This window comes from Comamonas sp. lk (assembly GCF_900564145.1).
Taxonomy (GTDB): Bacteria; Pseudomonadota; Gammaproteobacteria; order Burkholderiales; family Burkholderiaceae_C; genus Comamonas.
This window is the reverse complement of record NZ_UOOB01000001.1, coordinates 679,172-736,842: the sequence shown is the minus strand read 5'-3', so window position 1 is coordinate 736,842 and position 57,671 is coordinate 679,172. Positions and strand designations below refer to the sequence as shown.

The 57,671-nt window shown below is 57.9% G+C and carries 45 protein-coding genes, 4 tRNA genes, 6 rRNA genes and 1 pseudogene (1 of these 56 cut by a window edge); 12 read left to right on the top strand and 44 right to left on the bottom strand.

All coding sequences use genetic code 11. The features are described from left to right. Nucleotides 1–83 precede the first annotated feature (83 nt). The 5 genes from aceK to EAO39_RS03360 form a co-directional block, all read right to left on the bottom strand. The gene (gene aceK, locus EAO39_RS03380) at nt 84–1,928 is read right to left on the bottom strand and encodes a bifunctional isocitrate dehydrogenase kinase/phosphatase (RefSeq protein WP_120966154.1); all 1,845 of its coding nucleotides are present in this window, start codon (nt 1,926–1,928) and stop codon (nt 84–86) included. Nucleotides 1,929–1,990: 62 nt separating this feature from the next. Next, nucleotides 1,991–2,653 (bottom strand): carbonate dehydratase, encoded by a 663-nt coding sequence (gene can, locus EAO39_RS03375; protein WP_120966153.1) that lies wholly within the window; start codon nt 2,651–2,653, stop codon nt 1,991–1,993. 67 nt (nt 2,654–2,720) lie between these two features. After that, nucleotides 2,721–3,908, bottom strand: a complete 1,188-nt coding sequence (locus tag EAO39_RS03370) for an isovaleryl-CoA dehydrogenase (protein ID WP_120966152.1) — start codon at nt 3,906–3,908, stop codon at nt 2,721–2,723. A 53-nt stretch (nt 3,909–3,961) separates the two neighbouring features. Next, nucleotides 3,962–4,417: a PaaI family thioesterase gene (locus EAO39_RS03365; protein WP_120966151.1), complete on the bottom strand. Its 456-nt coding sequence runs from the start codon at nt 4,415–4,417 to the stop codon at nt 3,962–3,964. Between the two features lie 55 nt (nt 4,418–4,472). Further along, a complete protein-coding gene (locus tag EAO39_RS03360) occupies nt 4,473–4,874 on the bottom strand; it encodes a MerR family DNA-binding transcriptional regulator (RefSeq protein ID WP_120966150.1) in 402 nt (133 codons plus the stop codon). 144 nt (nt 4,875–5,018) lie between these two features. On the opposite strand from EAO39_RS03360, the gene EAO39_RS03355 reads away from it, so the two are divergent. After that, nucleotides 5,019–6,101, top strand: coding sequence for an MBL fold metallo-hydrolase (locus EAO39_RS03355; protein ID WP_120966149.1), 1,083 nt, complete (start codon nt 5,019–5,021; stop codon nt 6,099–6,101). 181 nt (nt 6,102–6,282) lie between these two features. On the opposite strand, the gene rrf (EAO39_RS03350) is transcribed toward EAO39_RS03355, so the two are convergent. The 10 genes from rrf (EAO39_RS03350) to EAO39_RS03305 all read right to left on the bottom strand — a co-directional run bounded on the left by rrf (EAO39_RS03350) (nt 6,283) and on the right by EAO39_RS03305 (nt 17,304). Next, nucleotides 6,283–6,395 (bottom strand): 5S ribosomal RNA (rrf, locus tag EAO39_RS03350). 169 nt (nt 6,396–6,564) lie between these two features. After that, nucleotides 6,565–9,444: ribosomal RNA gene (locus EAO39_RS03345) — 23S ribosomal RNA — on the bottom strand. Nucleotides 9,445–9,810: 366 nt separating this feature from the next. After that, nucleotides 9,811–9,886: transfer RNA gene (locus EAO39_RS03340), tRNA-Ala, on the bottom strand. Nucleotides 9,887–9,915: 29 nt separating this feature from the next. Continuing rightward, nucleotides 9,916–9,992, bottom strand: a tRNA-Ile gene (locus EAO39_RS03335). A gap of 103 nt (nt 9,993–10,095) precedes the next feature. Further along, nucleotides 10,096–11,628 (bottom strand): 16S ribosomal RNA (locus EAO39_RS03330). Nucleotides 11,629–11,958: 330 nt separating this feature from the next. After that, nucleotides 11,959–12,071 (bottom strand): 5S ribosomal RNA (rrf, locus tag EAO39_RS03325). Nucleotides 12,072–12,240: 169 nt separating this feature from the next. Next, nucleotides 12,241–15,120 (bottom strand): 23S ribosomal RNA (locus EAO39_RS03320). A 366-nt stretch (nt 15,121–15,486) separates the two neighbouring features. After that, nucleotides 15,487–15,562 (bottom strand) — tRNA-Ala (locus EAO39_RS03315). 29 nt (nt 15,563–15,591) lie between these two features. Continuing rightward, a tRNA-Ile gene (locus tag EAO39_RS03310) sits at nt 15,592–15,668 on the bottom strand. A 103-nt stretch (nt 15,669–15,771) separates the two neighbouring features. Then, a 16S ribosomal RNA gene (locus tag EAO39_RS03305) occupies nt 15,772–17,304 on the bottom strand. The 16S, 23S and 5S rRNA genes sit together here with 4 tRNA genes alongside, the layout of an rRNA operon. Before the next feature lie 482 nt (nt 17,305–17,786). Here EAO39_RS03305 and EAO39_RS03300 point away from each other — a divergent pair. Then, nucleotides 17,787–19,673, top strand: coding sequence for an ATP-binding cassette domain-containing protein (locus tag EAO39_RS03300; RefSeq protein WP_120966148.1), 1,887 nt, complete (start codon nt 17,787–17,789; stop codon nt 19,671–19,673). A gap of 125 nt (nt 19,674–19,798) precedes the next feature. Here the strand turns inward: EAO39_RS03300 and EAO39_RS03295 are convergent, their stop codons facing one another. The 7 genes from EAO39_RS03295 to EAO39_RS03265 form a co-directional block, all read right to left on the bottom strand. Next, the gene (locus tag EAO39_RS03295) at nt 19,799–20,908 is read right to left on the bottom strand and encodes a chemotaxis response regulator protein-glutamate methylesterase (protein WP_120966147.1); all 1,110 of its coding nucleotides are present in this window, start codon (nt 20,906–20,908) and stop codon (nt 19,799–19,801) included. A 16-nt stretch (nt 20,909–20,924) separates the two neighbouring features. Continuing rightward, nucleotides 20,925–21,593, bottom strand: coding sequence for a chemoreceptor glutamine deamidase CheD (gene cheD, locus EAO39_RS03290; RefSeq protein WP_240467068.1), 669 nt, complete (start codon nt 21,591–21,593; stop codon nt 20,925–20,927). Nucleotides 21,594–21,684: 91 nt separating this feature from the next. Further along, nucleotides 21,685–22,593, bottom strand: a complete 909-nt coding sequence (locus tag EAO39_RS03285) for a CheR family methyltransferase (protein WP_120966145.1) — start codon at nt 22,591–22,593, stop codon at nt 21,685–21,687. 28 nt (nt 22,594–22,621) lie between these two features. Then, the gene (locus EAO39_RS03280) at nt 22,622–23,110 is read right to left on the bottom strand and encodes a chemotaxis protein CheW (protein ID WP_120966144.1); all 489 of its coding nucleotides are present in this window, start codon (nt 23,108–23,110) and stop codon (nt 22,622–22,624) included. A gap of 93 nt (nt 23,111–23,203) precedes the next feature. Further along, on the bottom strand, nt 23,204–25,423 hold the full coding sequence (locus EAO39_RS03275; RefSeq protein ID WP_120966143.1) for a chemotaxis protein CheW: 2,220 nt from the start codon (nt 25,421–25,423) through the stop codon (nt 23,204–23,206). Between the two features lie 41 nt (nt 25,424–25,464). Then, nucleotides 25,465–25,827, bottom strand: coding sequence for a response regulator (locus tag EAO39_RS03270; protein ID WP_120970625.1), 363 nt, complete (start codon nt 25,825–25,827; stop codon nt 25,465–25,467). 51 nt (nt 25,828–25,878) lie between these two features. Further along, nucleotides 25,879–26,325 (bottom strand): hypothetical protein, encoded by a 447-nt coding sequence (locus EAO39_RS03265; RefSeq protein ID WP_120966142.1) that lies wholly within the window; start codon nt 26,323–26,325, stop codon nt 25,879–25,881. Between the two features lie 111 nt (nt 26,326–26,436). On the opposite strand from EAO39_RS03265, the gene EAO39_RS03260 reads away from it, so the two are divergent. Then, a complete protein-coding gene (locus EAO39_RS03260) occupies nt 26,437–27,570 on the top strand; it encodes a histidine kinase (protein ID WP_120966141.1) in 1,134 nt (377 codons plus the stop codon). A gap of 69 nt (nt 27,571–27,639) precedes the next feature. Then, nucleotides 27,640–28,269 carry a response regulator transcription factor gene (locus EAO39_RS03255; protein ID WP_120966140.1) on the top strand — a complete coding sequence of 210 codons (630 nt, stop codon included), beginning with the start codon at nt 27,640–27,642 and terminating at the stop codon, nt 28,267–28,269. A gap of 94 nt (nt 28,270–28,363) precedes the next feature. Here the strand turns inward: EAO39_RS03255 and fliR are convergent, their stop codons facing one another. The 3 genes from fliR to fliP all read right to left on the bottom strand — a co-directional run bounded on the left by fliR (nt 28,364) and on the right by fliP (nt 30,262). Further along, nucleotides 28,364–29,134: a flagellar biosynthetic protein FliR gene (fliR, locus tag EAO39_RS03250; protein WP_120970623.1), complete on the bottom strand. Its 771-nt coding sequence runs from the start codon at nt 29,132–29,134 to the stop codon at nt 28,364–28,366. Between the two features lie 7 nt (nt 29,135–29,141). Next, nucleotides 29,142–29,411 carry a flagellar biosynthesis protein FliQ gene (gene fliQ, locus EAO39_RS03245; RefSeq protein ID WP_120966139.1) on the bottom strand — a complete coding sequence of 90 codons (270 nt, stop codon included), beginning with the start codon at nt 29,409–29,411 and terminating at the stop codon, nt 29,142–29,144. 149 nt (nt 29,412–29,560) lie between these two features. Beyond that, on the bottom strand, nt 29,561–30,262 hold the full coding sequence (gene fliP / locus EAO39_RS03240) for a flagellar type III secretion system pore protein FliP (RefSeq protein ID WP_162989474.1): 702 nt from the start codon (nt 30,260–30,262) through the stop codon (nt 29,561–29,563). 133 nt (nt 30,263–30,395) lie between these two features. Between fliP and istA the strand changes: the two are divergent. Both istA and istB read left to right on the top strand, forming a co-directional pair. Further along, nucleotides 30,396–31,913 (top strand): annotated as a pseudogene (istA, locus tag EAO39_RS03235) (IS21 family transposase). After that, the gene (gene istB, locus EAO39_RS03230) at nt 31,903–32,700 is read left to right on the top strand and encodes an IS21-like element helper ATPase IstB (RefSeq protein WP_120966137.1); all 798 of its coding nucleotides are present in this window, start codon (nt 31,903–31,905) and stop codon (nt 32,698–32,700) included. Before istA ends, istB begins: the two are co-directional and overlap by 11 nt. A 122-nt stretch (nt 32,701–32,822) precedes the next feature. Here the strand turns inward: istB and EAO39_RS03225 are convergent, their stop codons facing one another. From EAO39_RS03225 to fliF, 10 genes are all read right to left on the bottom strand, one after another. After that, nucleotides 32,823–33,200: a flagellar biosynthetic protein FliO gene (locus EAO39_RS03225; protein WP_120966136.1), complete on the bottom strand. Its 378-nt coding sequence runs from the start codon at nt 33,198–33,200 to the stop codon at nt 32,823–32,825. A gap of 25 nt (nt 33,201–33,225) precedes the next feature. Continuing rightward, nucleotides 33,226–33,654, bottom strand: a complete 429-nt coding sequence (fliN, locus tag EAO39_RS03220; RefSeq protein ID WP_120966135.1) for a flagellar motor switch protein FliN — start codon at nt 33,652–33,654, stop codon at nt 33,226–33,228. After that, nucleotides 33,644–34,648 carry a flagellar motor switch protein FliM gene (gene fliM, locus EAO39_RS03215; RefSeq protein ID WP_120966134.1) on the bottom strand — a complete coding sequence of 335 codons (1,005 nt, stop codon included), beginning with the start codon at nt 34,646–34,648 and terminating at the stop codon, nt 33,644–33,646. The genes fliN and fliM overlap by 11 nt, the downstream gene beginning before the upstream one ends. 15 nt (nt 34,649–34,663) lie before the next feature. Further along, nucleotides 34,664–35,212 carry a flagellar basal body-associated FliL family protein gene (locus tag EAO39_RS03210; RefSeq protein ID WP_120966133.1) on the bottom strand — a complete coding sequence of 183 codons (549 nt, stop codon included), beginning with the start codon at nt 35,210–35,212 and terminating at the stop codon, nt 34,664–34,666. A gap of 169 nt (nt 35,213–35,381) precedes the next feature. Further along, on the bottom strand, nt 35,382–36,719 hold the full coding sequence (locus EAO39_RS03205) for a flagellar hook-length control protein FliK (RefSeq protein WP_120966132.1): 1,338 nt from the start codon (nt 36,717–36,719) through the stop codon (nt 35,382–35,384). Beyond that, complete coding sequence (gene fliJ / locus EAO39_RS03200) at nt 36,716–37,186, bottom strand: flagellar export protein FliJ (protein ID WP_120966131.1); 471 nt, start codon at nt 37,184–37,186, stop codon at nt 36,716–36,718. The genes EAO39_RS03205 and fliJ overlap by 4 nt, the downstream gene beginning before the upstream one ends. Before the next feature lie 26 nt (nt 37,187–37,212). Beyond that, nucleotides 37,213–38,580 (bottom strand): flagellar protein export ATPase FliI, encoded by a 1,368-nt coding sequence (gene fliI, locus EAO39_RS03195; protein WP_240467067.1) that lies wholly within the window; start codon nt 38,578–38,580, stop codon nt 37,213–37,215. A gap of 74 nt (nt 38,581–38,654) precedes the next feature. After that, a complete protein-coding gene (locus tag EAO39_RS03190) occupies nt 38,655–39,461 on the bottom strand; it encodes a FliH/SctL family protein (RefSeq protein ID WP_120966129.1) in 807 nt (268 codons plus the stop codon). Next, nucleotides 39,454–40,449, bottom strand: coding sequence for a flagellar motor switch protein FliG (fliG, locus tag EAO39_RS03185; RefSeq protein ID WP_120966128.1), 996 nt, complete (start codon nt 40,447–40,449; stop codon nt 39,454–39,456). The genes EAO39_RS03190 and fliG overlap by 8 nt, the downstream gene beginning before the upstream one ends. 39 nt (nt 40,450–40,488) lie before the next feature. Beyond that, nucleotides 40,489–42,210, bottom strand: a complete 1,722-nt coding sequence (gene fliF / locus EAO39_RS03180) for a flagellar basal-body MS-ring/collar protein FliF (protein WP_120966127.1) — start codon at nt 42,208–42,210, stop codon at nt 40,489–40,491. A gap of 171 nt (nt 42,211–42,381) precedes the next feature. On the opposite strand from fliF, the gene fliE reads away from it, so the two are divergent. After that, nucleotides 42,382–42,696, top strand: coding sequence for a flagellar hook-basal body complex protein FliE (fliE, locus tag EAO39_RS03175; protein WP_120966126.1), 315 nt, complete (start codon nt 42,382–42,384; stop codon nt 42,694–42,696). A 229-nt stretch (nt 42,697–42,925) separates the two neighbouring features. Here fliE and EAO39_RS03170 read toward each other — a convergent pair whose 3' ends face one another. The 4 genes from EAO39_RS03170 to EAO39_RS03155 all read right to left on the bottom strand — a co-directional run bounded on the left by EAO39_RS03170 (nt 42,926) and on the right by EAO39_RS03155 (nt 46,866). Next, on the bottom strand, nt 42,926–43,225 hold the full coding sequence (locus tag EAO39_RS03170) for a flagellar protein FliT (protein WP_120970621.1): 300 nt from the start codon (nt 43,223–43,225) through the stop codon (nt 42,926–42,928). Nucleotides 43,226–43,227: 2 nt separating this feature from the next. Further along, nucleotides 43,228–43,641: a flagellar export chaperone FliS gene (gene fliS / locus EAO39_RS03165; RefSeq protein ID WP_120966125.1), complete on the bottom strand. Its 414-nt coding sequence runs from the start codon at nt 43,639–43,641 to the stop codon at nt 43,228–43,230. A gap of 94 nt (nt 43,642–43,735) precedes the next feature. Beyond that, nucleotides 43,736–45,178 (bottom strand): flagellar filament capping protein FliD, encoded by a 1,443-nt coding sequence (fliD, locus tag EAO39_RS03160; RefSeq protein ID WP_120966124.1) that lies wholly within the window; start codon nt 45,176–45,178, stop codon nt 43,736–43,738. A gap of 173 nt (nt 45,179–45,351) precedes the next feature. Further along, complete coding sequence (locus tag EAO39_RS03155) at nt 45,352–46,866, bottom strand: flagellin (protein ID WP_240467066.1); 1,515 nt, start codon at nt 46,864–46,866, stop codon at nt 45,352–45,354. On the opposite strand from EAO39_RS03155, the gene EAO39_RS22870 reads away from it, so the two are divergent. Further along, a complete protein-coding gene (locus EAO39_RS22870; protein ID WP_240467121.1) occupies nt 46,805–46,945 on the top strand; it encodes a hypothetical protein in 141 nt (46 codons plus the stop codon). The two genes, EAO39_RS03155 and EAO39_RS22870, sit on opposite strands and share 62 nt — an antisense overlap. 275 nt (nt 46,946–47,220) lie before the next feature. On the opposite strand, the gene EAO39_RS03150 is transcribed toward EAO39_RS22870, so the two are convergent. Beyond that, complete coding sequence (locus EAO39_RS03150; RefSeq protein ID WP_120966122.1) at nt 47,221–48,681, bottom strand: flagellin; 1,461 nt, start codon at nt 48,679–48,681, stop codon at nt 47,221–47,223. A gap of 430 nt (nt 48,682–49,111) precedes the next feature. Here EAO39_RS03150 and motA point away from each other — a divergent pair, with 430 nt between their 5' ends. The 4 genes from motA (at nt 49,112) to EAO39_RS03130 (ending at nt 52,141) form a co-directional block, all read left to right on the top strand. Further along, the gene (gene motA, locus EAO39_RS03145; RefSeq protein ID WP_120966121.1) at nt 49,112–49,972 is read left to right on the top strand and encodes a flagellar motor stator protein MotA; all 861 of its coding nucleotides are present in this window, start codon (nt 49,112–49,114) and stop codon (nt 49,970–49,972) included. Nucleotides 49,973–49,990: 18 nt separating this feature from the next. Further along, nucleotides 49,991–51,061, top strand: a complete 1,071-nt coding sequence (gene motB / locus EAO39_RS03140) for a flagellar motor protein MotB (RefSeq protein WP_120966120.1) — start codon at nt 49,991–49,993, stop codon at nt 51,059–51,061. 72 nt (nt 51,062–51,133) lie between these two features. Beyond that, nucleotides 51,134–51,520 (top strand): chemotaxis response regulator CheY, encoded by a 387-nt coding sequence (cheY, locus tag EAO39_RS03135; protein ID WP_120966119.1) that lies wholly within the window; start codon nt 51,134–51,136, stop codon nt 51,518–51,520. Between the two features lie 3 nt (nt 51,521–51,523). Further along, nucleotides 51,524–52,141 carry a protein phosphatase CheZ gene (locus tag EAO39_RS03130; RefSeq protein ID WP_120966118.1) on the top strand — a complete coding sequence of 206 codons (618 nt, stop codon included), beginning with the start codon at nt 51,524–51,526 and terminating at the stop codon, nt 52,139–52,141. A gap of 102 nt (nt 52,142–52,243) precedes the next feature. On the opposite strand, the gene EAO39_RS03125 is transcribed toward EAO39_RS03130, so the two are convergent. The 4 genes from EAO39_RS03125 to flgJ all read right to left on the bottom strand — a co-directional run. Beyond that, complete coding sequence (locus tag EAO39_RS03125) at nt 52,244–53,503, bottom strand: HDOD domain-containing protein (protein ID WP_120966117.1); 1,260 nt, start codon at nt 53,501–53,503, stop codon at nt 52,244–52,246. 72 nt (nt 53,504–53,575) lie between these two features. After that, nucleotides 53,576–54,790: a flagellar hook-associated protein FlgL gene (gene flgL, locus EAO39_RS03120; RefSeq protein WP_120966116.1), complete on the bottom strand. Its 1,215-nt coding sequence runs from the start codon at nt 54,788–54,790 to the stop codon at nt 53,576–53,578. Between the two features lie 31 nt (nt 54,791–54,821). Beyond that, nucleotides 54,822–56,789 carry a flagellar hook-associated protein FlgK gene (gene flgK, locus EAO39_RS03115; protein WP_120966115.1) on the bottom strand — a complete coding sequence of 656 codons (1,968 nt, stop codon included), beginning with the start codon at nt 56,787–56,789 and terminating at the stop codon, nt 54,822–54,824. Continuing rightward, nucleotides 56,786–57,671 carry the 3' portion of a flagellar assembly peptidoglycan hydrolase FlgJ gene (gene flgJ, locus EAO39_RS03110; RefSeq protein ID WP_120966114.1) on the bottom strand. The gene runs 104 nt beyond the window's last position, so the window shows 886 of its 990 coding nt (coding positions 105–990); its start codon lies beyond the right edge, outside the window; it ends in the stop codon at nt 56,786–56,788. The genes flgK and flgJ overlap by 4 nt, the downstream gene beginning before the upstream one ends.

Genomic DNA, 57,671 nt, shown 5'->3' with positions numbered 1-57,671 from the left:
AGTCTCCTGGGTTGTAGTGGTGAACAATGCAAAGTCAAAAGATGAGCGCTTGATAGGTATCTGAAATACGTTTCAGGCAGGCTTCAGGCGGGACACGGGACGGGACGAACCGAGAACATGGCCGGCCATTGCTCGTTTTCGTCCAGAAAGCGGCTGCTCTCGTAAGGGAAGACGTCGGGCATCTGACCGGCACGTATGCTGGCCTGGTGCTGCTGCCAGAACGCGGGCTCCAGCAGATCGGCGTGGTGGCGCATGAAGACCTCGCGCACTGCCGGGTGGCCCAGCAGGAAAGGGCCAAAGGTCTCGGGAAACACATCCTTGGGGCCTACCGAATACCAGATCTCGCCCGACATCTCATCGGCGTCATCTCGCGGCGCAGGCACGGCGCGGAAATTGCATTCCGTCAGGTATTCGATCTCGTCATAGTCGTAGAACACGACCTTGCCGCCGCGCGTCACGCCAAAGTTCTTCCACAGCATGTCGCCTGGAAAAATATTGGTGGCCACCAACTCCTTGATGGCATTGCCATATTCGACCACCGCACGCTCCATGGCGGCGCGGCGCTCGGGCTTGGTCTCGGCTTCGGCCAAGCATTCCTGCAGAAAGAGGTTCAGCGGCACCAGGCGCCGCTCGATATAGAGGTGGCGGATGATGACTTCTTCCTGCCCGTCGCCATCGCGGTCGCTGATCTCGATCTGCTCGGGTGCCTGCACCTGCAGCTCGGCCAGCAGCTCATCGCTGAAACGGCTGCGCGGCAGAGCCACCAGGCTGTATTCCATGGTGTCGGCCATGCGCCCGCCCCGGTCGTGGCGCTTGACGAGGCGATATTTGCCTTCGACCTGGGTGCGCGTGATGTCCTTGCTGCTGGCGATGCGGTCCTTGATGAGCTTGAACACATAGGGAAAGCTGGGCAGGTCGAACACCAGCATGACCAGGCCCTTGATGCCGGGCGCTATGCGCAACTGATCGCTGGAGTGGCGCAGGTGGTGCAGAAAATCGCGATAGAACAGCGTCTTGCCTTGCTTTGCCAGCCCCAGGGCGTTGTAAATCTCGGCACAGGGTTTGCGCGGCATCAGGCTGTGCAAAAAGCGCACATAGGCGCTGGGCACTTCCATGTGCACCATGAAATAGGCACGCGCAAAGCTGAACAAGCCGTGCAGATCGTCTTCGCCAAACAGGGCGGCGTGCAATACCAGCTTGCCATGGGCGCTATGAATAATGGGGACGGCAAAAGCCAGCTCGGTATAGCCGGTGATGATCTTGCCCACCAGGTAGGCGCCCTTGTTGCGAAAGAACAGGCTGGAGAGCACCTGCAGCTGGAAATTGGGGCGCAGCGTGAGACCTTGCAGGCGCCCGCGCACACGCTCGGTCAGGCGCGCCACATCTCGGGGCAGATCCTCAAACGGACACTGCAGTGCCAGCTGCTCCACCATCTGCGTCAGACTGGCGGGCAACTGCTCCCGGTTGGCGGGGTAGTAGCCACGGTAGATGGGCACCGCTCCCGGCGCGTGGTTCTCCAGATATTCGGTGCTGACCGCCGCACGCACAAAGATGAAGTCGTTGTGAAAATGCGTGCGGTGCAGGATCTTGGTGGTGACCGAGTTGAAAAAAGTCTCGGCCAGCTCGGGCTGAAGGTGATCGACCATCAAGCCTATGTAGTGCAGCTTGACCTGCTGCCACACATTCATGGGCTGCCGGCTGGCGGCAAATTCTTTTTCCAGTCTGCGCATGCATTCGCGCACATGCAGGTCATAGAACTCTATGCGTTCACGCTGGGCGCGCTGCTGGCCCAGCCAGTCCATGGTTTCAAAGCGATGCTTGGCCCGCGCCGATTCGGCGCTGAACATGCGGTAGTGCTGGTTGAAACCATGCATGAGCGCCTGCGCAATCGCGTAGGCCTGTGGGGCGTCCAGTCGTTGGGGAAACATGGCTGGGCTTGCTGCCTTTCAGGCCTTGGAGTTTGCGCAGGGCTGCATGGTGGCTGCGGGGCTTAGCTGCGTTCGCGCTTGGCCACTTTTTCGATGGCGGCGGCGTACACATCATCCAGGCCACCCACGCCTGGCACGGTCATCTCGAGGTTGGTGATGTGACCGTTCTTGAGGCTGTAGCACCAGCTGTGCAGCGTGACCTTCTGGCCGCGGGCCCAGGCATCCTGCATCACTGTGGACTGGGCCACGTTGACCACCTGTTCGATGGCGTTGAGTTCGCACAGCGCATCGTGGCGGAACTGGGTGGAGATGCTTTCCAGCAGCTTCAGGTGCTTGTCGCGCACATCGCGCACGTGGCGCGTCCAGTTGTCCACCAGGCCCAGACGCAGATTGTTGAGGGCGGCATAAACGCCGCCGCAGCCGTAGTGGCCCACCACCATCAGGTGCTCGATCTTCAGGTGATCCACCGAGTATTGAATGGTGGACAGGCAGTTCAGATCGCTGGGCACCACCACGTTGGCCACGTTGCGGTGCACAAAGACCTCGCCAGGCTCCAGACCGGTGATCTGGTTGGCCGGGACGCGGCTGTCGGAGCAGCCAATCCACATGTACTTGGGTTTTTGCTGTGCCATCAATCCGGTGAAAAAGCCCGGACGCTCTTTTTCCACCTGTTCCGCCCATTGGCGGTTGTGGATAAAGAGGTCTTCGATGGAGGTCGTTGTCATGAGGTGATCCTTCTTTTTGATGGTGAGTGACAATGACGGCGCAGCAATCCTGTTACGGCCCGCTTTATCAGCAGGTTTCAGCGAACAATTCGCGGCCAATCAACATGCGGCGAATTTCGCTGGTGCCAGCGCCAATCTCATAGAGTTTCGCATCTCGCCAGAGTCGGCCCAGCGGATACTCGTTGATATACCCATTACCGCCATAGATTTGCACGCCTTCGCCGGCCATCCATGTGGCCTTCTCGGCACACCACAGAATCACGCTGGCGCAATCCTTGCGTACCTGACGCACATGGTCGGTTCCCAGCAGATCCAGGGTTTTAGCGACCGTATAAGCAAAAGAACGGCCTGCTTGCAGCACGGTGTACATATCGGCCACCTTGCCCTGGATGAGCTGAAACTCACCAATGCTCTGGCCAAACTGCTTGCGGTCATGGATATAGGGGACCACATTGTCCATCACGCTTTGCATGATGCCCAGCGGCCCGCCGGTGAGCACGGCACGCTCGTAATCCAGCCCGCTCATCAGCACCTTGGCGCCCATGTTCAGACCGCCAAGGATGTTTTCTGCCGGCACCTCCACGTTTTCGAACACCAGCTCGCCCGTGTGACTGCCTCGCATGCCCAGCTTGTCCAGCTTTTGCGCAACCGAGAAGCCCTTCATGCCTTTTTCGATCAGAAATGCCGTCACGCCTCTTGCGCCCATCTGCGGTTCGGTCTTGGCATAGACCACCAGCGTGTCTGCATCGGGGCCGTTGGTAATCCACATCTTGCTGCCGTTGAGCAGGTAGTAACCGCCCTTGTCTTCCGCCTTGAGCTTCATGCTGATCACATCGGAGCCAGCGCCCGGCTCGCTCATGGCCAGCGCACCCACATGCTCGCCGCTGATCAGCTTGGGCAGGTACTTGGCTTTTTGTGCCTCGTTGCCGTTGCGATTGATCTGGTTCACGCACAGATTGCTGTGCGCGCCATAGGACAGGCCCACCGAAGCGCTGGCGCGGGAGATCTCCTCCATGGCCACCATATGGGCCAGATAGCCCATATCCGCACCGCCATACTGCTCGGAGACGGTAATGCCCAACACCCCCAGATCGCCGAACTTGCGCCACAAGTCCATGGGGAACTGGTCGTTGCGGTCAATCTCCGCTGCACGCGGAGCGATTTCGCTTTGGGCAAATTCACGCACCGCATCACGCAGGGCATCAATGTCTTCACCCAGTTGAAAGTTCAGTCCAGGCAGATTGCTAAGGCTCATGGTTGTCTCCTATCGGTTTTGTATTGAACAATGAGTTGAAAAAGTCGGCCGTTTCAGTCGCTCAGACCTGCACGGCCTTGCACCGCCATCAGGGTGCAGCCCATGGTTGCTATCAATTTTTCTTGGCCGTTATCGATCGCATAGGCACGGCCTTCGGTGACGGTGATGGTCCGGCCGGGCTTGATCACCCGCCCTTCCATGCGAAAGCGCTGGCCTTTGGCAGGAGCCAGCAGATTGATCTTGAACTCGATGGTTAAAACCGCAGCGCTGGCAGGCATTTGCGTCAGCCCCGCATAACCACAGGCGGAATCCAGCGCCGTGGAGACCATGCCGGCATGCAGAAAACCGTGCTGCTGCGTCAGCCCTTGTGCCCAGGCTAGGCTGATATCCACAACGCCCGGCTCAATGCGGCTCAGTTCTGCGCCCAGGGTCTGCATCGCACCTTGCAGGGCAAAGCTCTCACGCACACGCTGCTCAAAATCCACGTCTTCCGAGGTCAAGGCTGGCATCTGGTCTGCTTCCGGTTCAAGAAATTCAGAGAATTGACGTTTACGTAAACGTCAATTATGCAGCACTTTTGCCGGAAGTCTTCTTGAGCAGCGTACGCGCCTCTTTTTCCTGCTCGCGCACCTCATCCAGCGTGGCTTGCAGATCCGCCATCTGCGACTCCAGTTGCTTGCGATGCACGGCCAGCACATCGAGAAATTTTTGCAGCTGCACGCCGGTATCACGCGGGCTGTCATACAGCTCAATGATTTCCTTGGCCTCTGTCAGCGACAGTCCCAGGCGCTTGGCACGCAAGGTCAACCGCAGACGCGCGCGATCACGGGGCGAATAAACGCGGTTGCGCCCCGCCGCTCCCGAGCGCTCGGGCTGCAGCAAGCCCATATCCTCATAAAAACGGATGGCCCGCGTGGTGAGATCAAACTCCTTGGCAAGATCGCTGATGGTGTAACTGGTCGACATAGCAAGATATGGTTGGCAGGAGCTGAAGAGCGGCACATCCATCACACGTGCGACTGTGCATACGCCGAAGCTCTCTACAATGGGTTGTTAATACTGACGTTTACGTTAACGTTAACGTCAATGTAATCGATAAGCAGGCCCACCATGACCCAGACCCAAGAATCAGCACTCCACTACCCTCTGGGCGATGCAATCCCCGGCGAGTCAGAAACCATGGAGGTCGCACCGGGCACTTTTTGGCTGCGCATGAGCCTGCCCTTTGCGCTGGACCATATCAATCTCTGGCTGATACGCGACCGCATGGAAGACCGCTTTGGCACGCTACGCGAAGGCTGGACCGTGGTGGACTGCTGCGTCAACAGCCCGCAATCGCAAGCCCAGTGGAATGCCATCTTCGACAAGCGGCTCGAAGGCTTGCCCATTTTGCGCGTCATCGTCACCCATATGCATCCGGACCATATTGGTCTGGCCGGCTGGCTTTGCGAACGCTGGCAAGCGCCGCTCTTCATCAGCGCCACCGACATCAACGTCGCCCGCGTTGCCATGACCGACCATGACGGCTTCGGCGGCGAGTCCGGCACCAGGTTCTATGAGCTGCACGGCCTGCGCGATGAAGGCTTTCTCGGCCACGTTCGCGGCCGCCGCAGTTATTACTCGTCTTTGGTGCACAAACTGCCCCAGTCATACCACCGCCTCCTGGATCGCGATTCGCTGAGCATCGGAGGCCATTCATGGCAATGCATCGCCGGTTATGGCCATGCACCTGAACACATCGCTCTGTACAACCAGGATCTGAACCTGCTGATCAGCGGCGATATGGTCCTGCCCCGCATCTCCGCCAATGTCAGCGTGCATGCCAGCGAACCAGAAGCCAACCCATTGCAGCTGTTCATGGATTCGCTCAAGCGCTACTTTGATTTGCCGGAGGATACCTTTGTGCTGCCGTCCCACGGCAAGCCTTTTAACGGCCTGCATACCCGCGTACAACAGCTGCTCGATCATCACCAAGAGCATCTGAACGGCATTCTTCAGACCGTTCCGGGCAAGGAGCTCAGTGCCGCCGACATCCTTCCCTTACTCTTCAAACGCAAACTGGATGCACACCAGACCACCTTCGCCATGGGTGAAGCTCTGGCCCACTTGCATTACCTCTGGTTCAAGCAGCAATTGCAGCGCCGCGAGGATCCGCAAGGTGTGTTGCGCTTCTCACTGCCTCAGCCGAAATAGCAGCTTCATTCACCCAATAAAAAGAGAGCGCATAGCGCTCTCTTTTTATTGGGTCTGCGGTATTTCATGATTGCATCGCTTATGCAGCAAGCACTGACCACTATCGCTTTTTCGACCGCTTTTTCGCCGCCACCATAAAAAAACCCCGCAGCCTTTCGACTACGGGGTTTTCACTGTAAGAGCCTGACGATGACCTACTTTCACACGGGAACCCGCACTATCATCGGCGCAAATTCGTTTCACTGTCCTGTTCGGGATGGGAAGGAGTGGTACCAAATCGCTATGGTCATCAGGCATAAACTTTTTGTCAGATCCAAGGCTCTCAATCAACTTCTTGATCAAGCCACCTTCAATCCAACGAATTCATAGAGTCTTTATCAGCTTTTTTATCTTTTGATTGCGCCTGGCATAACTTGAACGCTTTCACGTTCAGTCTTCACCTTGATTTCTCAATCAAAGTTATAGGGTCAAGCCTCACGAGCAATTAGTATCAGTTAGCTTAACGCATTACTGCGCTTCCACACCTGACCTATCAACGTCCTGGTCTCGAACGACTCTTTAGGGGGCTCAAGGCCCCGGCAGATCTCATCTTGAAACGAGTTTCCCGCTTAGATGCTTTCAGCGGTTATCTCTTCCACACTTAGCTACTCGGCAATGCCACTGGCGTGACAACCGATACACCAGAGGTGTGTCCACTCCGGTCCTCTCGTACTAGGAGCAGGCTTCCTCAAATCTGCAGCGCCCACGGAAGATAGGGACCAAACTGTCTCACGACGTTTTAAACCCAGCTCACGTACCTCTTTAAATGGCGAACAGCCATACCCTTGGGACCGACTACAGCCCCAGGATGAGATGAGCCGACATCGAGGTGCCAAACACCGCCGTCGATATGAACTCTTGGGCGGTATCAGCCTGTTATCCCCAGAGTACCTTTTATCCGTTGAGCCATGGCCCTTGCACACAGAACCACCGGATCAGTGTGTCCTGCTTTCGCATCTGCTCGACTTGTCAGTGGCGCCGTTAAGCACGCTTATGCCATTGCACTATCGTCACGATGTCCGACCGTAACTAGCGTACCTTCGAACTCCTCCGTTACGCTTTGGGAGGAGACCGCCCCAGTCAAACTGCCTACCATGCACTGTCCCCGATCCAGATAATGGACCAAGGTTAGAACCTCAAACACACCAGGGTGGTATTTCAACGTTGGCTCCATGTGATCTAGCGACCACACTTCAAAGCCTCCCACCTATCCTACACAGATCTGTTCAAAGTCCAATACAAAGCTACAGTAAAGGTTCATGGGGTCTTTCCGTCTTTCCGCGGGGAGATTGCATCATCACAAACATTTCAACTTCGCTGAGTCTCAGGAGGAGACAGTGTGGCCATCGTTACGCCATTCGTGCAGGTCGGAACTTACCCGACAAGGAATTTCGCTACCTTAGGACCGTTATAGTTACGGCCGCCGTTTACTGGGACTTCAATCAAGAGCTTGCACCCCATCATTTAATCTTCCAGCACCGGGCAGGCGTCACACCCTATACGTCCACTTTCGTGTTTGCAGAGTGCTGTGTTTTTATTAAACAGTCGCAGCCACCTATTCTTTGCAACCCCGTTTAGCTCCATTTGTACAACTTCACTTACTAGGGGTACACCTTCTCCCGAAGTTACGGTGTTAATTTGCCGAGTTCCTTCTCCTGAGTTCTCTCAAGCGCCTTAGAATACTCATCTCGCGCACCAGTGTCGGTTTGCGGTACGGTCGTATGTAGCTGAAGCTTAGTGGCTTTTCCTGGAAGCAGGGTATCACTCACTTCGTCTGCAAGCAGACTCGTTATCACCCCTCATCTTAGCCCGGCGGATTTGCCTACCAGGCATGACTACAGGCTTGAACCAACATTTCCAACAGTTGGCTGAGCTAACCTTCTCCGTCCCCACATCGCACTACATATCGGTACAGGAATATTGACCTGTTTCCCATCAGTTACGCATCTCTGCCTCACCTTAGGGGCCGACTTACCCTACGCCGATGAACGTTGCGTAGGAAACCTTGCGCTTACGGCGAGGGGGCTTTTCACCCCCTTTAACGCTACTCATGTCAGCATTCGCACTTCTGATACCTCCAGCATCCGTTACCAGACACCTTCACAGGCTTACAGAACGCTCTCCTACCACGTGCAATAAATTGCACATCCGCAGCTTCGGTAACTGGCTTAGCCCCGTTACATCTTCCGCGCAGGACGACTCGATCAGTGAGCTATTACGCTTTCTTTAAATGATGGCTGCTTCTAAGCCAACATCCTGACTGTTTTAGCCTTCCCACTTCGTTTCCCACTTAGCCAATTTTAGGGACCTTAGCTGGCGGTCTGGGTTGTTTCCCTCTTGAGTCCGGACGTTAGCACCCGGTGCTCTGTCTCCCAAGCTGTACTCGTCGGTATTCGGAGTTTGCATAGGTTTGGTAAGTCGCCATGACCCCCTAGCCTAAACAGTGCTCTACCCCCGACGGTAATACTTGAGGCACTACCTAAATAGTTTTCGGAGAGAACCAGCTATTTCCAAGTTTGTTTAGCCTTTCACCCCTATCCACAGCTCATCCCCTAGTTTTGCAACACTAGTGGGTTCGGACCTCCAGTACCTGTTACGGCACCTTCATCCTGGCCATGGATAGATCACTTGGTTTCGGGTCTACACCCAGCGACTAGACGCCCTATTCGGACTCGATTTCTCTTCGCCTCCCCTATTCGGTTAAGCTTGCCACTGAATGTAAGTCGCTGACCCATTATACAAAAGGTACGCCGTCACCCCTTACGAGGCTCCGACTTTTTGTAAGCATACGGTTTCAGGATCTATTTCACTCCCCTCCCGGGGTTCTTTTCGCCTTTCCCTCACGGTACTGGTTCACTATCGGTCGATTACGAGTATTTAGCCTTGGAGGATGGTCCCCCCATATTCAGACAAGGTTTCTCGTGCCCCGCCCTACTTTTCTCTAGCCTAGTACCACCAAACTGCTTTCACATACGGGGCTATCACCCACTATGGCCGGACTTTCCATTCCGTTTTGTTAGCAATCTGACTATCACTAGAAGGCTGTTCCGAATTCGCTCGCCACTACTATCGGAATCTCGGTTGATGTCTTTTCCTCTGGGTACTTAGATGTTTCAGTTCTCCAGGTTCGCCTCGCAACCCTATGTATTCAGGTTGCGATACCTATTGCTAGGTGGGTTTCCCCATTCAGAAATCTCCGGATCAAAGCTTATTTGCCAGCTCCCCGAAGCTTATCGCAGGCTATCACGTCTTTCGTCGCCTGTAATCGCCAAGGCATCCACCATATGCTCTTAGTCACTTGACCCTATAACTTTGATGTCTCTTGCGAAACAACAAAATCAAAATCAAAGACTGGTGAGGTCTCACACCTCACGCGTTATGCCGTAATGTGAATAATTCCTCGATATTGCTATCTTGGAGATATTCGTCATTACTAAATATCTTTGCTTTCGCAAAATATTTGTTTTGACGCAATCAAAATTGTTGCTGGTGGCACGGTCTGCACTAAACCTTTACGAATGTGCAGTTTCCACCAGCAACGCTGATTTCGACTCTATGAATTTTTAAAGAACAGCCTATTGATCAGATTGATCAATACAAAAGCAGTCTGAAGCCAGACTGCTTTTGTATTGAAGAGCCTTCGATTATAGCACCCTCAGGCACTAGGTTTTGGTGGAGGATGACGGGATCGAACCGACGACCCCCTGCTTGCAAAGCAGGTGCTCTCCCAGCTGAGCTAATCCCCCGGGATCCTCTAACCTGGCGTTGGAATTTATGGTGGGTCTAGTTGGGCTCGAACCAACGACCCCTGCGTTATCAACACAGTGCTCTAACCAGCTGAGCTACAGACCCATTCCTCAACCCGGCAAGCAAGAATCTCTTCTCATCTACCAAGCCTTGGCTTGTTCCAACAACCGATAAGTGTGGGCGTTCAATTGAAGCAGCGGTTTTCCAGAAAGGAGGTGATCCAGCCGCACCTTCCGATACGGCTACCTTGTTACGACTTCACCCCAGTCACGAACCCCGCCGTGGTAAGCGCCCTCCTTGCGGTTAGGCTACCTACTTCTGGCGAGACCCGCTCCCATGGTGTGACGGGCGGTGTGTACAAGACCCGGGAACGTATTCACCGTGACATTCTGATCCACGATTACTAGCGATTCCGACTTCACGCAGTCGAGTTGCAGACTGCGATCCGGACTACGACTGGCTTTATGGGATTAGCTCCCCCTCGCGGGTTGGCAACCCTTTGTACCAGCCATTGTATGACGTGTGTAGCCCCACCTATAAGGGCCATGAGGACTTGACGTCATCCCCACCTTCCTCCGGTTTGTCACCGGCAGTCCCATTAGAGTGCTCAACTAAATGTAGCAACTAATGGCAAGGGTTGCGCTCGTTGCGGGACTTAACCCAACATCTCACGACACGAGCTGACGACAGCCATGCAGCACCTGTGTTACGGCTCTCTTTCGAGCACTCCTCTATCTCTAAAGGATTCCGTACATGTCAAAGGTGGGTAAGGTTTTTCGCGTTGCATCGAATTAAACCACATCATCCACCGCTTGTGCGGGTCCCCGTCAATTCCTTTGAGTTTCAACCTTGCGGCCGTACTCCCCAGGCGGTCAACTTCACGCGTTAGCTTCGTTACTGAGTCAGTTAAGACCCAACAACCAGTTGACATCGTTTAGGGCGTGGACTACCAGGGTATCTAATCCTGTTTGCTCCCCACGCTTTCGTGCATGAGCGTCAGTACAGGTCCAGGGGATTGCCTTCGCCATCGGTGTTCCTCCGCATATCTACGCATTTCACTGCTACACGCGGAATTCCATCCCCCTCTACCGTACTCTAGCTATGCAGTCACAAAGGCCGTTCCCAGGTTGAGCCCGGGGATTTCACCTCTGTCTTACATAACCGCCTGCGCACGCTTTACGCCCAGTAATTCCGATTAACGCTTGCACCCTACGTATTACCGCGGCTGCTGGCACGTAGTTAGCCGGTGCTTATTCTTACAGTACCGTCATGGTCCCAGGGTATTAACCCAAGACTTTTCGTTCTGTACAAAAGCAGTTTACAACCCGAAGGCCTTCATCCTGCACGCGGCATTGCTGGATCAGGCTTGCGCCCATTGTCCAAAATTCCCCACTGCTGCCTCCCGTAGGAGTCTGGACCGTGTCTCAGTTCCAGTGTGGCTGGTCGTCCTCTCAGACCAGCTACAGATCGTTGGCTTGGTGAGCCTTTACCCCACCAACTACCTAATCTGCCATCAGCCGCTCTAGTAGCACAAGGCCCGAAGGTCCCCTGCTTTCATCCGTAGATCTCATGCGGTATTAGCTACTCTTTCGAGTAGTTATCCCCCACTACTAGGCACGTTCCGATGTATTACTCACCCGTTCGCCACTCGTCAGCCACCGAAGTGCTGTTACCGTTCGACTTGCATGTGTAAAGCATGCCGCCAGCGTTCAATCTGAGCCAGGATCAAACTCTATAGTTCGATCTTGAATTTAAAGTCTTGCGACTCACTCATAAAAACGGAATTGAAGTGAACTTCACTTCTATTTCCATGAGCGTTTGATTTAGTTCTAAAGAACTTGGCTGCTTGCCATCAAACGCCCACGCTTATCGGCTGTATCTTGTTAAGGATCCGAGAACAAAAACCAATCTAAACCGGCTTTCATTTTTTTGCTTGCTGCGATCAGCGAAGCCTTTGATTTTAGCACGACTTTCGCCATGCTTTTAAACGTTTTGGCGTTTTCTTCTCATCCTTCATTGCGAAGAAGGAGAAGAAAACGCCCGGCGCTGAGCCGGGCGTTTAGGCGTAAGAGCCTGACGATGACCTACTTTCACACGGGAACCCGCACTATCATCGGCGCAAATTCGTTTCACTGTCCTGTTCGGGATGGGAAGGAGTGGTACCAAATCGCTATGGTCATCAGGCATAAACTTTTTGTCAGATCCAAGGCCCTCAATCAACTTCTTGATCAAGCCACCTTCAATCCAACGAATTCATAGAGTCTTTATCAGCTTTTTTATCTTTTGATTGCGCCTGGCATAACTTGAACGCTTTCACGTTCAGTCTTCACCTTGATTTCTCAATCAAAGTTATAGGGTCAAGCCTCACGAGCAATTAGTATCAGTTAGCTTAACGCATTACTGCGCTTCCACACCTGACCTATCAACGTCCTGGTCTCGAACGACTCTTTAGGGGGCTCAAGGCCCCGGCAGATCTCATCTTGAAACGAGTTTCCCGCTTAGATGCTTTCAGCGGTTATCTCTTCCACACTTAGCTACTCGGCAATGCCACTGGCGTGACAACCGATACACCAGAGGTGTGTCCACTCCGGTCCTCTCGTACTAGGAGCAGGCTTCCTCAAATCTGCAGCGCCCACGGAAGATAGGGACCAAACTGTCTCACGACGTTTTAAACCCAGCTCACGTACCTCTTTAAATGGCGAACAGCCATACCCTTGGGACCGACTACAGCCCCAGGATGAGATGAGCCGACATCGAGGTGCCAAACACCGCCGTCGATATGAACTCTTGGGCGGTATCAGCCTGTTATCCCCAGAGTACCTTTTATCCGTTGAGCGATGGCCCTTCCATACAGAACCACCGGATCACTATGTCCTGCTTTCGCATCTGCTCGACTTGTCAGTCTCGCAGTTAAGCACGCTTATGCCATTGCACTATCGTCACGATGTCCGACCGTAACTAGCGTACCTTCGAACTCCTCCGTTACGCTTTGGGAGGAGACCGCCCCAGTCAAACTGCCTACCATGCACTGTCCCCGATCCAGATAATGGACCAAGGTTAGAACCTCAAACACACCAGGGTGGTATTTCAACGTTGGCTCCATGTGATCTAGCGACCACACTTCAAAGCCTCCCACCTATCCTACACAGATCTGTTCAAAGTCCAATACAAAGCTACAGTAAAGGTTCATGGGGTCTTTCCGTCTTTCCGCGGGGAGATTGCATCATCACAAACATTTCAACTTCGCTGAGTCTCAGGAGGAGACAGTGTGGCCATCGTTACGCCATTCGTGCAGGTCGGAACTTACCCGACAAGGAATTTCGCTACCTTAGGACCGTTATAGTTACGGCCGCCGTTTACTGGGACTTCAATCAAGAGCTTGCACCCCATCATTTAATCTTCCAGCACCGGGCAGGCGTCACACCCTATACGTCCACTTTCGTGTTTGCAGAGTGCTGTGTTTTTATTAAACAGTCGCAGCCACCTATTCTTTGCAACCCCGTTTAGCTCCATTTGTACAACTTCACTTACTAGGGGTACACCTTCTCCCGAAGTTACGGTGTTAATTTGCCGAGTTCCTTCTCCTGAGTTCTCTCAAGCGCCTTAGAATACTCATCTCGCGCACCAGTGTCGGTTTGCGGTACGGTCGTATGTAGCTGAAGCTTAGTGGCTTTTCCTGGAAGCAGGGTATCACTCACTTCGTCTGCAAGCAGACTCGTTATCACCCCTCATCTTAGCCCGGCGGATTTGCCTACCAGGCATGACTACAGGCTTGAACCAACATTTCCAACAGTTGGCTGAGCTAACCTTCTCCGTCCCCACATCGCACTACATATCGGTACAGGAATATTGACCTGTTTCCCATCAGTTACGCATCTCTGCCTCACCTTAGGGGCCGACTTACCCTACGCCGATGAACGTTGCGTAGGAAACCTTGCGCTTACGGCGAGGGGGCTTTTCACCCCCTTTAACGCTACTCATGTCAGCATTCGCACTTCTGATACCTCCAGCATCCGTTACCAGACACCTTCACAGGCTTACAGAACGCTCTCCTACCACGTGCAATAAATTGCACATCCGCAGCTTCGGTAACTGGCTTAGCCCCGTTACATCTTCCGCGCAGGACGACTCGATCAGTGAGCTATTACGCTTTCTTTAAATGATGGCTGCTTCTAAGCCAACATCCTGACTGTTTTAGCCTTCCCACTTCGTTTCCCACTTAGCCAATTTTAGGGACCTTAGCTGGCGGTCTGGGTTGTTTCCCTCTTGAGTCCGGACGTTAGCACCCGGTGCTCTGTCTCCCAAGCTGTACTCGTCGGTATTCGGAGTTTGCATAGGTTTGGTAAGTCGCCATGACCCCCTAGCCTAAACAGTGCTCTACCCCCGACGGTAATACTTGAGGCACTACCTAAATAGTTTTCGGAGAGAACCAGCTATTTCCAAGTTTGTTTAGCCTTTCACCCCTATCCACAGCTCATCCCCTAGTTTTGCAACACTAGTGGGTTCGGACCTCCAGTACCTGTTACGGCACCTTCATCCTGGCCATGGATAGATCACTTGGTTTCGGGTCTACACCCAGCGACTAGACGCCCTATTCGGACTCGATTTCTCTTCGCCTCCCCTATTCGGTTAAGCTTGCCACTGAATGTAAGTCGCTGACCCATTATACAAAAGGTACGCCGTCACCCCTTACGAGGCTCCGACTTTTTGTAAGCATACGGTTTCAGGATCTATTTCACTCCCCTCCCGGGGTTCTTTTCGCCTTTCCCTCACGGTACTGGTTCACTATCGGTCGATTACGAGTATTTAGCCTTGGAGGATGGTCCCCCCATATTCAGACAAGGTTTCTCGTGCCCCGCCCTACTTTTCTCTAGCCTAGTACCACCAAACTGCTTTCACATACGGGGCTATCACCCACTATGGCCGGACTTTCCATTCCGTTTTGTTAGCAATCTGACTATCACTAGAAGGCTGTTCCGAATTCGCTCGCCACTACTATCGGAATCTCGGTTGATGTCTTTTCCTCTGGGTACTTAGATGTTTCAGTTCTCCAGGTTCGCCTCGCAACCCTATGTATTCAGGTTGCGATACCTATTGCTAGGTGGGTTTCCCCATTCAGAAATCTCCGGATCAAAGCTTATTTGCCAGCTCCCCGAAGCTTATCGCAGGCTATCACGTCTTTCGTCGCCTGTAATCGCCAAGGCATCCACCATATGCTCTTAGTCACTTGACCCTATAACTTTGATGTCTCTTGCGAAACAACAAAATCAAAATCAAAGACTGGTGAGGTCTCACACCTCACGCGTTATGCCGTAATGTGAATAATTCCTCGATATTGCTATCTTGGAGATATTCGTCATTACTAAATATCTTTGCTTTCGCAAAATATTTGTTTTGACGCAATCAAAATTGTTGCTGGTGGCACGGTCTGCACTAAACCTTTACGAATGTGCAGTTTCCACCAGCAACGCTGATTTCGACTCTATGAATTTTTAAAGAACAGCCTATTGATCAGATTGATCAATACAAAAGCAGTCTGAAGCCAGACTGCTTTTGTATTGAAGAGCCTTCGATTATAGCACCCTCAGGCACTAGGTTTTGGTGGAGGATGACGGGATCGAACCGACGACCCCCTGCTTGCAAAGCAGGTGCTCTCCCAGCTGAGCTAATCCCCCGGGATCCTCTAACCTGGCGTTGGAATTTATGGTGGGTCTAGTTGGGCTCGAACCAACGACCCCTGCGTTATCAACACAGTGCTCTAACCAGCTGAGCTACAGACCCATTCCTCAACCCGGCAAGCAAGAATCTCTTCTCATCTACCAAGCCTTGGCTTGTTCCAACAACCGATAAGTGTGGGCGTTCAATTGAAGCAGCGGTTTTCCAGAAAGGAGGTGATCCAGCCGCACCTTCCGATACGGCTACCTTGTTACGACTTCACCCCAGTCACGAACCCCGCCGTGGTAAGCGCCCTCCTTGCGGTTAGGCTACCTACTTCTGGCGAGACCCGCTCCCATGGTGTGACGGGCGGAGTGTACAACACCCGGGAACGTATTCACCGTGTCGTCCTGGTCTACGATTACTGGCGATTCCGGCTTGTCGCAGTCGAATTGCGGACGGCGATCCGGACTACGACTGGCTTTATGGGATTAGCTCCCCCTCGCGGGTTGGCAACCCTTTGTACCAGCCATTGTATGACGTGTGTAGCCCCACCTATAAGGGCCATGAGGACTTGACGTCATCCCCACCTTCCTCCGGTTTGTCACCGGCAGTCCCATTAGAGTGCTCAACTAAATGTAGCAACTAATGGCAAGGGTTGCGCTCGTTGCGGGACTTAACCCAACATCTCACGACACGAGCTGACGACAGCCATGCAGCACCTGTGTTACGGCTCTCTTTCGAGCACTCCTCTATCTCTAAAGGATTCCGTACATGTCAAAGGTGGGTAAGGTTTTTCGCGTTGCATCGAATTAAACCACATCATCCACCGCTTGTGCGGGTCCCCGTCAATTCCTTTGAGTTTCAACCTTGCGGCCGTACTCCCCAGGCGGTCAACTTCACGCGTTAGCTTCGTTACTGAGTCAGTTAAGACCCAACAACCAGTTGACATCGTTTAGGGCGTGGACTACCAGGGTATCTAATCCTGTTTGCTCCCCACGCTTTCGTGCATGAGCGTCAGTACAGGTCCAGGGGATTGCCTTCGCCATCGGTGTTCCTCCGCATATCTACGCATTTCACTGCTACACGCGGAATTCCATCCCCCTCTACCGTACTCTAGCTATGCAGTCACAAAGGCCGTTCCCAGGTTGAGCCCGGGGATTTCACCTCTGTCTTACATAACCGCCTGCGCACGCTTTACGCCCAGTAATTCCGATTAACGCTTGCACCCTACGTATTACCGCGGCTGCTGGCACGTAGTTAGCCGGTGCTTATTCTTACAGTACCGTCATGGTCCCAGGGTATTAACCCAAGACTTTTCGTTCTGTACAAAAGCAGTTTACAACCCGAAGGCCTTCATCCTGCACGCGGCATTGCTGGATCAGGCTTGCGCCCATTGTCCAAAATTCCCCACTGCTGCCTCCCGTAGGAGTCTGGACCGTGTCTCAGTTCCAGTGTGGCTGGTCGTCCTCTCAGACCAGCTACAGATCGTTGGCTTGGTGAGCCTTTACCCCACCAACTACCTAATCTGCCATCAGCCGCTCTAGTAGCACAAGGCCCGAAGGTCCCCTGCTTTCATCCGTAGATCTCATGCGGTATTAGCTACTCTTTCGAGTAGTTATCCCCCACTACTAGGCACGTTCCGATGTATTACTCACCCGTTCGCCACTCGTCAGCCACCGAAGTGCTGTTACCGTTCGACTTGCATGTGTAAAGCATGCCGCCAGCGTTCAATCTGAGCCAGGATCAAACTCTATAGTTCGATCTTGAATTTAAAGTCTTGCGACTCACTCATAAAAACGGAATTGAAGTGAACTTCACTTCTATTTCCATGAGCGTTTGATTTAGTTCTAAAGAACTTGGCTGCTTGCCATCAAACGCCCACGCTTATCGGCTGTATCTTGTTAAGGATCCGAGAACAAAAACCAATCTAAACCGGCTTTCATTTTTTTGCTTGCTGCGATCAGCGAAGCCTTTGATTTTAGCACGACTTTCAACCTTGCCCGCAAGAACTTTTCAGAAGCTTGGGAGGCAGTTGTTTGCTGCGATGGATTGAACTATAGCATAGGTTAAACCCTAGACCCGCAAGCTTTGACACAAAAGCTTCATCGGATGCCAAGGTCTTTTCGATCTTTCAAGGACCGCCGGACATGGAACAGATGGCCCTTGCGGGCCATCTGTTCCATGGGGCCAAGTGCACCCTCATATAGAGAAGCCGCAGAGCCCGTCGATAATGCACTCACGATGGCACTGATTACTTTGTTGGACGCTCAATTGGCGTTCGGGCACGTGGCCCTGCTGGACCACGCTACTTTCTCCCTGGAAACCGGCGAGCGCGTCGGTCTGATCGGCCGCAATGGCGCTGGCAAGTCTTCGCTGCTCAAAATTTTGGGCGGCCTGGCAAAAGCCGACGACGGTCAACTCCAGGTTCAAAACGGGGTTCGCATTACCTATGTGGCCCAGGAGCCGGAGCTCAATCCGGAGCACACGATCTTCGAATCCGCATCCGATGGCCTGGCTGCAGTGATTGCAGTCCGCGAGCGCTACCTGGCCGGCGGCGAGGGCGAAGATCTGGATGTGCTGCAGACCCAGATCGAGGCTTATGACGCCTGGAACTGGGAGCAGCGCGTAGAAGAAACACTGCAGCGCCTGCACCTGGACCCCAATGCTTTGGTGGGCAGCCTGTCTGGCGGTACCCGCAAGCGCGTGGCACTGGCTCAAGCCTTGGTGGCCCGCCCTGATGTGCTGCTGCTGGACGAACCAACCAACCACCTGGATCTAGACTCTATTGAGTGGCTGGAAGATTTGCTGATTGCTTTCAAGGGAAGCGTCATCACCATCACCCACGACCGCAGCTTTCTGGACCGCATTGCCACCCGCATTGTGGAACTGGATCGAGGCAACCTGCTCTCCTACCCAGGCAACTTTGCCCAGTACGTGCTGCAAAAGGAAGAGCAGCTCGCTCAAGAGGCGGTCATCAACGCCAAAGCCGACAAGCTGCTGGCACAGGAAGAAATTTGGATCCGCAAGGGCGTGGAAGCCCGACGCACCCGCAGCCAGAGCCGCATCACCCGCCTACAAGAAATGCGCGCCAACCGCTCCGCACGCCGTGATGTGCAGGGCAGCGTGAACATGGATATTGCATCTGGCAAGGGCGATAGCTACCAGGGCAAGATCGTGGCCGAACTGACCGATGTCAGCAAGACCTACGGCGCCAAGAAGATTGTAGAGAAATTCAGCGGCACCATTTTGCGTGGCGACAAAGTCGGCCTGCTCGGCCCCAACGGCGCTGGCAAGACAACGCTGCTGAAGATGATTCTGGGCGAGTTGGCTCCGGACAGCGGCACTGTGCGCCAGGGCGGCAATATGCAGGTGGCCTACTTTGACCAGATGCGCCATCAGGTCGATCTGGATGCGACGCTGGAAGACTTCATCAGCCCCGGCAGCGAGTGGATCGAGATCGGCAATCAGAAAAAGCACGTCAAGAGCTATCTGGCTGACTTCCTGTTCTCCCCCGCCCGTGCGCACTCGCCTGTGCGCTCTCTGTCGGGTGGTGAGCGCAACCGCTTGCTGCTAGCGCGTCTGTTTGCCCGTCCCGCCAATGTCTTGGTGCTGGACGAGCCGACCAACGACCTCGACATCGAGACGCTGGACATGCTGGAAGACCTGCTGCAAAGCTATGACGGTACCGTCTTCCTGGTCAGCCATGACCGCACCTTCCTCGACAACGTGGTCACCAGCACCATTGCCTGGGAAGGCCCCGGCCACTGGCGTGAATACGAAGGCGGCGTGACGGACTGGATGGAGCAATCTCGCCGCAGCAAGGCGATTGCCGCAGCGGCCCAGCCCAAGACCGCACCCAAGGAAGAAGCCAAGCCTGTGGCGCCCCTCGTAGAGAGTGTGGCCAGCCCCAAGAAAAAGCTCAGCTATAAAGAGCAGCGTGAGCTGGAAACACTGCCTGCGCAGATTGCAGCGCTGGAGACCGAGCAAAAGCAGATTCAGGCAACACTGGCAGATGGCAAGCTGTTTTCCTCCGACAACGCCAAGGCCGTCGCCATGCACCAGCGGGATGCGCAGATTGACGAAGAGCTGATGGCTGCGCTGGAACGTTGGAGTGCTCTATCCGAGTAAGGCCGAGTCTCTAGCGCTAGCTATCAAATAAATGAGCGCCTGGCGCTTGTCATATATAGAGTGTGAATCGGAAAAAATCGATTCTCTATATAGAACAAGCGCCAGGCGCTCATTTTTTACGTGCATCAGATGCGGTGATGCACGTGATCTGCGCCACTCCTGAGCTTGGTCAGCAGGGTTGGAGCAATTTGCTGCAGTGGCAGCACCTCATCGGCAGCGCCATGGGCAATGGCTTCGCGCGGCATGCCAAAGACAATGCAGCTGGCTTCATCCTGCACCAGGTTGTAGCTGCCCGCATCCTTCATCTCGCGCATGGCGGCAGCGCCATCAGCCCCCATGCCGGTGAGCATGATGCCAAAAGCATTGCGGCCGGCACAGGAGGCCACCGATTTGAACAGCACTTCCACCGAGGGCTTGTGGCGATTCACTGGCGGCGCGTCATCGACCACGGCCACATAGTTGGCGCCGCTGCGCGCTATGGAAAAGTGCTTGCCGCCGGGCGCAATATAGGCATGACCGGGCAAGATGCGCTCGCCCTGCACCGCTTCTTTGACCGTGATCAGACACAAGCTGTTCAGCCGCGCCGCAAAGCTGGTGGTAAAGCCCGGCGGCATGTGCTGAGTAATCACAATGCCCGGACAGTCTGCGGGCAGGTGGGTCAGCACTTCCTTGATGGCTTCCGTACCTCCAGTCGATGCACCCACCGCAATGATCTTCTCGGTAGAGACTCGTCCCAGCAGACTGGAAGCCAGTGCCGACTTTTCCACCACGGCGCTCGCTCCAGCCATGGCCGGACCGACCGCTGCGCGGGCAGCCGGCAAACGGCGCACATGGGCAACGGCAGCTACACGGATTTTTTCCACGATCTGGCTGGCCAGCTCCTGCAGACCGTTGGCCACCCCCACACGGGGCTTGGCGACAAAGTCGATGGCTCCCAGTTCCAGTGCGCGCAGGGTGACTTCGGCACCGCGCTCGGTCAGCGTGGAGATCATCAGCACCGGCATGGGACGCAAGCGCATGAGACGACCCAGGAAGTCAATGCCGTCCATGTGGGGCATTTCTACATCCAGCGTAATCACGTCAGGGCTGAGGTCGCGAATCATCTCGCGCGCAATCAGCGGATCATTGGCCGAGCCAATGCACTCCATATCGGTTTGACGATTGATGATCTCGGCCAGCAAACTGCGCACCAGCGCAGAATCGTCCACCACAATCACCCGGATTTTTCTGCTCATTCCCTCTTGAACCTTTTTAAAACAGATCGATCGAGCCGCCTGCCGTATTGCGAGCCACCACGGCGGCATTGCCCCGTGTTCGCTCCTGCAGGACCAGCTCTTCCGGATGCGCATGGGCCAGTCGTTTGACCATGGCCTTGCCTGTAACCGGAAAAAACACCACTTTGCGCGGATAGATGTCCAGCACGTCCCGGGAGACGATGGGGATACGCTCCGTCTGCAAATAATCGGTCACAAAAGCCGTATTGCGTTCTCCCACATTCATGCTGGCGAAGTTGTGCATGACCTGGCCACCACCAAAAATCTTGGCCTGCAGGGATTCACGTCGCGCGCCCAGCTTGAGCATTTCATTGATCAGCAACTCCATGGCATAGGAACCATAGCGCCCCGATACATCGGCCGAGTCGCCTTCGGGCAGCATGAAATGGTTCATGCCTCCGATGCGCATGACTCTGTCCCACAGGCAGGCCGCAATGCAGGAGCCGAGCACGGTGACGATGGCCATATCCTCACGCGAGACAAAATACTCGCCAGGCAAGACTTTGGCCGTGTTGTACTGGAAATGCGGATCGAAGTAGAAAAACGAAGCTTCGCCCGGGCGACGCGGCCGGCGCTTGAGCTGCTCCAGAGAGGAAACCGGAGACGAGCCTTCAGCCACGGCACTCTCCACCGGCGAATGGTTCAGCGTGCGCACATTACCCCCGCCCCGTTCTGCAGCGCCAGCCCCTTGCGCCGGGACCACTCCCCGCCACTGGGCCGAGGAATCGGGAGGCAAGCTATTGCCGCTCATAAACCGTCTTGCCCTTGAGAGCAAACAAGTCCCGTGAATCGCTGAAATTTTCGGCATGCCCCACAAACAGCAAGCCGCCGGGCTTCATCACCCGATGAATGCGCTCCAGCACCCGGCGCTGGGTCGATGCATCAAAGTAAATCATGACATTGCGGCAAAAGACCACATCGAAGGGCTCCTTGAAAGGCCACTCCCCGGCTATCAGGTTGACGTTGAGGAAGTCGACCATACGGCGCAACTCGGGCTTGATGCGCACCATTCCCGCGTTGCCAGACTTGCCGCGCAGAAAGAAGCGATGCAGCCGCTCTGTACCCACGCCCTTCAAGCCATCTTCCTTGTACACCCCGCGTGAGGCGGTTTCCAGCACACGTGAATCAATGTCGCTGGCCAGCAGATGAAAGCTGCCACGCCCACCCAGATTTTCGGCCGCCGTCATCAAGATCGAATAGGGTTCCTCACCGGTGGAGGCCGCGCTGCACCACACATTCCACCCCGTACCTGCCGGCTTGCTGCGCAGGTGCTGGGCCAGTATCTCGAAATGGTGCTGTTCGCGGAAAAACGACGTCAGATTGGTGGTCAGCGCGTTGACGAATTCCTGCCACTCCGGACCATCGTTAATAGTCTCCAGCCAGTCCAGATAGGCGGAAAAGCTCTCATGCCCCGTCTCGCGCAAGCGCCGCGAGAGCCGGCTATAGACCATGGCGTGCTTGCCGTCATGCAGGCTGATGCCTGCGCGCTTGTAGATCAGCGCCTGCACCCTCGCAAAATCGCGGTTGGACCAGATGAACTCGCGCCCCTGCGCCGCCGGGCCAAAGCCGGGGTTCAGCGATGCGTCTTCGTCATCAAACAGCGGTGAAGCGGCAGACGCAGATGAGGAGCGATCAATGGTCAGCAAGGGATTCCTTTGTCAGTGCGTGCCGGGCTCAGGCTGCAGCCGCCACCAGGCCCATGTCCACATTGCCCATGAGCTTCTCTATATCCAACAGGATGAGCATGCGCTCGCCCACGGAGCCGAGCCCCAGAATACAGCCGCTGTCAATCGCGCTTTCGATATCGGGCGCAGGTCGAATAGCTTCGGCAGACAGCTCCATCACATCACTGACCGAGTCCACCACAATGCCCACCACGCGATTGCGCAGGTTAAGGATGATGACCACGGTGAAGTTGTTGTACACCACTTCGGAGCAATGGAACTTCAGGCGCATGTCCACAATAGGCACGATGGTGCCGCGCAGATTGACCACGCCTTTGATGAACTCGGGCGCATTGGCAATGCGTGTGGGCTGCTCGTAGCCGCGTATTTCCTGCACCTTGAGGATGTCGATGCCGTACTCCTCCTGACCCAGGCGGAAGGTCAGGTACTCGCGCGCACCGCCGGACATGCCGTCTGCAGTCTTATTGGTAACACTCATGGTCAACTCCTTGGCGTCTGCACAGCTTGCGACTGTGCTCTATGGGATTGGCCGACAGCGGTCTTGAGCGCTGTCAGTCCTTGATTCATCACTTCAATGTCTGGCACGGCGCACCATGGAGCCCGTGTCCAGAATCAGCGCCACCGAGCCATCGCCCAAGATGGTGGCGCCCGAGACATTGGGTACCTTGCGGTAATTGGTTTCCAGATTTTTGACCACCACCTGGTGCTGACCCAGCAGCTCGTCGACCAGCAAGGCCACACGGCTGCCGTCGGATTCGACCACCACCATGATGGTGCTGGTCTGGCTGGCATCCTCGCGCGGAACCTGGAACATGCGCTCCAGCGCGATCACCGGCATGTACTCGTCCCGCACCTTCACCAGCTGCGTGCCGTTGGCCACGGTATTCACATCCTGGTTCTTGACCTGGAAAGACTCCACCACCGAGGACAGCGGCAGGATATAGACCTCCTGACCCACGCCTACCGACATGCCATCCATGATGGCCAGCGTCAACGGCAGGCGCACCGATACCTTCATGCCCCGCCCGGCCACGGATTCAATCTCCACCGAGCCGCCCAACGATGTGATGTTGCGCTTGACCACATCCATGCCCACACCGCGGCCGGAGACATCGGTCACCACCTCGGCAGTCGAAAAGCCAGGCGCAAAAATCAGCTGCCAGACTTCGCTGTCGGGCATGCTGTCCGAAACGTCCATGCCGCGTTCACGCGCCTTGCCCAGAATTTTCTCGCGATTCATGCCGCGCCCGTCATCGCGCACCTCGATCACGATGGAGCCTCCCTGATGAGAGGCCGCCAACGTCAATGTACCGCTCTCGGACTTGCCAGCAGCCAGCCTGTCCTCGGGCATTTCAATGCCGTGATCCACGCTGTTGCGCACCAGATGGGTGAGAGGGTCGGTAATCTTTTCCACCAAACCCTTGTCCAACTCCGTGGCCTCACCCAAGGTGATGAGGTCAATTTTCTTGCCCAGTTTGCCCGCCAGATCGCGCAACATGCGCGGAAAGCGGCTGAACACGGTGGACATGGGAATCATGCGAATCGACATCACCGACTCCTGCAAGTCGCGCGTATTGCGATCCAGGTCGGCCAATCCGGCCAGCAGCTGTTGATAAGTGGAGGTATCCAGTCCCTGGCTGTTCTGCGCCAGCATCGCCTGGGTAATCACCAACTCGCCCACCAGATTGATGAGTTGATCGACTTTTTTGATATCCACGCGGATGCTGGTGGACTCCATGGCCTGCGCCGTTTTGACCACCGCCTTGGGTGAGGCGGTATGCGCGGCCTCGACAGAAGCCGCCGCCTCCGGAAGATTGCCTACAGGGACACCGGGTGCGCCCGGGAAAAAGCCGTAGGCATCCTCGGCTGACAAATGGATGAGTGCCTGAAATTCGCCCTCCCCGGTACTGGGCTGCACCATCTCTTGCGGTTCAGCGCTTTGCGACGGCTCCAGGGGTTCGACCGGTTCCTCGCCCACCGCCGAAATATGCACCTGCTCCTTGGCAACGTGAAAGGCGAACAGATCGCACAACTCGTCATCTTCCGACAAGGTTCTGACCAGAAACAGGCGGCTGTCGCTCTGGGGCGATGGCAGATCTTCGATGGTGCCCAGTCCCGGAATATCGCGGAACAGCTCCTTGATGGCATCCGCCATCTCCAGGCGCGCCAAAGGCCCAATCCGCACATGCAGCACGCGCTCACCTTCGGGCTGGCCGGTAGCTATTGCTGCAGTGGCACTCACCAGGGCGGGTACCTCAGGTTCTGGCACCGATGCGGGCGCAAACACAGGTGCAGCAACTACCGTAGCCGCGGCCGGGGCGGGCGGCGAAGCGGGGCTGCCCCGATCCACAGTAGGCATCACCGTCAGGCCTTGGGCCAGGGCTTCAATGCGCATCACCAACTCGGCCGTCGATACGGCTTCGCCTTCGTCACCTGCCTGGTGGCGGGCCAGCAGGCTGCGACTGGCGTCTGCGGATTCCAGCAGCACATCCACCATCTCGGGGATGGGTGTGATCTCGTGGCGGCGCAGGCGATCCAGCAAGGATTCCATGCGATGGGTCAGAGCGGTCACATCCGAGAAACCGAACGTGGCTGCACCGCCCTTGATGGAGTGCGCGCAGCGGAAGATTCCGTTGAGCTCTTCGTCATTGGCCGCTGACAGATCCAGGCCGACCAGCATTTTCTCCATCTGATCGAGGTTCTCGCTGGCCTCCTCAAAGAAAATTTGATAGAACTGGCTCAGGTCAAAGTCCGCGCCAGAGCCTGCTCCATCTTGGTGTAGATCAGCCATGTGTTTCCTGCTTTTTTTCGGGTGTATCCATAGCTATCGGCTTAACGGAGCACTTTCTGAATGACTTCGATCAAACGACTGGGATCAAACGGCTTGACCAGCCAGCCCGTGGCACCGGCAGCGCGCCCAGCCTGCTTCATCAGATCGCTAGACTCCGTGGTCAGGATCAGGATCGGCGTGTCCTGGAACTTGGGGTCTTCGCGCAGCTTACGCGTCAGGCCGATGCCGTCCAGGCGCGGCATATTCTGATCTGCCAACACCAGGTCGATATTCTCCAACTGCGCTTTTGCCAATGCGTCCACGCCGTCCACGGCCTCAACCACCTTGAAACCAGCGCTGGTCAATGTGAAAGCGACCATCTTTCGCATCGAGGGGGAATCATCAACGGCCAGAATCGATCGCATGTACAGCTCCAACAGACGGGCAATAGGAAAAGATGTGCTTCATAACTACAGTCAAAACAGCTCCACAGAGCCTGCGTCCATCTCACTTTGATTCACGGGATTGGGCTTACCCGGCATAGGTGACAAGCTGGCATCCACAACCCCATTCTGACCATCCTCCGTTGTGCTTGAAGCAAAACGTAAGGCACAGGCCTGAAGCGTACTGGCAATATGCGCTATCAATTGCGAGGACATGTCATGAAATTGCAGCTCGATCACCGCCTGGCGCAGAGCTTCGCGAGCAGCATCCGCCTGCGACAACCCAGCCAAACCGGGATGCGACAATTGTGCATTCGCCTCCTCAAACCGCTCCAGCAGATTGTGCGAGGCATGGTCAAGCAAGCCCTCCAGACGCTGCAGGTCGCGCAAAGCGACCGACAAAGCGTCTTGCAGCTCGGCGGCAACCATGACAGGCACGGGCACCGCAGGCTCACCCGAAGGGTTTTGGAATGTCTGCATCCTTGCTCCAACAACGAACAGCCCTATAGCTGTGCCATGCTTTACGCATGAACACATTCGTGATCGTTAGCAGAGCGCTCACGCAACCCAGCTTGACGAATTTTGACCTCTATGTTCCAAAATGTATCCAATGATAGCGCCCTTGGCTATGCGCAATTGCAGGAACAGCCCTTGAACATTCTGCATATTGAAGACTCTGTCGCCGATCAGGCCTTGGCGCGCCTGCATCTGCAACGCGGCCTGCCGGCTTGTACGGTGACACCGGTCGATAGCCTGCAGGAAGCAGGCCAGGCACTGGCCACGCAAAATTTCGACCTCGTTCTGGCGGACTACCATCTACCGGGCTTCACGGCAATTGATGTCTGGGAGCTGGTTCGTGCCCTGCCCGCGCCACCGCCTTTTGTACTGCTTTCCGGGGCAATTGGCGAGTCGGCAGCCGTGGACATCATGCGCCTGGGCATCAGCGACTATCTGCTCAAGGACCAGATCAGTAGTCTGCCGCATGTCATCAAACGGGCCTTGGAAGTGCACGATGCCAGACGCGCTCGCCACCGCGCCATGCAGGAGCTGGCCGAGTCGGAAAAACGCCTGGCCGAGCTGACTGAGCATCTACACACCTCGATAGAGCAGGAACGTGCCAGCATCTCGCGCGAGATTCATGACGACATCGGCGGCTCGCTCACCGCCGTCAAGTTCGATCTGGCCTGGCTGCTGCGCAATACGCCGCAAGGCCCCATGCAGTCCCATGCCCAGTCGGCACTGGAGATGCTCGAGCATGCTCTGGGGGCCAGCCAGCGCATCATGCAAAACCTGCGCCCTCCGGTGCTGGATCAGGGCCTGGTGGCCGCAGTGCAATGGCTGGCCAGCGATTTTGAGCGCCGCAGCGGCGTGCCGGTACGGCTGCGCCTCAGCCGCGAACATATGGAAATTGCTCCCGCCTTGCAGCTGGTGGCCTACCGCACGGCGCAAGAAGCTTTGACCAATATCAGCAAATACGCCCAAGCCAGCCGTGTGGATATAGAACTGTCCGATCAGGAAGGTTTTCTGACCCTGGAAGTCACGGACAATGGCGTAGGCATTTCGGCAGGCGATCGCGAAAAGCCTCAGTCCTTTGGTCTTCGCGGATTGAGTGAGCGCGCACGCACCGTCCATGGCTGGCTTGACATCAGCAGCCAGGCGGGCTGCGGCACCTCCATCATTATTTCCATCCCATTGGATGCCTGCGCCACGTCTGCGCAGGCATGACCTACCATTGGGCACCAATACCGCTGCTGCCTTGCAAGCCGCAGCTTTTGACTTTTCAGGAGACCCAACTTGATCCACGTGGTGTTATGCGATGACCATGCGGTACTGCGCCGGGGCATTCGCGATACGCTGGCCGAAGCCACGGACATCACTGTCACCGGCGAGGCGGCCAGTTACGCCGAGCTGCGCGAACAACTACGGACTGCGACCTGTGACGTGCTGCTGCTCGACATCAACATGCCAGGGCGCAGCGGCCTGGAAGTGCTGGCCAGCGTGCGCGAGACCAATCCGCACATTCGCGTCATCATGGTCTCCATGTATCCCGAGGATCAGTACGCGCTGCGCAGCATCAAGGCTGGCGCTCAAGGCTATGCCAACAAGGCGGGCGACCCGGTGCTGCTGATCGAAGCCGTGCGCACCGTATTCAGCGGCCGCAAATACCTGACGGCCGAAGTGGCGCAGATGCTGGCCGAAAGCCTGGCCCAGCCCGCCACTCCCGTTCCGCACGAAAGCCTGTCCGAGCGCGAAATGCAGACCCTGCTCAAGATTGCAAACGGTCAGCGCCTGACCGATATTGCCCAGGAGCTGATGCTCAGCCCCAAGACCGTCAGCGTCTACCGGGCCCGCGTGCTGGAAAAACTCTCCATGAGCAGCAATGCCGAGCTGACGGCCTATGCCATTCACAACCAATTGATATAAAAGAGCAGCTGCTTGCGCATGGCTGGATTGGATTACAGGCCTATTCAGAGCTCAACAGGTCTTTAGTCTTGCGCTTGCAGCTATCTTTTTTATATCAGCTGCCTACGCCAAAGATGGCAATGCCTTTTTGCAGCAAGGCCACCATGGGCTGCTCCAGCAAAGGCAGGGTGGCGACCAGCCCCAGCAGGCCCACGGTCAGCGTGACGGGAAAGCCCACGGCATAGATATTCATCTGCGGCGCCACGCGCGAGATGATGCCCAGCACCAGATTGACGAAAAGCAGCATGGCAATCATGGGCAGGGCAATCCAGAAAGCGCTGGCAAACACGGCGCTGCCCATCTCATGCAGGCGCATCTGGGCAATGGCTTGCAGAAAGTTGCCATCTACCGGAAAAGCTTCAAAACTCTTGAGCACCGCCATCAGCACCAGCAGGTGGCCGTTGATCACAATGAACAGCAGCGTGGCGATCTGCACCATGAAGCGCGCCACGGCGCTGAGCTGGGCATTGCTGGTGGGATCGAAGAACGAGGCAAAGTTCAAGCCCATCTGCAGGCCAATCACCTCACCGGCCACTTCCACGGCGGCCATCACCAGCCGCACGGCAAAACCCACGGACAGTCCGATCACCACCTGCTGCACCACCGTGCCCAATGCCTGGGCCGAATTGATGGAAATCACCGGCTGCACGCCCAACACGGGCTGGGCGCAGATGGCGACCAGCAGCGCCAGCCCGACCTTGAGCCGCAAGGGGATGGCACGCTGCGAAAACACGGGCGCCACCGAAAACAGTGCCAGCACGCGCACGAACGGCCACAGCACCGGCGAGAGCCAGGCCACCAGCTGGGCTTCACTGATCGATATCACCCGCGATTCACCCAATGGAGCCGGGAATGCTCTCGATGGTGCGGCGAATGAAGTCCACCAGCGTGGAGAGCATCCACGGCCCGGCCACGGCAAACACCAGCACGGCAGCCAGCAGCTTGGGCACAAAAGCCAGCGTGGCTTCATGCACCTGGGTCACGGCCTGAAACACGCTGACCACCAGGCCCACGGCCATGACCACGCCCAGCACAGGCATGGAGATCATGAGCAGCAAGGTCAGCGCCTCGCGGCCGAAGGTCAGAACAAATTGAGAGGTCATGGGTTCCTCTTTCTCTCTACATCGCTTGCAGCGTCAGATCTGCTTGAAATAGACACTGCACATCAAAGAGGCAGCCAGCAAGGGCCGCCCCGCAGCAAAAGCTGCCGTCCCCCTTGAGGGGGAAGGCGCGAAGCGACTCAGGGGGAGCCTCATGTGACGAAACTCGCCGCCAGCGAGCCGATGATGAGATTCCAGCCGTCGGCCAGCACAAACAACATGAGCTTGAACGGCAGCGCCACCAGCACCGGCGAGAGCATCATCATGCCCAGCGACATGAGGATGGAGGACACCACCATGTCGATCACCAGAAACGGGATGAAGATCATGAAGCCGATCTGGAACGCCGTTTTGAGCTCGCTGGTCACAAAGGCCGGCACCAGCACGCGCAGCGGTGCGGTCTCGGCCGTCACGGCTTCATCGAGCTTGGCCAGACGCTTGAACAGCGCGAAATCCGACTGACGCGTCTGCTTGAGCATGAAGGAGCGCATGGGCGCCTCGGCCCTGTCCACCGCCTGCTCAAAACTGATGCTGTTGCTGGTGTAAGGCACATAAGCATCCTGATAGACCTTGTCCAGCGTGGGCCCCATCACAAACAGCGTGAGAAACAGCGACAGGCCGATCACCACCTGATTGGGCGGCGCAGACTGCGTGCCCAGCGCCTGACGCAGCAGGCTGAGCACGATGACGATGCGGGTAAAGCCCGTCATCAACAGCAAGATGGCCGGCAGAAACGACAGTGCCGTAAAAAACAGCAAGGTCTGAATGGGCACGGAATAGCTGGCTCCACCGCCCCCTCCCTGCCCTATCAGCAACGGCAAGCTGGCGGGAGCCCCCTGGGCGGCAGCCAGCATAGGCGCGGCCCATAAATGTTGATTTCCACCCACAAGTGACCCACTAGCCCCTGGCTTTTCCATCTCAACCTGACCCACGCATTAACCCTAGCCTGCTGCTTTCTTGTGCAGCAGGAGACCAGGAGTGATTGACGTGGCCACTTTGAGTGTCATCAGACGCTGGGCTCTGCGTGAGCACCTGTCCATCCGAGAGATCGCCCGCAGAACCGGGCTTTCTCGCAATACCATCCGCAAGTATTTGCGCTCCGATGTTGTGCAGCCTCGCCCTGCGCAGCGCACCATCGTCACCAAGCTAGACCCATTCGCCAGCAAACTCTCGGGCTGGCTTCGTACTGAAGCGAATCGCTCTCGCAAGCAGCGGCGCACGATCAAGCAGATGTACGAAGACTTGCAGGCTCTGGGTTATGCGGGATCCTATGGTCGGGTAGCCGCTTTTGCCAGAGCATGGAAGGTTCAGCTCCATGCAGCTGAACAAACAGCGGGCCGAGGCGTATTTGTTCCACTGATCTTTGCTGCTGGCGAAGCCTTTCAGTTTGACTGGAGTGAGGATTGGGCTGTCATTGCGGGTGTGCGTACCAAGCTGCAAGTGGCTCACTTCAAGCTCAGTCACAGCCGTGCGTTTTATCTACGGGCCTATCCGCTTCAAACCCATGAGATGCTTTTTGATGCCCACAACCGGGCATTTGCGGTGTTTGGAGGGAACCCCATGCGGGGCATCTACGACCATATGCGCACAGCCGTCGATGGTTTCGGCCATGGCCAGCTCCTAGAGCTCATCGCCCGCTTCCCCGCGTTGGACAGCTAGTTCCTGTTCGAGGCACAGTTTTGCAATCCCGCCTCGGGATGGGAGAAGGGACAGGTTGAGAAGAATGTACGAGATGCCCGTCATCGCATCTGGCAATCTGTACCGGCCTTTCCTACGCTCAGTGCCCTCAACGTTTGGCTGGAGCAGCGATGTCAGGCGCTATGGCAAGGGATTACGCATGGCCAGTTGCCTGGCTCAGTCGCAGATGTCTGGGCGCTAGAGCGCTCGGCATTAATGCCCATGCCTCGACCATTTGATGGGTTTGTCGAACACGCTAAGCGGGTCTCGCCCACCTGCCTGGTGCACTTTGAGCGCAACCGTTACAGCGTACCGGCCTCTTACGCCAACCGGCCCGTGAGCTTGCAGGTCTACGCCGACCGCTTAGTTGTCGTGGCCGAAGGCCAGGTCGTCTGCGAACACCAGCGCATCATTGAGCGCAATCACCAAGGTTCTGGTCGTACGGTTTATGACTGGCGTCACTACCTGGCCGTGTTGCAGCGCAAGCCCGGTGCATTGCGCAACGGTGCTCCGTTTGCAGAGCTGCCAGAGGCTTTCAAACGGCTGCAAGCTCTGCTGCTCAAGCAGCCTGGCGGCGACCGTGAGATGGTGGAGGTCCTAGCCTTGGTGTTGCAGCACGATGAGCAGGCGGTTCTGGCGGCAGTGGAGTTGGCCTTGGAAGCAGGCGTTCCCCGCAAGACCCACATCATCAATGTCTTGCATCGCCTGCTTGACGGAACACCGGAGCCTGAACCCATCTATTCACCACAAGCCTTGACCTTGCTCGTCGAGCCCCAAGCCAACGTTGTGCGCTACGACCAACTCAGGCGGAGGCACCATGCGCCATGACCCAGCCATTGCAGCGATCATCATCATGCTCAGGCAACTCAAGATGTTTGGCATGGCCCAGGCCATCACTGAGCTTGCCGAGCAAGGCTCTCCAGCCTTTGAAGCGGCACATCCCATGCTGGCTCAACTGCTGAAGGCCGAGAGCGCAGAGCGAGAAGTTCGCTCCATTGCCTATCAACTCAAGGCTGCCAAGTTCCCTATCTACAGAGATCTGGCGGGATTTGACTTTGCCCACAGCGAGGTCAATGAAGCCTTGGTACGCAGCCTTCATCGCTGTGAATTCATCGAGAAGGCCAACAATGTGGTGCTTGTCGGCGGACCCGGTACTGGCAAGACCCACATTGCTACGGCGCTGGGTATCCAGGCCATCGAGCACCACCGCCAAAGGGTGCGCTTCTTCTCTACCGTGGAATTGGTCAACGCCTTGGAGCAAGAGAAGTCCCAAGGCAAAGCCGGACAGCTCGCCCACAGGCTGGTGCATACGGATCTGGTGATACTCGATGAGCTGGGCTATCTGCCCTTCAGCTCATCTGGCGGATCGCTACTGTTCCATCTGCTCTCGACGCTTTACGAGCGCACGAGTGTGGTGATCACCACCAACCTGAGCTTTAGCGAATGGGCCAGCGTGTTTGGCGATGCAAAGATGACTACGGCCCTTCTGGACCGTCTGACCCACCACTGCCATATTCTGGAAACAGGCAACGACAGCTACCGCTTCAAGCACAGTTGTGCAATCCAACAACCGCTCATCAAGAGGGAGAGAAGCAAAACCTTATCCACATCTTGAGCCTACGGCTCAAGCCAAAGGGTGGGTCAGTTTGAGATGGAAATAGCGGGTCAGTCTTGCGTGGAAATCAACACCATAAAGGCAGGCTGACAAGAGCGGCAACCGTGCGGCGAGATATGAACTTAGACATGTCCCTGATCCTGCGATGCCTGGCGCTGAGCCTGGGCCATGACATCGGCAAACTGCGATGCCTCGCTTTTGATAGCTGCCGGCGCATGTGCTTTGTGCTCTTCAAGCACATGCAGGCATTGAATCTGTTGTGCCGTCACGCCCAGCACCAGGCGCACGGCTTCATCGCCATCGCCTACTTGCACCGTCACCACGCGCTGCTGCTGACCTATGGACAGCGAGCCCAGAATCTGCAACGGCAGCGGGGCCGCGCCGCGCGCCATGCCCATGCTGCGGGGCAGCAGATTCTTTTGCTGCAACCGGCGCACCAGCCAGGGCAAAGCTGCCATGGCGGCGACAAACAGCGCCACCAGCACCAGCGTGGGCCACATGGAGGGCGCAGCCGCCGCCGAGCTGTCAACCACGGCTGACCCGGCGCAAACGTTCGGACGGCGTCACCACGTCCGTCAGACGGATACCGAACTTGTCGTTGACCACCACCACCTCGCCCTGTGCAATCAGATAGCCGTTGACCAGCACGTCCATGGGCTCACCGGCCAGCGCATCCAGCTCCACCACCGAGCCCTGGGCCAGCTGCAAAATGTATTTGATAGGCACCTTGGTGCGGCCCAGCTCCACCGAGAGCTGCACCGGAATGTCCAGCACCATGTTGATGTCGTGCACCGGCACATCGGCGCCGCCATAGGGGCGCTGCGCTTCGCCGGAGAGCGGACCGCCCTGCTCGGAAACATCTGCGCCATCGTGGGCACGCTGCTCTTCCAACGCTTCGGCCCAGCCCGAGAAGGGATCGTCGCCCGCACTCTTGTTGCTGTCGTCAATTGCCATTTTTCTCTCCCGTCCAGCCGGAATCACCGCCGCGCAGGCAATGCTCCACGCGGATTGCATATTTGTCGTTGTGCGTGCCGTACTGGCACTCGAAAATCGGAACCCCGCCAATCGATGCTCGGATCAGCGGCTCGCGATCCAGCTCAATGAAGTCGCCAGGGCGCATGGCCAGCAGCTGCTCCACCGTGGCATCGGCCCGGGCCAGCTCGGCCACCAGGGTCACATCGGCCGACTGGATTTCCCGCGTCAGCACCTTGACCCAGCGCCTGTCCACCTCGATGGCATCGCCCTGGGTGGACGAATACAGCACGTCGCGGATGGGCTCCAGCGTGGCGTAGGGCATGCAGATGTGGATGGAGCCCGAGATATCGCCGATCTCCAGCTGAAAAGCCGTGGAGACCACGATTTCGCTGGGCGTAGCGATATTGGCGAACTGGGGCTGCATTTCCGAGCGCTGATAAGCCAACTCCAGCGGATAGATACCGTGCCAGGCTTTTTTGTATTCCTCGCAGATCACGTTGACCAGGCGGTTGATGACGCGCTGCTCGGTATGCGAGAAATCACGCCCCTCGATACGGGTTTGCAGGCGGCCCGTGCCGCCATACAAGGTGTCGATGACGCCAAAGACCAGCGAAGGCTCGCAAACCACCAGGCCGCTGCCGCGCAGAGGGCGAATGGCCGCGATATTGAAATTGGTGGGCACGGCCAGCTCGCGCAGGAAAGCGCTGTAACGCTGTACCGAGACCGTACCGACCGAAACCTCGGGACTGCGGCGAATGAAGTTGAACAGGCCAATGCGGAAGTTACGCGCAAAGCGCTCATTGACGATTTCCATGGTCGGCATGCGACCGCGGACAATGCGTTCCTGGCTGGAAATGTCGTAGTTGCGAATCAGGCCGATATCGACCTCGGCCACCTCGGATTTCTGGCTTTCGCCTGTGACACCCTCTAAAAGGGCATCCACTTCTTCCTGGGAGAGAAATGAATCACTCATGCTTAGGCTCCAGGATCACTGAATGATGAAGCTGGAGAACAGCACGCGGCGTACGGGATTCTTGCCGACCTTGCTGGGACGCTCCTCGTCCCCATCGTCCTGCGAACGCTTTTTGGGACGGGCGTTATAGCCCAGCGGCGCAGCCACTTCGGCCAGCACATCGGCAGCCAGCTTTTCCTTGCCTTCGCGCGTGAGCAGCTCATCGGAGCTGCGCTGGGACACCAGCATCAGAATGCCGTTGCGGATGCTGGGCAGATATTGTTTGACGGTACCGGCCGTCTTTTCGTCCGCCAGCTCCAGCGTAATGCCCAGCTGCACAAAGCGATCGCCGCCGGGGTCGGCCAGATTGGCCACCATATTATCGAGCGGCAAGAACGTGGGCACCGTGGCTTCGACTTTGACCTCGTCCTCGCCATCTGCACTGCTGTGCTGGCGCTGAACCATCCAGATGTAAGCGGCGGCGGCCACGATCAGCAGGAGCGCGACGATGCCGAGGATCAGGATCAACTTTTTGCTCTTGGCCGGAGCAGGAGCTGCGGGAGCGGCATTGGGATTGGCTGACACGGCGGATATTCCTTACTAAAGAAAGACCACGACCGGCATTCGCTGCACCATGCACGGGAGAGGTCCATGGCTGAATTATTGGACACTACCGCCAGAGACATTGCCCGAATAAAAGCGCTAAACCCCGCCTTCTCCCTGGCTCGGATGAGCCTGCGCCCTTCAAACCACGTTAGACAAACACATCCACACCCGCGCTTTTGGGGCTGGCTGCCACGGAGGTGCCGCCCACATCGGCCGTCAGCTGCACACGCGCCTGCCTGGCGCTGCTGCGCCCCTCGTCACGTTGGTCACGCTGACTATTGCCCTGGGAATCGGCCTTGCCGCTGCCCACGCTGACCCCGGCTAGCTGCAAGCCCTGGGCCTGCAACAACTCGCGCAGCTGAGACTGACCGTCGGCCAGGAGCTGGCGCGCCTGCTCGTCATCCGCAGCAAAGCGCACATGGGCCTCCTGGCCGTTCAGTTGCACCTGCACCTGAATCGGCTTGCCTTCGTGCTGTATGGACAGGGCCGCATGGTGATTTTTCTGATGCGCCCAGAAAGCCACCTGTTCGGAGATTTCTTGCTCGCGCTCCGCCGGCGCGGCCTGGCCGTCTGCCGTCTGGGCGAAAGCCGAAGCATTCTGCCCGCCGGCTTGGGTTCCCGCCTGCATGCCGGCCTGTAACGCCCCCGCAGCCACAGCGGTGGCCAGCGCATCGTGACCGCCTTGCGCTGCTGGCCGGTTGCCAGCGCTGTCCGCCAGATCTTCAGCCCCCTTGCCGCGCTGCATGGCCGCCAGCAAGCTTTCCTTGAGTCCTGTCAGCTCCTGCGGCTGCACCGCCGTCATACCTTGCAAGCCCAGGCTGCCGCCGTGCTGCGCTGTATGGCGGACCTCGGTCGTCTGCTGCACAGCACTTTGTAAAGCATCCGCGGCCAGTACCGCCTGATTTTTGCTCCCGGACGCATCGGCCGCTGCATCCGCCAGATCGGCCGTAGACGCATCAACATTGATAGCCGCTTGCGCATTCAGATATTGGGCTTGAGGCAGATTTTGCTTTGAATCCACTGCCAAAAATGCCGCATGGGCTGTGGCATTGGCTCCGCCCACCTGCGACGCCAGGCTTTGCCGCTGGGCCAACAGGCCCGCATGACCCCGACCCGAAAGAAAGTCCGTGGCCACGCCTTGGCGCAAATCGGTATCGGCCTGGCTATCCTGCGCGGCTGTCTGCCCCACCAGACTCATCCAGGGCGCATGCACCTGGCCGGCCAGCATCAGCGCCTCGGCAGACGGCACAGGCGCCAAGTCCTCGTCGGCCGCGACGGACTTGAGTGGCGCAAGGTTGGCAGCCAAGCCAAGGCTGACACCGCTTGGCTCGGCCGGTGCCAGAGAAAAGCCGGCAGCCCCGGCGCCCTGAGCCGCCAGCACCGAGGAAAAGCCGCTTGCCACACCTTGCTCTGTGCTCGCGCCCGCGCTGCGGGAAGTCGCCATGGTCTGCTGGGCCAGCCGATGCTCAATACGGGTATCGCTCATGGTGCCGCCTCCTGCATCTGCAAACCCAGGCTGCGCCGGAAGAACTGCAAGGCGGCGCGCTCATCGGTCTCTTTTTGCTCACGACGCATCTGGACCAGGGCCATGTCGCGCTTGCGCACGTCCACCACCTTGTTGAGACTGCTGACCCGCAGCTCGGCAGCCAGCAAGGCCTGCTGCGCGGCTTCGAGTCGAATCCGCACATCGACCAGCACCGAAGTCTGCAGACTGATGGCGTGTTGCAGTCTGTCCATGAACTGGTAGTGGTGATGCATGACCTCTGGCTGCACGGCCAGGCCGTCCTGCGCGCCCCAGCGGGTCTGCATTTCCTGCATATAGGCTTGCAACTGGTCCATCTGGGCCTGTGCCGCCTGCTGTGCGCTCTGACGCTCCTGCAAACCCGTGCGGGCGGCGTCGCGTTTGCGCACGGCGGCATCAATGGCCACCATCAAAGCGTTCACGGATGACATGTTGCAACTCCCTGGTTGTTTTCGATTTACGCGGCCTGCACGGCCTGGGCCATGCCCGCCACGCTGTGCTCCATATCGGAGCTTTCAAACATGCTTTGCTGCAGAAAAGCCGTCATGGCCGGCTGCAGGCGAATGGACTCGTCCATCTGCGGGTCGGAACCCGCCAGATAAGCACCCACCTGCACCAGATCGCGACCTTTCTGGTAGCGCGAATACACGGCACGAAAGCGGCGCGCCAGCTCGAAATGCTCACGCGTGACCACGTTGTGCATGACACGCGAGGCCGACTGCTCGATATCAATGGCGGGGTAATGTCCGGTTTCGGCCAGCGCCCGCGACAGCACCACGTGGCCGTCCAAGATGGCACGGGCGGCATCGGCAATCGGGTCCTGCTGGTCATCGCCTTCGGACAGCACGGTGTAGAAAGCCGTGATCGAGCCCACGCCGTTCAAACCATTGCCGCTGCGCTCCACCAGGGCGGGCAGCTTGGCAAAGCACGATGGCGGATAGCCCTTGGTGGCCGGCGGCTCGCCAATGGCCAGGGCAATCTCGCGCTGGGCCATGGCGTAGCGGGTCAGCGAATCCATGAGCAGCAGCACATGCTTACCCTTGTCCCGAAAATGCTCGGCAATGGCGGTGGCGTAGCTGGCGCCCTGCATGCGCAGCAGCGGGGGGGCGTCGGCCGGCGCAGCCACCACCACGGCGCGGCTGCGATCCTGGGCGCCCAAAATGTCTTCGACAAACTCCTTGACCTCGCGGCCACGCTCGCCAATCAGGCCCACCACGATCACATCGGCCTGGGTGTAGCGGGCCATCATGCCCAGCAGCACGGATTTGCCCACGCCCGAGCCGGCAAACAGGCCCAGACGCTGACCCCGGCCCACGGTGAGCAAGGCGTTCAAGGCCTTGACGCCGGTATCCAGCGGCTCGCGCACGGGGTCGCGCTCCATGGCATTGATGGGGCTGCGGTCCAGCTCCTGCGCCAGCACATCGCCCAAGGCACCGCCATGATCCAGCGGCGTGCCTTGCGAATCCACCACGCGGCCCAGCAGGCCGTCGCCCATGGGCAGGCGCAGCACGCCGACGGAGCGGGAGATCTTTGCTTCATGCCCTGCGCCAAATAGCGGCGGCGGCACCGAAGGCACGACCGGCGTGACCATGGCTCCGCTGGACAGGCCTTGAATATCGCCGGCCGGCATGAGGTAGGCCCGCTCGCCGGAAAAGCCCACGACTTCGGCCAGCACCGGCTCCTGCCCGGGCTGGCGGATATGACATTGCGCGCCCACGGGCACGCGCAGGCCGCTGGCTTCCAGCACCAGACCGGTGAGGCGGGTCAGACGGCCCTGACACTCCAGCGCCACGGGCTGCGCATAGCGCGCCTGGGCATTGGCCATGAATTGCAGCCACGGGTTTTCCGCGCTGTGGTCCGAGCCTAGGTCCGAGGTATTGCTTTGCGCAGTCTCTTGCATCACGGCGCTCCGTCATACCAGGTGGAGACCAGACCCAGAGCCGCCACGGCACGGCGCCAGCGCTTGTCCAGACCGGCATCGATTTCAGCGCCGCCGGATTCCACTTTCACATCACCGGCCGCCACTGCGGCATCGCTGAGCCATTGAATCTTGCTGTGCTCGCCATGTTCGGCGCGCAGGGCCTCGTCCAGCACGGCAAAGTCTGCCGGATTCAAGCGCACCGTGGCCAGACGGCTTTCGGCGGCCAGCATGTCCAGCGCCTCACGCACCACGGGCAGCAAGGCCAGGGGCTGACTGCGAAGCTCCTGGCGCACCACTTGGCGCGCAATTTCACAAGCCAGCTCCAGCAGTTCGCTGGCCACGCCAGTCTGCATTTGTTTGAAGCCAGCATCCAGACCCTGTAGCACGGCATCCACGCGCTGAACATTGTCGCGGCCCACACCGGCCACATAGTCATCCAGGCGGCGCTGCCATTCCTGCGTGGTCTGCGCCTTACCCTGGGCCAGCCCCTGCGCCAGACCTTCGGCACGTGCCTGCTCCAGCATCTGCTGCAACTGCTCCTGCGCCAAGGCCGGCTCGGCTGGCACAAGCGCTTGGGGCTCCGGCATCTCCACCACATCGGCAGACAGCTGCTTTGCCGGCATGAAGGCCGCCGCGCTAAAGCTCTGAAACTGCGCAGGCGTGACGGGTGCCAAGGCGCCGGCATGGGCATCGACCGCATCAAAGCGCCACGGCATCACGGCCTTGTCGTCAATTTCTTCCTGCGGGATAAAGCGCGAATGGCTGCGGTTCACAGGATTAGACATAGCTGTCTTCCGGGCCGGCGCCTAGGGTGACCTGGCCTTCTTCGACCAGTCGGCGCACAATCTTGAGAATTTCCTTTTGCTGGGCTTCGACTTCGGACAAGCGCATGGGGCCGCGCGACTCCAGATCCTCGCGCAGCGACTCGGAAGCACGCATGGACATATTGGCCAGAACCTTGTCGCGCACTTCCATGGAGCCGCCCTTGAGCGCCACGATCAGCGTCTCCATCACCACCTCACGCAGCACCATCTGTATCGAGCGGTCGTCAAGCTTGACCAGGTCATCGAAGACAAACATGCGGTCCATGATCTTCTGGGCCAGCTCGGGGTCGTAGTTGCGAATCGAATCCAGCACAGCCACATCCGAATTGCCGCCCAGCTGGTTGAGCATTTCGGCCGCCGTCTTCACTCCGCCCAGCGAGGTCTTACGCACCTTGTCGCCACCGGCCAGCACCTGGAACAGCACTTCATTGAGGTCCTTGAGCGCTGCGGGCTGAATACCTTCCAGCGTGGCTACGCGCAGCATGACTTCGCTGCGAAAACGCTCGGGCAGCTGCATGAGCACGGCAGCTGCCTGCTCGTACTCCAGGTGCACCAGAATGGCAGCCACGATCTGCGGATGCTCGCCGCGCAGCAGCTCGGCCACCGACAACGGATCCATCCATTTGAGGCTTTCAATGCCCGAGATGTCGCCGCCCTGCAAGATGCGGTCAATCAACAGCGCGGCCTTGTCATCGCCCAGAGCGCGCTTGAGCACAGAGCGCACATAGTCGCTGGCATCGTCCACCAACAGGCTTTGTGCAGCGGCATCGTTGGCAAAGCGCTCGATCACGAAGTCGACTTTTTCACGCGTCACGCCGCGCATGCGGGCAATGGTCTCGCCCAGCTTTTGCACTTCCTTGGGGCTCAGGTGCTTGAATACCTCGGCCGCCTCTTCCTCGCCGAGGGAGACCAACAAAATGGCAGCGTCGTTCAGGCCTCGGTCATCCATATTCGCACTCTCTATTCAGTTATCCACGGGGATCAAGGCTCAGGCGCTCTCGCCGTTGATCCAGGTCTTGACGATATTGGCCACCGCAATCGGGTTTTGCTTGGCCAACTGGCGTGCATGCTCCATGCGGGCACCCTCCTTGCTCGCTGACGGATCCGCCACCGCAGGAGCAGGCAGGGCGGGGCGCTCCACCAACTCGCCTTCAATCGCATCAATTCGCAAACTAGACTGTTCGCCCTTTCGCCCCTTGAGCAACGGACGCACCAGACCCAGCAGCACCAGTGCGCCAAACAAGGCCAGTGCAATCGGCACACCCAGGCTTCGGGCCATGGCCAACATCTCCGGGTCTTTCCACAACGGCAGCTCCACGGGGGCGGCCACAACATCCACAAAAGGTGTGCTGACCAGATTCACCGAGTCGCCACGATCTGCACTGAAGCCCACGGTTTGCTTCACCAGGCTCAAAAGCTGCTCCTGCTGCTGTGCACTCAAGGCACGCAGGCCGCTGGTCGCGGCTGCCGCAGTGGCGGCGGTGGCGACATCGGTACCGGTAGCGGCCGGCGCGACCAGAGGAGCGTTGACCACGACGGCTGCCGTCAGGCGCTTGATGGCGCCCGAGCTGCCGCCACGGGTGACACGCACGGTTTTATCCACCTCGTAGTTGGTAATGGATTCGCGCTTACCATTGCCTTGCCCACGGCTTTGGCCTTGCTGGCCGTCGGCGGCCTGCGGCGCAGGGTTGGCTCCGTTGATGGGGGCCGTGGAATTGGGCGGCGGTTGGTTGCTGGCAGCACCGGGCACGCCCGTGGGCATGGGCGGCTTGGCATCGTTGAGGTTCTCAACCACCTGCTGGCTGCGAATGGCTCCGCCATCGGCCGCCTGATTGGGGCGATGCTGCTCGGAAGTTTGCTCGGTCTGGCTGAAGTCCATTTCGGCCGAGACCTGGGCCTTCACATTGTTCTTGCCGACTACGGGCTCCAGAATGTCCAGAATGCGGCGCACATACTGCTGCTCGATCTGCTGCGTGTAATTGAGCTGCTGCATGTCGATGTTGCCACCGCTACCGTCAGGCGACTGGGACAGCAGCTTGCCCGAGTCATCGAGCACGCTGACCGCTTCAGGCTGCATTTCGGGCACGCTGGATGCCACCAGATGCACAATGCCCGCCAACTGGGTGCGGTCCAGCACACGGCCCGGGTGCAGGCTCAGCAGCACCGAAGCCGAAGGCTTTTGCTGCTCGCGAAAGAAACCGTTCTGATTGGGCAGCGCCAGGTGCACGCGTGCGCTTTGCACGGCGCTCAAGGCCAGAATGGAGCGCGTCAGCTCGCCCTCCAGACCGCGCTGAAAATTCAGCCGTTCCTGAAACTGGGTGATGCCGAACTTGCTGTTCTCCATCAGTTCAAAGCCTGTCACCGATCCCTTGGGCAGGCCCTGGGTGGCCAGCTTCAGGCGCACATCGTGTACCCGGTCGGCCGGAATCATGATGGCGCCGCCGCCTTCGCTGTACTGGTAGGGCACGTTCAGCTGGCTGAGCTGGGCCACGATGGCGCCGCCATCCTTGTCGCTCAGATTGGAGAACAGCAGCTTGTAATCAGGCTGGCGGTAAAACACCGCAGCAGCCACCAGACCGACCGCTACCAGGGCCGCCAGCGCACCCCATCGCAGGCGCTGAGCACGGTCCAACGCATTCCAGCGCTGCATGACGGCAGGGCGGGCGGCAGGTGCACCGGCAGAGTGAGGGACTTCAGCAACAGCAGACATTTGAGTTCCATGTGTCAGACCCCACACGAGGTCTAGCGTCCTGTGGATTATTCGGACTACCGGTCTTCACATTCCCCCGATAAGCGCGCCAAACCCCCCACTTATCGCCCGTCTGCCGCGCTCTCAAAAACCTAGGATCACGCCATCTCACCAACTCCTGTTGGAATCTATATGGACTTGCGAATTCCCAGCCTCACCTCCCCCGTCAGCGGCAGCCCGCTCACCAAAGGCCTTGCCGCCACCGGCAGCCCTGCCGTGGCAGCCGGCGGATTCAGCCAGGCCCTGCAGGGCGCACTGAAGGAAGTCAGCAGCGCCCAGAACCACTCCGGCCAGCTACAACGCGAAGTGCAACTGGAGAACCCGGCCGTCAGCCTGGAGCAGACCATGCTGGCCATGCAGAAATCACAGATCGGCTTTCAAGCCACGCTGCATGTGCGCAACCGCCTGGTACAGGCCTATACCGATGTGATGAATATGCAGGTGTGAGCAACGCTCACACCAACGCTTTTGCCCTCCAAGGCTTGCCCGCAGGTTGTGATGACATGCGGGCTTTTTGCTTTCAAGCATCCACGCAACGCTCATTGATTCGATAGCTGCAAGCGCTTGTCGGTAAAGAACTTCAGGCCGATTTCATTCAAATCTTTGAGCGCCAACAAGAAAGCCCTGCCGCATTGCTGCGACAGGGCTTTGTCATCTTGAGCCGACGGTCGGACTCTCAGTGCATCACATGCGGCTGACCGTCAAACAGGTGTTCGAAATTGGCCAGCCATGGCTCAGCCAGCACGCGAATCTGGGCGTCGTTGCGCAAGATGCGTTGCATGATGCGCGCTTTTTCCTTGCGCAGTTCGGGGGCCAGTTTTTCCTCACGTGAGCGAAAGCGCAGCTGCTCGATCAGCACGGCGCAAGTGCCCTCGTAACGCGCAACGCCCTCCCAATCTTTATCCTGGGCCGCCTGCAGCATCTTGGCGCTGCTTTGCTCTATGGCACGGTAGAAATCGATCAAAGTGTGCTCCATCATCAAGCCCCAGCAGGTGCCGGTGCATTTGTCATCTCGGTCCAGCCTTGCGCCACGGTGCCCACCAGTTGCGCCACTTCATTGACCATGGCCACATCGTTGCGCGCATTGGCCAAGGTCAAACGCGTGGTGCAGTAGTCGTAGAGTGCAGCCAGGTTGTCCGCCAGCTCGCCGCCTTTTTCCTTGTCCAGCACCGCCAGCAAGCCTTCTTGCAAAATGCGCACGGCCTTGCCGATATGGCGCACTTTTTCGCCGATATCGCCACGTTCCATGGCTCCACGCGCGGCGTTGATGGACGCCACCAGACCGTCAAACAACATCTTGATCAGCTGCTGGGGCGATGCACCATCCACCATGGATTGCACACCCACCTGACGGTAAGCCGACATTGCGCGCGCATTGGCTGGGGTAAACATCACGACCACTCCTTGTTTGCAGTTTCTCAGATCACTGCATTTGTTATCGGCAGACTCAGGAGGGAATTAAGTCCTATCTTCTGCCCTTGGCAAATCAGCTGCCGGACTTGTTCCAGGCCGCTACTTGCTGGGTGATATAGGTATCCAGCGCAGACAGGCTGGCCATCTGCGTATCCAGACGCGAGTACTGAGCGCGCAAGCGCACTTCATACGCCGCGACTTTGCTGCTCTGACGCTCCTGATCCGAGGTATTGCGCTTGAGCGAGTCTTTGAGCGAAGTGTCCTTGGTAGCAAAAGTGCCATCCGTCGCCAACAAGCCGGTGGTGAAATCCTTCAGACGCACGGCAAAACCATCCTGATCGGTACCGGCCGGGTCCACGGCAAAGAATTGGGACATGCTCTCCGGATCCTTGAGCGCCTTGTCCAGCTTGGTGTCGTCGATCTTGAGCGTGCCATCCTTCTGGAATGCAATCCCCACCTGCGACAGGCTGGCAAATGCACCGCCTTCACCGCCGGGGCCGGAGACAATGCGACGCAAGGCCGATTGCAGATTCACGGCCGTGGAATCCCCTTGCAGCGTGCCCGCCGTCTTGGCGTCCTTGTTGTAAGCCGTCATCGTGGTGAGCGCGTTGCTCAAAGCGTTGTACGACTCTACAAAATTCTTGAGCGCAGTCTTGGCTGCCGCACTGTCATTGGCAATCGTAATGCGCACGGGCGCGGCTTTGTCTTCCATCTTTTGGGAGACTGTCAGCGTCACACCTTCCGCCACATCCGTGAAGGTGGAGGTATGTGATGCCATCTGAATGCCGTTGATGGTGGCCAAGGTGTCTTGAGCTTGAACCGAGCGATTCATGCCACCAACGGTATTGCCGCCGTCATAGGCAAATCGCTGCAGCTCCACGCCTTCTGCCTTCACTTGAAAAGCCGAATTGACACCCGTGGTTTTGGATTGCAGCACCAGGCGTTCGCCCGTGTGATCCTTGAGCACGGTGGCGCTCACATCGCCTTTGGCCGCATTGATTTTGGCCGCAATTTTGGTCAGCGAATCATCTTCAGCCGTGATATCCACAGAGAAGCTGACATTCGCACCATCCTTGGTATTGACCTTGAAATCGCTGGACACACCCGAGGAACTGGTACTACCCCACTCCCCCATGGTGATAGTCAGCTTGCCCGTACCCAAAGATGTTTTAGGCGGAACCAAGCCTGAGCCCACAGTCTGGCCCGCCGCCATTTGCGAGACCATTACGTCATAGGTTGCCTGCACCGCAGCCGCCGTGGCCGTACCGCTGACTGTGGCCGCATTGGACGAGGTCAAGGTATTGCCCAGCCAGGTCTCTTTTTTGGTGAGCTTGGTCGCCTGCTCCTGCAGATTGGCAATCTGCGATTTCAACTGGCTAAAAGCCGAAATCTGCGTATTGATGCCGCTGGCCTTGGTCTGCAAGGTCGCCAACGGCTTAGACTCCAGTGCCACCAACTGAGTGACAATTTTTTCAACGTCTAGGCCGCTGCCAAGACCTACCGAGCTGATACCCATAACAATCTCCCTCGCCGCCAACGCAGCTGCGCGCAGCACGCATGGCTTGCGTCATTGAACAGCAGCCCGGGCACGCACCAGCCCAGCCACTGTGTGGACAGCACTGCACACGATGTATCGGCAAATCACCGACACACTTGAGTGCATTACATTACTTCAGCTTTTGATGGGTATTAGCCCTGTAGCAGCTTGAGCACCTGCTGCGGCAGCTGGTTGGCCTGGGCCACCATGGCCGTACCCGCCTGTTGCAGGATTTGCGTGCGGCTCAGATTGGCGGTTTCAACAGCGAAGTCGGCATCCATGATGCGGCTGCGCGCAGAGGAAAGATTTTCAGCGTTGACACTTAGGTTTTGAACCGTGGTTTCAAAGCGGCTTTGCACGGCACCCAGGGTGGCGCGTGCTCCGTTGACGGCAGTCAAGGCGGCATCCATGGCCAAAATGGCGTTATCGGCAAACTCCACATCCAGCACATTCAATTTGCCAAAGCCCTGCACATCGTTTACCGCAGCTTCAAATGCGCGGGAGCCTGCAGCGGTCGTTGCTGCGGTCGTTGCTGCGGCCAAACCCGTCGCAGCCTTCAAGGCATCAGCGTCAGCTGTTGGCGCCTCCCCTGCCACTGTGATATTTCCAGCGGCAGAGGACAGGACAACGCCACCATTCACAATCGAGGCAGTCACCTTGGGTTGATTGCCAAAATCAGCTTCATTGATTTGCTTGACCAAATCTGCAACCCGCTTGGATGCGCTGTCCTGAGCGTTCAGGTTAAATGTTTTGCCATTGATTTTGACTGCTGCAGTTGGCAAACCATTGCTGGTTGTCGTACTGCTGGTAGCGGCTGCTGCGGTACCGCCTGTAATAGGGCTGGCATTCGTGCCATTGCCATCCGCAATGGCAATGTCTGTGGCACCCGCATTGGTCACCACGATATTTGTACCCGTCACATCAAGATCAAACGTAAGGCCGGGAATACTGGCAGCCTGCAAGCCTGCCAGCAAATTGGCCTGCGCAGTCTGTGCATCAGCGGCGGTTGTAGAGGGCTTCGTAATTGTGTAATCGGTACCGCCGACATTCAATTTAAACGTTTCATAGCCGAAATCGCCGCTGCCGTTATCAACCGCAGCAGCCAATGCCAAAGAAGTAGCCGTTGGCTGCGGTACGGTTGTACTGGAAGTACCAGCTATCGTTGCACCCGTCATCTTTGCAGACACCGCCACACTATTCCAGGCTCCCAGTGCATCCACATTGGTATTTGCAATACCGCTAATGTCAATGGTCTGCCCCTGATTGGCCCCCACCTGGAATGCCATATTGGTGAATGAGCCATCCAGCAGCTTTGTGCCATTGAATGAGGTATCACGAGAAATGCGGCTGATCTCGGCCTTGAGTTGCTGCACTTCGGTATCCAGTGCCGCGCGATCTTCTGCCGAATTGGTGGCATTGCGCGACTGCACGGCGAGTTCACGAATACGCTGCAGGTTATTACCAACCGAACTCAAGGCACCTTCCGCAGTCTGCGCCAGCGAGATGCCGTCATTGGCATTGCGCATGGCGACTGTCAAACCACGCACTTGTGTAGTCATGCGTTCGGAAATGGCCAGACCCGCCGCGTCATCCTTGGCGCTGTTGATGCGCAAGCCCGAAGACAGGCGCTGCATGGATGTTGCCAGCTGGCTTTGGGAAGAGCTCAGGCTGCGCTGGGCATTGAGCGACTGGATATTGGTATTGATGATGGCTGCCATGGCGTATGTTCCTGTTTCAAGCCAGTAAACCGGCGACGTACTTAGCCGTTTTCACGACCAGCGACGACGCTGGCCCACGTGACCGAAAACGCGGACCGAAGTCTAGGATTGCGGGTACGAGGATTGTTGGAGCAAGCCACAGTGCACATAAGACCGATAAGAGGCCAAAAGCACCGCCATTTGTTCAATTGAAGCTGATTACCGAGCCCTCCAGCAGCAGCTTGAAAATGCAAAAGGCCTCCCAAAGGAGGCCTTGATAAATAAGCCAGGCACCGGCATCAACCGGTGCGCAGCTTGCTGCAATTAACGCAGCAGAGACAGCACGCCTTGTGGCAGCTGGTTGGCCTGGGCCACCATCGCGGTACCGGCTTGCTGCAGAATTTGCGAGCGGCTCAGATTGGCGGTTTCCGAGGCAAAGTCGGCATCCATGATGCGGGACTTCGAAGCCGACAGGTTTTCGCTGTTCACATTCAGATTGGACACTACCGATTCAAAGCGGTTCTGCATTGCACCCAGATCGGCACGGGCGGAGTTGACCGACTTCAGAGCAGCATCCATGGCCAAGATGGCGTTGTCTGCATCCTCTGCCGTAGCGACGGTCAGCTTTTCGAACCCGGATTCGGACTTTCCTGCTTTGAAACTGGTAGTCCCTGCTTCAAGTCCCAGCTTGTCCAAGTTGGTCGCGGTTCCAGCGATCACAACGTCGGTGTTGATTCCCTTCAACGACAGCTTTCCACCTGAGAAGCTTGCTTCAACAGTACCGCGGAGGGTGGTGTCTGCACCGATTTTTGCCATCAAATCTTTTCCGAACTCCTCCTCAGACGTAGCCGCAGCTGTTGTGATACTTTTGCCGTTGATGCTGAGAGTAACAGGCGGGTAAGCAGTAGTGCCGGCTGCTGCAGTGCCAAGCGTAATTCCGGTTTTTGTATTTGTTGCCGCCAGAGCCGTACCGTCAACCTTCTTCAAAGTCAAATTGCCAGCAGCCACTGTTCCTGTGAACACAACGCCTTTTTCCCTAAGAGCATCAGTTTTACCGGCAAGAGCAGTATCAATATCTGCCGCTGTAAGACCAGCTCCGCCTGCAACAGTGTTAGACGCAATCGAAACCCCCTCAATAGTCAGATCCTGAACGTCACCATCTGTTACGTTCTGCGTAAACCCCGTCATGGCCTGGGTGGTTGGCACCACCGTCCCTGCCTGCACCGACTTGGAACTAGAAACAGTGGCCTGCACATCCAAGCTTTCCCAAGAACCAAGTGTTGAAATGCGCGAGTTCTGAATGCTGTCAATGTCGATGCGTTGACCTTGGTTTGCGCCAACTTGGAAGGATTTCGCTGTAAAAGAACCGTCCAGCAGATTGGTACCATTAAATGATGTGTCCTTGGCCACACGATCAATTTCGCTCTTGAGCTGATCCACTTCCTTCTGCAAGGCAGCACGGTCATCCGTGGAGTTGGTGGCATTGCGCGATTGCACTGCCAACTCGCGAATACGTTGCAGATTGCCGCCAATGGTGCTCAGTGCGCCTTCAGCAGTTTGTGCCAGCGACACGCCGTCATTGGCATTACGAGCCGCCTGGTTCAACCCCTTGACCTGTGCGCTCATGCGTTCGGCAATCGCCAGACCAGCCGCATCGTCCTTGGCGCTATTGATGCGCATGCCAGACGACAGACGCTGCATGGAAGTGGACAGCGAGGTCTGCGAGGTGCCCAGATTACGCTGTGCGTTGAGCGACTGGATGTTGGTGTTGATGGTCATGGCCATGGTGCAAACTCCTTCGTGAGATCAAAACGTCGCCGCCACAGTGACCTGAGACTTCCCCAGGGTGGGCGGCGGCGGCAGCCCAATCCAGCACCCCAGCCGGCAGTCCTATGGTTTTGCTGCTGTGGCTCGCTGGTCACAGGGCTTTTTCCCCTGTTGAAGCTGTTATCGGAGGGGTTGCAGCCAAACTTTAGGGGTGGCTTGCAAATATTTCTCAAAATGTAAGAAGATGAAGCGTTTGCTGCCGCATCTGCTGTGCAACCATGGAGACCACCCTGCTCATGGCGACATCACCTCCATGGATTGCCTGTAGCAAATACCTAGAAAAATGGGGCAGCAAGCTACATAAATAGCGCAAGCTGCCGATCTACAACGCAAAGGCCCAGCTTTTCCTGCCAATGCAGACGGGTCGTCCACCCCACAATCGTCTCCCATGCTTGTCCTCATTGGTTATATCGTTGCCTTCGGCTGCATTTTCGGCACCTATGTGTTGCACGGCGGCAGTGTGTCGGTGCTTGCCAAAGCCTTGCCGTTCGAAATGGTGACCATTGGCGGCGGCGCTTTGGGGGCGTTTATCGTGAGCAACCAGCCCAAGGTGCTCAAGGCCACGCTCAAGGCCATTCCCACAGCGATCAAGTCTTCGCGCTACACCAAGGCGCGCTATATGGAGATCATGGCGCTGCTGTATGAGCTGCTGCAAAAAGCCCGCAAGGAAGGGCTGATGTCCATCGAATCCGATGTGGAGTCGCCCAACGACTCCCCGGTGTTTCAGAACTACCCCGAGCTGTTGGCCGATCACCATATCGTGGAGTTCCTCACGGACTATCTACGCATGATGGTCTCGGGCAATCTGAATTCGCACGAGATCGAGTCCTTGATGGACAGCGAAATAGAGGCCCACCATGCAGAGGCTCACGGCCCCGTGGCCGCGCTCACCCGCCTGGCCGGCGCTCTGCCGGCTTTCGGCATCATTGCAGCCGTGCTGGGCGTGGTGAACACCATGGCTTTTGTGGGTCAACCGCCGGCAGTGCTGGGCGGCATGATTGCCTCCGCTCTGGTCGGTACCTTTCTGGGCATTTTGCTGGCCTATGGACTGGTGGAGCCCATTGCCGCTCTGATGGAGCAACGGGTACAGGACGCGGCCAAGGAGTTTGAGTGCATCAAGGTCACGCTGCTGGCCAGCATGCAGGGCTACAACCCCTCCACGGCCATAGAATTTGGCCGCAAGGTGCTGTTCTCTACCGAGCGCCCCGGCTTTCTGGAACTGGAAGCCCACGTCAAGGGCAAGAAGTGATGCCCTTGGAGTCTTGCCATGGCTGAGAAGAAGCTGCAGCCCATCATCGTCAAGCGCATCAAGAAGGTGCAGCATGGCTCACATGGCGGCGCCTGGAAGATTGCTTACGCCGACTTTGTGACGGCCATGATGGCCTTCTTTCTGCTGATGTGGCTGCTGGGCTCTACGGCCCAGGGCGAGTTGCAAGGCATTGCCGCGTATTTCAATTCGCCGCTCAAGGTGGCCATGTCAGGCGGCAATGGCGCGGGCAATAGCTCGAGTGTGGTGCCCGGCGGGGGCAATGACCTGTCCAAGGTCCACGGCCAGGTGCGTCGTTCCGACGCCGATGACAACGCCAACCGCCGCGCCAGCCAGGCAGCCGGCCGTGCCGAAGAGACACTCCAGGATGCTAAACGTCTGCATGCGCTCAAGGCCAAGGTTGATTCCATGATCGCCAACAGCAGCAAGCTCAACGAATACAGGGCCCAGATTCGTACCGAGATCACACAAGACGGCCTGCTGATCCAGATCATGGACGAGCAAAACCGCCCCATGTTCGATAGCGGCAGCGCCACGGTCAAGCCCTATATGCGCGATATTCTGCGCGAGGTAGGTGCGGCCATGACCGATGCGGAAAATCGCATCAGCCTCTCGGGCTATACCGATGCCGCGCCTTACGGCAATGCAGACCGGGGCTATAGCAACTGGGAGCTTTCTGCCGACCGTGCCAATGCCTCGCGCCGCGAACTGGTAGCTGCCGGCATGCCGCTGCAGCAACTGGCTCGCGTGGTGGGGCTGGCCGATAGCGATCTGCTGGTGGTCAATGAGCCACGTGCCCCGCAAAACCGCCGCATCACCATCACTGTGCTGACCAAGGAAGCCGAGCGCCGCATGCTTGGCTTTGGCCGGAACGGCAGCAGCGAAACCTTGAGTGCCGATATCAAGGCCGGAGTGGCAGCCAGCAGCGCACAGTCCAAAACGCCAAGTGTTGCAAAAACCACAGCCATCCCTCTCGCGCAATCCCTGGGCCCCAAGGAAGAGTTTGTAACAACGACTGAAGTTGCTGCCGAAGCTGCCGAAAAGCCTGACAATGCACGCCCAGCGCCTTGATTTTGACAAATTGTTACCATCAACGGCTCATGCTTCTCTCCCACGCACCTATTTCGACCGAAAGGGCCTCTCGTGGCTAATGCCCTGCGTTTTTTGATTGTTGACGACTTCTCCACCATGCGCCGTATCGTGCGCAATCTGCTCAAGGAAAGCGGCTTTGCCGATGCGGATGAGGCCGAAGACGGTGTGGTTGCGCTGAACAAGCTGCGCTCCAGCAAGTTTGATTTCGTGGTGACCGACATCAACATGCCCAATATGAACGGCTTTCAGCTGCTCACCGAAATCAAGCAGGATGAAAAGCTCAAGCAGCTGCCCGTGCTGATGGTCACCGCCGAAGCCCGCAAGGAAGACATCGTGGCCGCTGCCCAGGGTGGTGCCGCCGGGTACATCGTCAAGCCCTTCACCAAAGCCACGCTGGAAGAGAAGGTCAACCTCATCATCAAAAAACTCGACCTGTAAGTCATGAGCAGCAGCCCGGTTGCCACCGCCGACGTGCATTACAAGATTGGGGTTCTGACGCGCCAGTTGCACAACTCGCTCAACGAACTCGGTTATGCGGATCGCTTGCGGGGCAGCGTCACCGAGCTGCCCGATGCCCAGAGCCGCCTGTCCTATATCGCCCGCCTCACAGGTGAAGCGGCCGAAAAAGTGCTGGGCCAGGTGGAAGTCACGCAAAGCCAGCAAGAGGCGCTGGCCGAACGCACACGCGCCATGCGTGCCGATCTGATCAAGGACCCCGTGGCCGCCGTGGCCAAGGGTCACATCATGAACTTTCTCCAGGAGGTGGAGGAAGGCACGCAAAAAGCCGGCAGCGGCCTGACCGAAATCATGATGGCCCAGGACTTTCACGATCTGACCGGTCAGGTGATTGCCCGGGTGGTCGCCCTGGCCGCAGACCTGGAAACCCAGCTGGTGGAACTGCTGATTCAGACTTCGCCTGAGTCCGAGCTAGCCCCGGCTTTGGCACCAGTGGAGCAGCAGGTCAAGCTGGCAGGGCCGGTCGTCGATCCGGAAAACACCCCGGATGTGGTCACATCCCAATCGCAAGTGGATGATTTGCTGGCCAGTCTGGGCTTTTGATGTGCCATCTCTGCTTTCTGAGCAGAATCCATAAAAATCAAGTCAGATCCGCTTCAAGCGCTTACTCAAAAAGCGCTTGAAGCTATACAAACAAGAGCAAACTCAGGCCAGTTTTTCCGGCATTCCCAGCTTCAGATCGCTGAGAACGCGCAGCAACATGCGGTTAAGTTCTTCGGCCTCCCATTGCCCTTGCTCGCGCAGGCGGCGAATCGTGGCAGCATCGGTGCTTGCCAGTGCCGCCGACATTTGCAGCACCTCGGCATAAGGACCGGTGTTGTTGATGACGGCGTCAAAAATCCGCTCCGACAGCGGCATGCGGCGCAGCAAGGTGGCAAGGGGCTCGTGCAACAGCAAGTCCAGCTGAGAGAACAGGCAGCACAGATACATCTCACGCTGCAATTCCAGGCTCACGCCGGCTTCAATCAACTCCTCGGCCAGACGGGCGCGCACCACCATCTGCGTGCGCAGAGGCACCAGATCGGCGTGGGTGCAGGCATGGGGTAGCTGATCGGACAGCCAGCGCTGCAGCGTGCCCAGGCCCATCATGACCAGGCCGCGACGCAGCGAATCCACGCCACGGCGCAGACCCAGGGCTGCCGAGTTGGTATAGAGCATGAAGCGGTAGGCCAGCACCGGGTCCTCGCCCAGCAGATGCTCCAACTGATCTATGGACTGTTCGCCATCGATGGCCTGCATCAACCTGCGCACGCTATCGCGCGCAGGTTGCGGCTGCTCCAGGCGAAAGGCACGCACGGTATCCGCCACCGGCCAACCCGCCACCGCCCCGGCGCCATGACTGTCCAGACACAGCCGGGCCAGCTCCAGGTTTTGCAAACCCTCGTACATCTGCCCATCGAGCAGGTTCAGAGGTTTGGCGGCCAAAGACAAGGCCACGGCTTTGAACGACGGCTGGTCTGAAAAATCGGGCTCATTGCGCACTCCCTGTGCACCTTCGGGCGGTAGGCGCAGCAAGCTGCTGACAAAGCCCTGGGCCGCATCGACATCGGGCAGCTGATTCAGCGCTCCGCTCCAGACCAGCATCAGCCCGCGTGCCTTGGCCTGCTCCACCAGCTCGAAAATGCCCTCATCCTCCTGCAACCAGCTGCCGTTGACCTCAATCCACGGGCTGCCTTGGGGTGCTTGCTCCAGCAGATTACACAGCACCTGCCGCGACTGCGGCGATAGCAAGAGTGGCGGTGCCTGGTTGTTCCACATTTCCGCCAGGGTGCGCAACAGGTGCGGCATATCGGCATTGCGGCCCGGTTCTTCATGCACGAACAACTGAACTCCGGCTAGACGCCGGGCACGACTCCATAGCGGCCTATAGCCCAGGGTCAAGGAATTCAGAACGGACTGCACCATGGAAACGCTTTGGTAGTGATGACTCAACAAGCAAAAGTGTGCCACGAAGAAGGGCAGCACTTACACCTGCATTCAGCCTATGTAATTGAAAAGAGAGAGCTTCTGAATTTGCGCATACGACTGCAAAGCCGCCTGCAGCCCTACTTTTTGCGTTTCCACATCCGACAGCGCCGTGATCATGTCTATATCTTCGGCGCGCGAGCGTGCGCCCTCCTGCGTCAGCGCCTGGTCTTTCATGCCCGATTCGAGTCGGTCGGCACGATTGAGCTGATCGCCGGCATAGCTGCGCATGGATTGCACGCGGTTCATGCCCGCATCGATCTCGCTGAGCGAACGCCCTATCGCCTGCTGCAACGCCGTGCTGCCATTAGTCCCTTGCTTGACCGCAGCGATGGCCTGATCCAGCACGCTGAACAAATCGGTGCGCGTGCTGGGCTCCATGACAAACTGATCGCCGTCGGCGGGCTCGCCCTTGATGGTGATCTGCTGTCCATTGACCGTAATGGCCTGACCGGCTGTGTAGGGTTGGCTGGGCTTGATGGGGTTGGTGGCCCCTGCCGCGCTGGAATTGATCACATAGCTGACAGCGCCCGTCGTCGCGTCCTTGCTGAAAACCAGGCTGTAGCTGTCGCCCGTCACTTTGCTGGGATCCGTCACGCTGCCCACATCAGCCCAGGCCGTGCCGCTGTTGCCGGCCTCTCCCCCTACGGTGAACACGCCATTGCCCGTGGGCACGTTCAACCAAGCGGCATGGCCGTCCAGCGAAATGGGCAGGCCGTTGTCCGCACCGGTGTTCTGCCCCGGGTTGAGCTGACCGGTGGAACCGGGAGGCGTACTCTGGATGGGCTCGCTGCCGCTGCCCAGGCCGCGAAAAATCGGCAGGCCATTGGAATCCTTGGTATTGGCATAGCCCAGAATCTGGTCGCGCAAGCTGTTCATCTGCTGCACCAACGCATCGCGGGCTTCTTGATTGAAAGAGCCGTTGCCGGCCTTCAGCACCAGATCGCGAAACTCCTGCAAAGCGCCTTGGGCCGTGCCCAGCACCGATTCGCCCTGGGCAATCACATCGCGCTGGGCACCCAGCACACGCTGGTCGTTCTCGGAGCGCGAGATACGGGTACGCGCACGCTCGGCCTGAGCGGCCGCCACCGGGTCATCGCTGGCCCGCAGCACGCGTTTGCCTGCCGTGGTCTTTTCCATCAAATCCACCAGAGAGCTCTGGCGCGAATTCAGATTGTTGATGGTGCTGTCATACATGCTGGCCGTGCCAATGCGTGCAATGCTCATGTCTTATCTCCCATGCAATCGCACGCAGGCCTTAGCGGCCGACGGCGGAAATGACGCTGTCAAAAATTCCCTGGGCCACCTGAAGCATCTTGGCGGATGCCTGATAGGCCTGCTGAAACTGCAGCAGCTTGGCCGCTTCCTCATCCAGGTTGACGCCCGAGACCCCCATACGGTCGGCCTCCAGATTCTTGACGATGGACGCCGAAAGCGTGGCCGCGTACTGCGCGCTTTGGGTACGGGTACCGACCTGGGCCATGGCGGCCGAGAAACCATCGCTGAGCGTGGTGGAGCCATCAAACACCACGGCATCGCGCAGCGCCAGAAACGAGCTAGCATTGCCGGTATCGGCGCTGTAATTGGTATTGGCGCCAAAGCGCACCGTATCGCTTTTGCCGCCGTCCACAGCAGGCGTTCCCGTCAAGCTCACTTTCAGTCCAGCAGCCAGCTCTATGGCCTGACCCGAGATGAAAGTGCCGGTGCTGGCAATGCCGCCGGGTGCGGGGGGAGCAGGCGTAGGCGCAGGCGTGATGGTGTAGCTCACCTTGCCGTCAGCGTCCTTGGAAAACGACAGCGTGGTCGGATCCGGCAAAGCAGCGGCACCAAAACCCTTGCCCACCTGAATACCGCCCATGCGCAGCCCGGCATCGCCTAGCGACTGGATACTGGCGGCCACCGGATTGGCCACAGCCAGATCATTGCCGGAATGCACCATGGCCTGCACCTGCTGGGCCGCGGTGCGCAGAGGCTGGAACAGCACCGACTGTCCGCGCCCGCCTTCGGCCTTGAGATCGAACTGCAAGCCATCGATGCGCTTGCTGTTCAGATCGGCCATGTCGTTGAAGCTCGTGGTCTTGCCGTCAGACAGCCGTACCACCTTGCCCCTGGGAGCATCATCGCCAAACACGATCTTGTAATCGGAGGCATTGAGCGCAGCAGAGTCCGTCACCGTCACGGTCGGCGTATTGGGCTGGGCCCATTGCCCGCCGGTCGTGGCACCCGAGGTGGTCAGCGGAATATTGAACAGTGCCCCGCCTTTTTGGCCCGACAGGGTCAGGCCCAGCTGGTTTTGGGTATTGAGCGCATCGCCAATGGCAATCGTCATGCGCCCCAGAAGATTGCGTCCCTCGTTCAGATCGTTATTCTGAAACTGCAGCAAGCCGGCCACTTCGCCGCCGCCTATCATGGCCGACGTCAGCTCGATGGACTGCCCGCCCGTCTGCTGAAAATACACAGCCATCTTGCCACTGCCTGGGTACTCCTTGGACTCCTGCAGGCTCAGCTTGGCCGTGCTCTGACCCAGCACCAGCGGCTGGCTGCCGCCAATGAAAAGGCTGATGGAGCCATCCCCGCCATCCACGGTGGAGGTCTGCACATATTTGTTGATATCGCGCACCAGCTGATCGCGCTTGTCCAGCAAATCATTGGGCGTTTGACCGGTGGCCGCAGCGCGGCTGATCTGTGCATTGAGCGCAGCCACCTGTTCTGCCAGGCTGTTGACCACGTTCACATCGTTGCTCATCTGCTGGCGTGTGCTGTAGTCCAGCTCATCGAGCTGCGCCGAAGCGCCGCGAAACCGCGCAGCCAGCTCATTCATGCGGGTCAGCACCACCTGCCGCGACGACGCGTCGGTGGGCGCACTGGCCACGTCACCGAAGGCGTTCATCATGTCGCTGATCGCCGTACCCAGTCCCGACTTTCCGCCCGAGAAGACCTCCTGCATCTGGTTCAGCGACTGCGATCTGGCCGTATCGGAAGCACTGACGGCTGTGGCGGCCGTGGCCTGACGGCTGAGCAGCTCGCTGAAATTGCGCATGATAGTGGCCACATCCACACCGTTGCCGATGTAGCCATTGCCCATGTTCTGACCCGTCGCCGTCTGGAAGGCCACGCTTTGCCGTGAATAGCCTGCCGTGTTGACATTGGCAATGTTGTTGCCCGTGGTCTGCAGGGCCATCTGGTTGGCCATCAGGGCGCGTGCGCCCACGTTCAAAAGACTCATGTCTGGTTCTCGTTGGTGCGGTTGAGCTTGGCTTGCGCGGTGCCGGATGCGGCTTGCGCCGCACTTTGTATGGCGCGGCCCAGCTTTTGGGCGTAAGCGGGATCGGTGGCGTAGCCGGCTTTTTGCAGCTCGGCGGCATAGGCGGTGGCCGAGCCCGTCTGACCCATGGCTTTTTCGTAGCGCGGATTGCTGCCAATCAGGCGTGCATAGTCGCGAAACGACTCTTCGTACGAGCCATAGGCACGGAACTTGGCCGTGATCTTCTTGGGCGCGCCGTTGATGTATTCGGTGGTGGTGACTTCGGCCACCTTGCCCGTCCAGCCCTTGCCGGCCTTGATGCCGAACAGGTTGAAGGAGTTGCTGCCGTCGCTGTTGCGGATCTCGCTCTTGCCCCAGCCGGTCTCATGCCCGGCCTGGCCCAGCATGTAATACGCGGGAATGCCGCTGTCACGCGCCACACGCTCGGCGGCAGAGGCATGAAAGCCCACAAAATTGTCACGCCCCTTAGGTGCGGGGGCGTAGGCATTGATGGACTGCAGCTGCGCACTGCGGTTTGCAGCGCCCGTGCTGATGCCGCTGATGCCGCTGCTGCCGCGCCACGCGCTGCGACTCAGGCTGAGCGTGGACGGCACGGCAATTTCTGCGTCTTCGGCCGCCTCCACGCCCATGCTGCGCGCCAGTTGCTTGGTGATGGCTTCGGTCAACCCGCCGGGCTGGCCTGCCATGGCCACGGACAGCTGCTGATCGAGCAGGTCGGTGCTCAGATTGCCCTGTGCGCTGTCGAGCAGGCCGGACTTCATGGTCGCCTCGCGCATGCTCTTGATCATCTCGCGCATGAACAGCGATTCCAGCTGCCTGGCCGTCTCGCGCGCGGCCTGCGGA

What these genes read in the sequence shown, in the direction of transcription:
- fliD (WP_120966124.1), bottom strand. Translation starts at nt 45,178, where the DNA reads ATGGGTATCAGCTCGGTAGGTCTTGGCAGCGGCCTAGACGTTGAAAAA.
- EAO39_RS03225 (WP_120966136.1), bottom strand. Translation starts at nt 33,200, where the DNA reads ATGTGGCCCACGCTGGTGCTGGTGGCGCTGTTTGTCGCCGCCATGGCA.
- flgK (WP_120966115.1), bottom strand. Translation starts at nt 56,789, where the DNA reads ATGAGTCTTTTGAACGTGGGCGCACGCGCCCTGATGGCCAACCAGATG.
- EAO39_RS03125 (WP_120966117.1), bottom strand. Translation starts at nt 53,503, where the DNA reads ATGGTGCAGTCCGTTCTGAATTCCTTGACCCTGGGCTATAGGCCGCTA.
- fliP (WP_162989474.1), bottom strand. Translation starts at nt 30,262, where the DNA reads ATGCTGGCTGCCGCCCAGGGGGCTCCCGCCAGCTTGCCGTTGCTGATA.
- istB (WP_120966137.1), top strand. Translation starts at nt 31,903, where the DNA reads ATGCGCCATGACCCAGCCATTGCAGCGATCATCATCATGCTCAGGCAA.
- fliQ (WP_120966139.1), bottom strand. Translation starts at nt 29,411, where the DNA reads ATGACCTCTCAATTTGTTCTGACCTTCGGCCGCGAGGCGCTGACCTTG.
- EAO39_RS03275 (WP_120966143.1), bottom strand. Translation starts at nt 25,423, where the DNA reads ATGGCTGATCTACACCAAGATGGAGCAGGCTCTGGCGCGGACTTTGAC.
- EAO39_RS03170 (WP_120970621.1), bottom strand. Translation starts at nt 43,225, where the DNA reads ATGGAGCACACTTTGATCGATTTCTACCGTGCCATAGAGCAAAGCAGC.
- flgL (WP_120966116.1), bottom strand. Translation starts at nt 54,790, where the DNA reads ATGAGCATTGCACGCATTGGCACGGCCAGCATGTATGACAGCACCATC.
- motB (WP_120966120.1), top strand. Translation starts at nt 49,991, where the DNA reads ATGGCTGAGAAGAAGCTGCAGCCCATCATCGTCAAGCGCATCAAGAAG.
- fliM (WP_120966134.1), bottom strand. Translation starts at nt 34,648, where the DNA reads ATGAGTGATTCATTTCTCTCCCAGGAAGAAGTGGATGCCCTTTTAGAG.
- EAO39_RS03190 (WP_120966129.1), bottom strand. Translation starts at nt 39,461, where the DNA reads ATGTCTAATCCTGTGAACCGCAGCCATTCGCGCTTTATCCCGCAGGAA.
- can (WP_120966153.1), bottom strand. Translation starts at nt 2,653, where the DNA reads ATGACAACGACCTCCATCGAAGACCTCTTTATCCACAACCGCCAATGG.
- fliF (WP_120966127.1), bottom strand. Translation starts at nt 42,210, where the DNA reads ATGTCTGCTGTTGCTGAAGTCCCTCACTCTGCCGGTGCACCTGCCGCC.
- EAO39_RS03360 (WP_120966150.1), bottom strand. Translation starts at nt 4,874, where the DNA reads ATGTCGACCAGTTACACCATCAGCGATCTTGCCAAGGAGTTTGATCTC.
- EAO39_RS03270 (WP_120970625.1), bottom strand. Translation starts at nt 25,827, where the DNA reads ATGCGATCGATTCTGGCCGTTGATGATTCCCCCTCGATGCGAAAGATG.
- EAO39_RS03265 (WP_120966142.1), bottom strand. Translation starts at nt 26,325, where the DNA reads ATGCAGACATTCCAAAACCCTTCGGGTGAGCCTGCGGTGCCCGTGCCT.
- EAO39_RS03295 (WP_120966147.1), bottom strand. Translation starts at nt 20,908, where the DNA reads ATGAGCAGAAAAATCCGGGTGATTGTGGTGGACGATTCTGCGCTGGTG.
- aceK (WP_120966154.1), bottom strand. Translation starts at nt 1,928, where the DNA reads ATGTTTCCCCAACGACTGGACGCCCCACAGGCCTACGCGATTGCGCAG.
- EAO39_RS03150 (WP_120966122.1), bottom strand. Translation starts at nt 48,681, where the DNA reads ATGGCCATGACCATCAACACCAACATCCAGTCGCTCAACGCACAGCGT.
- EAO39_RS03205 (WP_120966132.1), bottom strand. Translation starts at nt 36,719, where the DNA reads ATGAGCGATACCCGTATTGAGCATCGGCTGGCCCAGCAGACCATGGCG.
- fliS (WP_120966125.1), bottom strand. Translation starts at nt 43,641, where the DNA reads ATGTTTACCCCAGCCAATGCGCGCGCAATGTCGGCTTACCGTCAGGTG.
- EAO39_RS22870 (WP_240467121.1), top strand. Translation starts at nt 46,805, where the DNA reads ATGCGCAAGCCCGAAGACAGGCGCTGCATGGATGTTGCCAGCTGGCTT.
- fliJ (WP_120966131.1), bottom strand. Translation starts at nt 37,186, where the DNA reads ATGTCATCCGTGAACGCTTTGATGGTGGCCATTGATGCCGCCGTGCGC.
- EAO39_RS03260 (WP_120966141.1), top strand. Translation starts at nt 26,437, where the DNA reads ATGTTCCAAAATGTATCCAATGATAGCGCCCTTGGCTATGCGCAATTG.
- fliE (WP_120966126.1), top strand. Translation starts at nt 42,382, where the DNA reads ATGGACTTGCGAATTCCCAGCCTCACCTCCCCCGTCAGCGGCAGCCCG.
- EAO39_RS03370 (WP_120966152.1), bottom strand. Translation starts at nt 3,908, where the DNA reads ATGAGCCTTAGCAATCTGCCTGGACTGAACTTTCAACTGGGTGAAGAC.
- fliG (WP_120966128.1), bottom strand. Translation starts at nt 40,449, where the DNA reads ATGGATGACCGAGGCCTGAACGACGCTGCCATTTTGTTGGTCTCCCTC.
- EAO39_RS03365 (WP_120966151.1), bottom strand. Translation starts at nt 4,417, where the DNA reads ATGCCAGCCTTGACCTCGGAAGACGTGGATTTTGAGCAGCGTGTGCGT.
- EAO39_RS03355 (WP_120966149.1), top strand. Translation starts at nt 5,019, where the DNA reads ATGACCCAGACCCAAGAATCAGCACTCCACTACCCTCTGGGCGATGCA.
- fliI (WP_240467067.1), bottom strand. Translation starts at nt 38,580, where the DNA reads ATGGCCAATGCCCAGGCGCGCTATGCGCAGCCCGTGGCGCTGGAGTGT.
- fliN (WP_120966135.1), bottom strand. Translation starts at nt 33,654, where the DNA reads ATGGCAATTGACGACAGCAACAAGAGTGCGGGCGACGATCCCTTCTCG.
- EAO39_RS03300 (WP_120966148.1), top strand. Translation starts at nt 17,787, where the DNA reads ATGGCACTGATTACTTTGTTGGACGCTCAATTGGCGTTCGGGCACGTG.
- motA (WP_120966121.1), top strand. Translation starts at nt 49,112, where the DNA reads ATGCTTGTCCTCATTGGTTATATCGTTGCCTTCGGCTGCATTTTCGGC.
- EAO39_RS03130 (WP_120966118.1), top strand. Translation starts at nt 51,524, where the DNA reads ATGAGCAGCAGCCCGGTTGCCACCGCCGACGTGCATTACAAGATTGGG.
- EAO39_RS03280 (WP_120966144.1), bottom strand. Translation starts at nt 23,110, where the DNA reads ATGAGTGTTACCAATAAGACTGCAGACGGCATGTCCGGCGGTGCGCGC.